Below are 56,515 nucleotides of genomic sequence, written 5' to 3' on the forward strand. Positions count from 1 at the left end.
GGCATAACCGGGGAAAAGGGCAGTCACAGTTGCACCAATCAGCAGAACAACGCGATAATCCATGGCAAACCTCATCCTCCTCAAGGTCGCCAGCCACTCACACCCTCAATTATCTCTCGCGTGTGGGTGGTGGTTGTTATGGCTCGAAGCTTAATCCTTCGCGGATGCAAGTCAATCGCCTCACAGTTGGGGTCACCTGAACGCAGATGAGATCAGGTGAACCCGACGCGGATAACGGCCGTTAAACCCCGATCGAAAGCGCCTCCTTAACCGCCAACTCGGCCATGGCAAGTGCAGCCTCGCGGGTCCTGGCGGCGGCGATGAAACGGCCGTTGTGGCAGAAGCTTGCGCCCTCTATGCCGCAAACTGTCTCCAGCTCTCCATTGGCAAGACCGGCCCAGGCTGTCGGCAGATCGGCCCTGAGTTCGAAGCCTTCCTCGGCGCGGCGGATGCCGGTCACGCACCAATCCTTTTCGCGCGGGTGGACGACGAACAGCAGGTGATCGGCGCCCGCCTTGACGATGGCGGGACGGAAGGGCATCCCCCGCGGCAACTCCAGAACACGCCCCTGCCCCGCAGCCTCGATTGCCCGGTGCACCATCGCCTCGGCGCGCAATTTTGCGGCACTCTGGGCGATCCTCGCCTCGACGAAACTGCGGGCGACGGCAAGTGCTGCGTGGAAGGCGCGATCGTCGGCCCCGGGTTCCGTTTCGTCGAAAACCGGTTTCAGAGTCTCCAGCAGCGCCGGCAGTGTCAAACCCGCCAACGGCCCCGAGGGGCTGAGCGCGCCATTGTCGGTCAGATCGATCGGCAGCACGAAGCCGGCATCGAAGGAACCATGCACCACCTCGACATGCGCCTCGGGAAGGCCGGAGGCTGCGAGATAATCGCGGCCGTAATGCTTCCAGATCAAGCCGAACGAGCTGTAGGGCTGGCCATCTTCGCGCATCGGCGCGCCGCGCTGGTGATGATCGAATATGCCGCGACCAGCGTCATAGGCGCCGCCGACATCGTAGATGATCCGGTCTTGGCCCGGCGTGATCCATTCCGGCGCCCGGCTGCGGACGATGCGCGCCTGCGGGAAAAGCCGGGTCAGTATAACGCTCGACAGCAATTCATCGGCATGGAAGCCACCGGAATGGGTGACGAGGAAATCGGGGATCATGAAAGGCCTTGTCGTTTTTGGCGGGTCCGCCTGGGTCAGCACCAGATAGCGGTTGGTGGATATGACGACAAGCCTCTATAGGAAGAGACTCTTGGACTTTGGCGCATTGGCGACGGCAGGGATGGCGGCGCTGGAATAGCAGCAAACCCTCGGCGCCGGAGCGCGGCAACCTCCAACGCCCCTCATCCTGAGGCGCGTAGCCCCGCAGGGCGAAGCCCCGAAGGACACGCTGCAGCGCTGCTCCTTGCGCTGGCGCACCCGCCTCACCCTTAGAGGCCCGTGAAGGTTAGCCTAAACCTGCGCAGCGGTTTGGCAGGACGACGTGCATCAAGACAAAGGCTAAGGCAGCATCGGTCCCGGCTGACTTGCAACGAGCGCCCGGCTGGCCGCCGCGCTGGCATGGAGGCAGACAAGCCCGATCGCGGCCAGAGAATTGATCAGCAGGACATTCGCCAGGACCGACGCCGAAAATGCGCCCTCACCCGACGGAAGCAGCGCCGTTGCGGCAAAGAGCACGCCTTCATAGGCAACGAAGCCGGCCATGAAGGCGCCAGCCATAGTGACGGTGAGGTCGGCCGCAAGACGAAGCACGCCGAGCGCTGCGGCCAGGGATGCGAATGCGGCAATGCCGATCGCCAGACCCCAGGCATAGCTGTCCCAAGTCTGGGGATAGCCGAGCACGACATACCCGACCATCTGGTTGGCGAGCCAGGCCAGCAGAACCGCCGTCACCGCCATCCGCCGGGGAAGAATGACCGCCGCTACCGCCGCCAGGGCCACGAAGGGCGTGACGCAGGCAAAAAGCAGGCTGAGAGCGACGCTCGCGCCTGAAATGATGACGACCCAGGCAACAGCGAAGCCGGGGACGATTGGGCGCAGGGGAAACTGATTTCGTTCGAGCATCTCGAAACTCCGTTCGACCGGGCGCAAGCGCCCTCGGAAATCATACGCCAGTCCAGGAAAAAGGCCATTCCTCAATCCAGGACGTATTGGATGTGGTGCCGGCCATGCACGGCCGATTTCTGGACATGGGCGCGAACGCCGAAAACCCGGCCGATCATATCCTCCGTCAGCACATCCTCTGGCGCGCCCGCGGCGACGACCTCGCCCTTCTGAAGCACCGCCAGGCTGTCGCAGAACATCGCCGCCAGGTTGAGATCGTGCAGCGCGACAATGCAGGTGATGCCGAGCTTCGAGATCAGCCGGAGGATGTCGAGCTGGTGCTGGATATCGAGATGATTGGTCGGCTCGTCGAGCAGCAGCTCACCCGGCGCCTGCGCCAGCGACCGCGCAATATGGACACGCTGACGCTCGCCGCCCGATAGCGTCTGCCAGAGCTGACCCGCCCGCTCTCGCATGGCGACCCGCAACAAGGCCTCGTCGACCGCGGCATCGTCCTCCGCGCCCCAGGGTGAGAGCAGCCCGCGATGCGGCGTGCGGCCGAGCCGCACCACGTCGCGCACGGTCAGTTGCGTCTCGGTCGTCGATTGCTGCTCGACGAAGGCGATGCGCCGCGCAAGGGCTGCGCGCGACAGTGAGGCGATATCGTCTTCGCCCAGCCGGATAACGCCGCTGCGGACCTTGCGCAGCCGGCAGATCAGCCTGAGCAGGCTCGATTTGCCGGAACCGTTCGGCCCGAGCAGGCCGAGCACCTTGCCCTTTGCCACCGTCAGGCTGACCCCGTTGACGATGATCGTGTCGCCGGCGGCGAAACTCACCGCGTCGATGGTAATGCTCATGCGCTCCTCCGCACGCGATAGAGGATGACGGCGAAGGCCGGCGCGCCGAAGAGCGCGGTGACGACGCCGATCGGCAGGACCTGCTGCGGGATGATGATGCGTGAGACGATATCGGCGCCGACCATGTAGATCGCGCCGCCGAGTGCCGTTGCCGGCAGCAGCCGCCGATGGCCCGGTCCGACGAGGAAGCGGGCGGCATGCGGAATGACCAGGCCGACGAAGCCGATCGAGCCGACCATGCTGACGACGCTTGCCGTCATCGCCGCCGTCAGGGCAAAGAGCAGGATCTGAACGCGGCGCACGGCAATGCCGAGCGAGGCGGCCGCATCCGTGCCGAAGGCGAAGGCATCGAGCGCCCGGACATGGGCCATGCAGACGAGGAAACCGGCAAGCGCGATCGGCACCGAGAGATAGACATCCGGCCAGCGCACGCCGCTGAGCGAGCCCAGCAGCCAGAACAACACGCCGCGCGCCTGCTCGGCATTGGCCGAGGTCGTGACGATATAGGAGGTGAGCGCATTGAAGAGCTGCGAACCGGCGACACCGCAGAGAATGATGCGCTCGCCGGTTCCGCCCGCCCCCGTGGCGAGAAAGCCGACCAGCAGAAAAGCGACGACCGCGCCGAGAAAGGCGCCGCCCGAAAGCCCGAGAACGCCGTAGCCGAAGCCGAGGATCATCACCGAGACCGCCCCGGTCGAAGCCCCGGCGGAAATGCCGAGCACATAGGGTTCGGCCAGCGGATTGCGCAGCAGCGCCTGCAGGATCGCGCCCGAGAGCGACAGCGAGGCGCCGGCGCTCGCCGCGACCAGCGCCCGGCTGAGGCGATAATCCCAGACGATGCCCTGATGGATGCGGCTGAGCTCGAAATCCGTGCCGAACAGCCGGTTCGACACCGCCTCCGCCGTGGTCGCCAGCGGAATGGCGATCTCGCCGATCGAAACGGCAAGGCTGATCATCAGCCCGAGAAGAAGGAAGGCGGCAATGGTGAGCGCGGCAAGCGCCCACCATCCCGGCTCTCTGGCCGTTGCTGCCGTCACTGGGTCAGGCCGAAGGACTTGATGCCCTTCGCCAGCGTCTCGATGCCGTCGATAGTGCGTATCGTCGGGTTCATCGATTGCGCGTCCATCATCACGAAGCGCCTGTTCTTCACCGCGTCCAGCTCCTTGGTGACGGGATCCTTCTCGAGGAAATCGATCTTCACCTCGGGATCGTCGGCGGCGTAGCGGCGCCGGTCCATGGTGGCGAGCACGATGACGGCGGGGTTCGCCTCGGAAATGGTTTCCCAGCCGACCAGCGGCCATTCCTCTTCGGTGGTGACGACATTCCTGGCGCCGATCGTCTTCAGGATATAGGCAGGCGCGCTGTTCTTGCCGGCAATGAAGGCGTCGCCATTGGCCTCCTTGCTGGAGAACCAGAAGACGACCGGCAGGTTCTTGCCCGCTGCGCCCGATATCGAAGCCACCGCATCGGCCTCGCGCTTCTTCAGCTCGGAGATCAGTGCATCGCCGCGCTCCTTCACGTCGAAAATTTCAGAGAGTTCGGCGATTTCACGATAGATCAACTCCATCGTGAACAGCTCCCTGCGCACGCCGTCGCCGCCATCGGTGTTGACCTTGGCGACGCAATCGGCCGGCGCGAGATAGGTGTTGATGCCGACATCCTCGAACTGCTCGCGCTTGCCGACCGAGCCCTGCGCGCCGACATGCCATTCGAACTCGGCCGCCACCAGGTCGGGCTCTTGCCCGACGACGGATTCGAAGCTCGGATCATTGTCGGCGAGACGCTTTATCTTGCTGTTGGCCTCGGCATATTGCGGCAGCACGGGACCGACCCAGACGGCCGTGCCTGCGATCTTGTCGGCAAGGCCGAGCGAGAAGAGAATTTCGGTCATGCCCTGGCCGATCGAAACGATCTTCGACGGGGCCTTCTGGAACGTCACCTGCTCACCGCAATTGGTGATGGTCAAAGGATATTGAGTGGCGGCAAGGCTCGGTGCCGCAAGGCCGATCAGCCCGAAGGCAAATGTCATGGTGGCGAGAATCTGACGCATGAAAAACCTCGATTGAAGGGAAAAAGCACGGTTATGCCGCACGCGCGGCCGAAGGCACGCTGAGACGTGCGCTAACCGCAGGAGGCCCAATCGAGACGGATGCATGCCGGAATTCGGCGAAGGTTCAGAAGGTCAATCATGTCTGTTCCTTGTCCGGGCATCCCCGCCCGGTTGATTGGATCGTGATTGACGGCAGGTCTCCTGGCTTGCGGATATCCATCGGTTCATCCACCTTCCCGCGATATATCGCAGTGGCGAGGCCATAAGCCCTTCAGAGATGGCCGGTCGCTGGCCATAGCTGAGATGATCGACAATCCGCTTACAGTTGCGGGGGCAGCCACGGTCTCGGTCCCTACTGGGTCGTCCTCACCGTGTTCCCTATTAATCCCCTTGGAGTCATCTTCAGGGAACCGTCGCCCCCCAGTTACGTCGCCTGCCCGGGCGACGTCAATGATTATTGCGGGGGACGGGGTTTGGGTGGGTGAAAAATGGAGACTGAAAGGAGCATCCTCGCCTCCTCAGGATACGGCGTTCGTAAGCGTTGGCGCCGCCTTCTCAGTTCCCGCTGTCGCGGGCGCGGCATCTTCCGACCTCCCTCATGCTGAGGTGCGCAGCCCGAGAGGGCGGAGCCTCGAAGCACGCGCCGCAACGCTGCTCCCTGCGTCCCTACAACGCATCCAGCGGTATCTTCAGATACCGCCGGCCGTTCTCCTCGGGCTCGGGCAATCTGCCTCCCCGAATATTCACCTGCAGCGCGTGCAGCATCAGCTTCGGTTTCGGCAGCGTGCGGTCGCGCGCCTGGCGCAGCGCCACGAAGCCGGCCTCGTCGATGGCTGATATATGCGGATTACCGCTTTTCTGGGCGGCTATCGTGCTTTCCCAGCGCGGGTGACGGCCGCCAGGTTGATAGTCGTGGCCGGAAAAGAGCCGGGTCTCCTCGGGCAGCGACAGGATGGCCTGGATCGAGTGCCAGAGGGCGCTGGCGCTGCCGCCGGGAAAATCCGTGCGCGCCGTGCCGGAATCCGGTGTGAACACGGTGTCATGCACGAAGGCGGCGTCGCCGATCACATAGGTCACCGAGGCAAGGGTATGGCCGGGCGAGAACATCACGCGGGCTTTGAGCCCGCCGATCTCGAAGGTGTCGCCGTCGGCAAACAACCGGTCCCATTGCGAGCCGTCGGTTTCGAGTGCCGGCCAGTTGTAGATCTCCTTCCAGAGCACCTGCACGTCAGTGACATGGACGCCGATGGCCGTCGGCGCGCCGGTCTTTCCTTTGAGGTAATGCGCGGCGGAGAAATGATCGGCATGCGGATGCGTGTCGAGGATCCACTCGACCGTCAGCCCCTCGCTGTCGATATGCGCGAGGATGGCGTCGGCATTGGCCGTCCCCGTTGCACCCGACATCTCGTCGAAATCGAGCACTGGGTCGATGATGGCGCAGCGTTTCGTCACCGGGTCGGCAACGACATATTGCACACTGCAGGTGCGGGGCTCGAAGAAGGCCGTCACGCCAGCCGCCTGCCCGGCCCGCTTCTCCAGCCAGCGGCGTGCGCCGGCAAGATCGAAGCCGAGGTTTTGACCGAAGGCCTGAACATCCCCGACCTTCATGCGCCCATCCAGCACCTCGCCCAGCGTATAGAGCGTCAGCGCCCGTGTGCCGCTCTTGCAATGGGCGACGACTGGTCCCTTCGCCTCGGCCATCGCCGCCTGGAAGGCCCGGATATCGGCCTCGGTGATCTCGGCCCCTTTCACCGGCACGAAGCCGTAGGCGAGCCCCGCGGCGGCAGCGGACGCCTTTTCCGCCGCATTGCCGGGCTGCCCCGGCTCCTCGCCGTCCGGCCGGGCATTGATGACGCCGGCAAAGCCGTCTGCCGCAAAAGCGGCAAAGCCGGCGGCATCGGGCTGCCCCGCCACCGATATCAGCTCATTGACCCTCACGGATGTCATCGAAGCCCCCGCGCCGCCTGCATCGGCAGTATCGCATGTATATCAATACAATCTCACAAGTATATTGCCGAGCGCAAGAATAGTCGCTTCACACTTCTGCGCGCCTGCTGCGGGCCGGCAAATGCAGAGGCAAGACACTCCCGATCCTCGCCCGGCCCGGCGCAGCCAGTCAAAACGACAGCGCTGGCGCCGACGATGACGACGTCGTCGAGCATGTCTTCCTGCGTATAACCGCGTGCGGTGACGCCGGGCGGGGCCCAGATCGTGCCGCCGCGCTATTGGAAATTCTCGATCAGCGTTGACAATGGATCGAGCGGCGGCACATGCGTCCCAGCCAACCCTCCTGGGCGATGAAAAACCTCCCCGCAGAGCCCGCGTTATCACGCGTCCATCGCCGGCTCATTGAGCATCGCCTCGATATTGTATCCGTCGGGATCGAGAACGAAGCAGGCATAATAGTTGTCGGCATATTCCGGCCGCGGGCCGGGCACACCATTGTCCCTTGCACCGGCTTCGAGCGCTGCGCGATAAAACGCCTCGACCTCCGCCCTGCTCTGGACCCGGAAGGCGACGTGCAAACGGGTCAGAGGCGGCTTGTCGTCGGTGTGCTGGATTTCGAACAGGCTGCCACCGACATCGAAAGCCCAGAATACGCCTTCCTTCCCGAAGGCGCGGCGATAGCCAAGAGGGTCGAAGGCGCGTTCATAGAACACCTTGCTCTTTTCAAGGTCACTGACAGCAATGGTGATATGATCGATCATGGCGTGCATCCCTATCGTTCCGCCGCGCCCCATCATAGGCGAATCCCCGCGGCAGAAAACACACAAAGCCGCTCGATATCCTGCAACGCAGGCGGCTGCTCGACATCGGCAACGATGTAAAGCTATGGTTCAGCCGGGATAGACTGGATAACGCTCGCGCATGCCTTACGGGATCAGCCTCAAATGTCTGAACGAGGACGCATCGCCGGTTTTCAAACTCTGGGACGAAGCCGCGGCATTCGAAGAGACGGCTTCAATGCGGGCTTTGAATTATCCTCCGCATCTCACCCTCGCAGTTTATGACGAGTTTTCTTCTGATCGGTTGGCCGCAGCGCTTGAACGCGTCTTCCGCGGGCATTCGGCCGTTACCGTAAGCTTTTCGGGTGCCAGTTATTTCGAAAACGAGTTCATCGTCTTGTGGGCCCGACCGATCGCGGACAACGCACTTTTCCAGTTGCACGCGGCACTGCACCAAGAGATCGACCCCGCCTATTGTCACGAGCACTATCGGCCCGGCAACTGGGTGCCTCACTGCACCGTCGCCGCAAAAGTGCCGAAGGCAAAATCAGAGATCGCGATCAACTGGGCAAACGAAAACCGGATGCAGTTCGCGGTGAGTTTCGATGCCGCAGACTGTGTCCGATTTCCGCCTGTGGAGATAACGAGCGAGATCGCATTGACGCAGCAATGACCGCTGACGGCGCAAGCCGATGCAGAGGATGAATGCCGCGCAGAGTCTGGCGGTTGGCACGCCGCAGGACCTTCCCGCGACACAAGCCGCGCCCTCTCTCCGCCCTCATCCTGAGTGCCCCGCAGGGGCCTCGAAGGACGAGGGCGGCCACCGGCCTCTCCTCGGCAAAGGATGCAGGCTTAAGCGACGCGGCAGTCGAACAGAACAGGCCGGTTCACTGCGATCATCTCCAGGATCGCTTCGTCGAGTTCGGCCGGCCTCTCGCAGCGAATGCCGTGTCCGCCATAGGCTTCGGCAAGTTTGACGAAATCCGGATTTCCGTGCTGCCGAGCCGTTCCCTCATCGCCGCCGTTGAGAATGAAGATCTTGATCGGCGCATTGTGCTGCACGGCGGCAGACATTTCCTTCATGGTCATCTGCACGGAGACATCACCGGCTATGTCGATGACGAGGCTGCCGGGATTGGCGATCTGCACGCCGAGGGCGGCGGGCAGTCCGTATCCCATCGTCCCCAGGCCGCCTGACGTCATCCAGCGGTTCGGCTGCTCGAAGTCGTAGTGCTGCGCCGCCCATATCTGATGCCGGCCGACCTCCGTCGTGATGTAGGTATCCCGATCCTTCGTCAGTTCGTAAAGCCGCTCGATGGCATATTGCGGCATGATGACGTCGTCGCGCATCGCATAGGAAAACGATCGCCGTGCCCGCCAGCCCGCAATCGTGCTCCACCACCCGGCCAGTCTCACCCGGTCCGGCGCCTGCGGCAGCGCCTGCCAGAGACGAACGAGTTCGGCAAGCACGCCGGCGGCATCGCCCCGGATACCGATATCGGCGCGCACGGTCTTGTTGAGCGAGGAAGCATCGATATCGATCTGAATCTTCCGGGAATTCGGTGAGAAACCATCGACGCCGAAGGCAAGCACGCTTTCGAAGCGTGCCCCGATGCAGAGCACGAGGTCGCAGTCGTGCATTGCCATATTGGCCTCATGGGAACCGTGAAGCCCGGCCATCTTCAGCCAGTTCGGACTGGACGCCGGATAGGCGCCGAGCCCCTTCAGCGTCGCCGTGACGGGAAAGCCGGTGAGATCGACCAGTTCGTGCAGCAGCTTTACCGCTTCAGGGCCGGAATTGATGACGCCGCCGCCGACGCAGATAACCGGCCGGCGCGCCGTTGCCATCAGAGCGATGGCAGCCTCGATCTCCCTGATGGCGCCGCGGCCGTCCGGCTGGCAGCTCGGTCTCGGGACGACAGCCTCTGGCGGTGTATAATTTCCGCTGGCAAACAGCACGTCCTTCGGCATGTCGACCAGAACGGGCCCGGGCCGGCCTGATCCGGCGATGCGAAAGGCCTCGTGGATGGCGGCCGCCAGATCATTGACATCGCCGACCAGCCGATTGTGTTTCGTGCAGGCTCGGGTGATGCCGACGGTATCGCATTCCTGAAACGCGTCGGACCCAATCAGTGTCGTCGGCACCTGGCCGGACAGGCAGACGAGCGGGATGGAGTCAGAGAGGGCATCCTGAAGGGGCGTAATCGCGTTGGTGACGCCGGGGCCTGATGTCACCAGCATGACGCCGACCTTGCCCGTCGAGCGGGCATAGCCCTCCGCGGCATGGCCGGCTCCCTGTTCGTGGCGAACCAGAATGTGCCTGATGTCTTCCTGCTGGAAAAGCTCGTCATAGATCGGCAGCACGGCAGCGCCGGGATAGCCGAATATATGCTTGACGCCATTGTCTCTCAGCGCCTGGAGAACGATTTCCGCGCCGGTCATCTGCGCGCGCGGGGTGTCGATGGAATGACGGGATCTCATGGTTCCGTTCCTTGATCAGCGTGACGATGTTTGGAAAGTCCGACGAGGCGCACGCCCGGATTCAGGGCATAAAAAAAGGCCCCGTCAGGAGCCTGCTTACCGCGCATGGGTGCTTTCGCCGGATGGTTATACCATCCTGCCCATGCGCCCGATCACCACTGCCAGAACCATTGCGATTTTCATGGCGTCACAGCTAAAGGCAAATCGGCGTCTGGTCAATGCTCCCGAAGGAGACGAAACCGCCCGCGGGAAAACCCCGGGCGGTCGCATCATCGTCCAACATCTCGGCCATGCCGGGGTGTCCGAGGTCAGTCCCGGCCCTGCAGGCGGTCCATGACCTGGAGCAGCAGGTCGGCGCAGGCCTTCATCGGTTCGTCCTCGGCGCATTTCAGATCAATCCGGGTGTCCCCGTCCTCGATCCGGAAATGGGCGGCCTTGGACGGCGGCGGCGGGCGATGACCGTGGAAACCACGGAAGCCCCTATCGCCACGGAAGCCCCTGTCGTCGCGGAAGCCCCTATCGTAGCGAAAACCCATGTCGCCCCTCGATCTATGCCACCGGTCATCGGGGCGATCGCTTGGCCGCGCATCCGGCTCGACCGTCATCCGCTCGTCATCACCGGAGGCAGAAGGGTTCGGTGGCGGCGGTGGCGAGGCCGGATCGGCCGCGGCAGGCGGAGTCTCGGCGGCTGGCGGGGCCGGCGGCTGTTGGGCGAAGGCGGTGCCGGCCAGTGCGGCAAGAGCAAGGCCCGAGAGGAGAAGTCTTTGCATGGAAATGTTCCTTTACCGGAAATAACAAGCATGTCTGTAAACACCGCAGCGCGGCTTTGGTTCATGCCCGAGCGGCTCGTGAGCGAAATCCCCAAAGGCCATGGCCACGATCCCGACGATGGGGGCAATCACAGGAGTGTCGCCACGAGACGTCTTTCGCCTCGCCTCTGCCTTGTTGGACGGCTATCCTGTGCGCCGATTCGCTATCCGCAACGAGGGCGTGGCGTGAACGAAGCATCAAAGGAGAGCGCGATGACGGACGCCAAGAGCGGCATTTCGGGACTGCGGCCGCACATTACTGTGATTGGCGTCGGCGGTGGTGGTGGCAATGCGATCAACAATATGATCGCGGAAAACCTGGCAGGCGTCGAATTCGTCGCCGCAAATACCGATGCTCAGGTGCTCGCCACATCCAAGGCGACGCGCCGCATCCAGCTCGGCGCCAATGTGACCGAGGGTCTCGGCGCCGGCTCCCTGCCGGAGGTCGGTCATGCGGCGGCTGAAGAATCCATCGATGAGATCATGGATCACCTGGCCGGCTCGCACATGTGCTTCGTCACCGCCGGCATGGGCGGCGGAACCGGCACGGGCGCAGCACCCGTCATCGCCCGCGCCGCGCGTGCCGCTGGCATCCTGACGGTCGGCGTCGTCACCAAACCCTTTACCTTCGAAGGCAACCGCCGCATGCGAATGGCGGAAATCGGCATCGAGGCGCTTCGCCAGGCCGCCGATACGGTCATCGTCATCCCCAACCAGAACCTCTTCCGCATCGCCGATGCGAAAACCACGTTCGCCGATGCCTTCATGACGGCCGACCGCGTGCTCTATGCCGGCGTTGGTTGCATCACCGATCTGATCGTCAAGGAAGGCCTGATCAACCTCGATTTTGCCGACGTGAAATCGGTCATGCGCGGCATGGGCCGCGCCATGATGGGCACTGGCGAAGCCTCCGGTGAAAGCCGCGCGATGAAGGCCGCGGAAGCGGCAATTGCCAACCCGCTTCTCGATGATATTTCGATGAAGGGCGCCAGGGGCGTGCTGATCTCGATCTCCGGCGGCTCGGATATGACGCTGTTCGAAGTCGACGAAGCGGCAAGCCGGATTCGCGACGAGGTGCAGGACGACGCCGATATCGTCGTCGGAGCCATCTTCGACCGCAGCCTTGACGGCAGGTTCCGCGTCTCGGTCGTGGCGACCGGCCTGGAAGGCGGCGCCGTGCCCGCCTCCGCTTCTCAACCAGCCGCAGAGCAGATCCAGACGCGCACGCTGCAATAACCGCAGCCGTATCGTGGCTAAACGTCTGACCGGCTGAAACCCGGTCGGACGAAGAGTATGTCCGAGACATCCCAAACACGGAGATTTCGATGGTCTACCTGTTTGGGATGTAGAGAGCATCCGCTGCGGCATCATAGACAACGTTCGAGATGAATCGTCTCCGCTTGAGAGAGCCTCGAAGGACGAGGCAGGCGTGCCGGCGCTCAGCGCCTGCAAGAAGCGGCGTCAGAACGCTGATAGCCAAGAACTGGCACATCGACGACGACTGCCGCCATATCGACTACCCCGCCATGAATATCGTCGCGCAGCCCAAGCATGGACGCCTCGAAATCGTCCACGAACCGCTCTTCCCCAAGCTCGACGGAAAAGTGTCGAAATGCGAAACGGTCAAGGTTAACGGCGTCGTTGGCTACTACACATCCGATCCCGGCTACACCGGCACCGACCGGCTCGTCATCCGCTCGCCCTACGAAGAAGGAAAGACGGAAGAAGGCGTGCTGAGCGTGAAGGTGCTGAGATAACTGCCGGTCACGGGTCTGCACCGAGCACGGCAATCTCGGTCAGCGCGCCTACTCTTGGCCGTCCTTCGGACCCTTCGCGTATTCACAGATCGACGTAGAATAGAATGTCTGGCCGGCAAATTCGTGCTTTGACAAGCCGAATTCGAACACGCCGAATTTCTTGTCACGACAATAAAACGCTGACGTAAGGAATTCACTCAACCGTCCGCAGTCTCCCATGCCGGCGCCGGTATAGACCGATAGAGTTTTGCCCTTGAAGGTTCCCTTCACCACCTTGTCGACCTCAAAGTCGCCGCGCGTCACCCGTAGCGGCTCGCGGTCGGATGGAGAATCCGGTAGCTCGACGCCAAAGGTCACGAGCTTCATGCGGCCTTTCACGATCAAGTCCGCTTCCGCAAACTTCTCCTTCGCAGACGATCGTCCGCAACTACAGGCAGATGCTGCCGAAGCCGACAACACCATGAAAACCGAAGCGGCGACCAAGGCCGCGGCACGATATGACCTCATTGAATCCCCCACCCGCGCGGCTCAAATCCTTGCGCGCGTCGGTCCACAGCATGACGGCAGGTTTGTCCGGATTGAGGCGATATGATCGGTTGGCACAGCTAATAGGTGAAAAATTCCCGGCCGCGATAGCCATGAATAGATTCAAGCAGGCAGACAAAGAACCGAATAGATCCTCATCCCACCACCCGCCTGATCTTCTCCGCATCCTCCGCCGTCGCCGGATTATACACCACCATGCTGAGGTCCGGCCGGCCGTCCACCTGAAATGCCGAATATTCGAAGGAGAGCAGCCCGAGTATCGGGTGCCTGATGTGTTTGGCGCCCTCACCGTGGGTGCGCACGTCGTTGTCGCGCCACATGGCCAGGAATTCCGGGCTTTTCCGGCAGAGTTCGTCGACCAGGGGCTCGACCTCGGCGGCCGCACCGGCGCGAGCCGCGTCCACCCGGAAGGCGGCAACGACGAAGCGGGCGACGCTTTCCCAATCATATTGAGCGGCGCGCCCGCGCGGATCGAGGAAGATGAAGCGCAGCACGTTGCGCTCTTCCGGCGGCAGTGCGCCGTAATCGGTGAGCAGCACAGTCGCCGCGCGATTCCAGGCGACAACATCCCAGATGGCGTTGCGGATCAGCGCCGGGCTCGGGTCCAGCGCATCGAGCACGCCCTGCAGCCTGGGCGTCACCCCCTCTTGTCTGCGGTAGCGCACTTCGGGCGGCCGGCCGAGGCCGATGAGGAACAGGTGCTCGCGCTCGACATCTGTCAGCATCAGCGCCCGCGAGATCCGCTCGAGCACATCTGATGACGGCGCCCCGCCGCGCCCCTGCTCCAGCCAGGTGTACCAGGTGGGGCTGATATTGGCGCGGCTCGCCACCTCCTCGCGACGCAGCCCCGGCGTGCGGCGACGCTCCCCGGCAAAACCGAGGGCGGCGGGGTCGAGCTTGGCGCGGCGGCCTTTGAGATAGGCGCCCAGCCGGTTTTCGGAGGTGACGAATTCACTCATCCTGTTAGCCATTATACCATGATAAGATCACTACTTTACCATGATAGCGCCTTGCCCGATATCTGTCTCCAGCCAAAACGGAGATATCGACATGCGCGTATTCGTCACCGGGGCCACCGGCTGGGTCGGCTCTGCCGTCGTCAACGAATTGATCGCCGCCGGCCATCAGGTGCTCGGCCTCACCCGCTCGGACAAGGGTGCTGAAGAGCTGTCGGCCTCTGGCGCTGTCGCCCATCGCGGCTCGCTGGAGGATCTGGAAAGCTTGACGCGCGGCGCGGCCGAGGCCGACGGCGTCATCCATACCGGCTTCAACCATGATTTCTCGAAATTCGCCGAAAACTGCGCCCTCGACCGGCGCGCCATCGAGGCGCTCGGCGAAGCCCTTCGGGGTTCCGGCCGTCCGCTGCTGGTCACATCAGGCCTCGGCCATGCGCCGGGCCGCGTCGGCACCGAGAAGGACCCGCCCATGCCGACCTCAGAAACCTACCCCCGCGCTTCCGAAATCACCGCGATATCGCTTGTCGCGCGAGGCGTGCGCGCCTCCACGGTCCGCCTTCCGCCGTCGGTGCACGGCCATGGCGACCACGGCTTCGTGCCGATCCTGATCGATTTCGCCCGGCGAACAGGTGTTTCTGCCTATATCGGCGAAGGGCAGAACCGCTGGCCGGCCGTACATCGGCTCGATGCCGCCCGCCTCTACCGCCTGGCACTGGAACACGGCGCCGTGGGCGGCCCTTTCCTGGCGGTCGCCGAAGAGGGCGTACCGTTCAGGGAGATCGCCGAGGTGATCGGGCGGCGGCTCGATGTTCCGGTGGTCTCGAAGTCGCGCGAAGAAGCCGCAGAGCATTTCGGCTGGTTCGCCATGTTCGCTGGCTTCGACGTGCCAACGTCGAGCGAGCGCACCCGCGCACTCCTCGGTTGGCAGCCGGCCCAGCCCGGCCTGCTGGCCGATATCGACCATCCGGCCTATTTCGGCGGGTGAGGCTCAGATGCCGGCGCCCGTGGTTGATTAATGTAGGGAGCAAGGCTGGGAACGCCCTCTGGCGACTTCGATCTACCGCATCCGGCCTTCATTCATATCGGCGGGATCGTAGTTGATGTCCCAATCCTTCTCCGGCTTCTTCGTGCCGGGCAGGCCCTTGTTCACGGTCGCATCTTCGGAACCGGTGATGACGGTCGGTTTGGCGCTGGCCACGCCAGTGCTTTTCCTGTCGGCCCCGGATTTGGCGAACTGGCCGGCGGCGTCTTTTTCGGGGTTGGCCATCTCATTCGCCCTTCTGCTTCATCGCGTCACCGATAGTCTTCGTTTCGGGATCGCGGTTGTTTTCGCCGTGCGCGTCGCGGTTCTTGTCCGGATCGTCCTTGGCTTTCAGGTAGCCGCGCGGGGTATTTCCCTTCGGGCCTTCCCAGCGGGGGGATTGCTCGGTGGTGCCGGGGGCGCCATCCTTCGGAGTCGTGGCCATCGTCGTTTCTCCTTGGTTGAGTAGGAAAAACCGGGAAAGGCGGCAAGTGTTCCAGCAGAAAATATGGAACAGCGTCGTCCCCCATCGGTTGTTCCGAGGTCGCAACCTCGAACAGGGAGCCGAAAATGAGCAAGACCAACGTCCGTGAAATTCAAAAACGCGCCGAACAGCAGGTCAGAAACACCAGCGCCGGCGGCCACCTCGGCGGCACCTATTTCGGTCAGCAGCCCGACGGCAAAACCGCCTCGGACAGCAGTAACGACAGCGCCAAAGCCAGGCCCAACGACGGGAGCAATTAAGCGGCGCATATGCGTCCTCTGTCCCATTATCAGGGTCGGAGCATCTCCAAATACCTGTTGGGCCCCCACCTCCCTCCATCATTGGATGGTCGCGCACCCGCCTCGCCCTTCGGCCCCCTTTCGCGGGGCGCCTCGGGGTGAGGCTCTCTTGGGTGGCGGCGCCAGCCCTATTCCTGGATATCGGGTTCCACCACCCTCGCGAGGTTTTTCAGCGACTCCTGCCAGCCGAGATAACAGGCTTCGGGCGGGATGACGTCGGGCACGCCTGCCTGGACGATATCCACCTCGGTGCCGACCGAGACCTTTTTCAGCGTCACGGTGACTTCCATTTCCCCCGGAAGATTGGGGTCGTCGAATTTGTCGGTATAGCGAACGAGTTCGCCCGGGACGAGTTCGCGGAATTCGCCGCCGAAGGCATGGCTGTTGCCGGTGGTGAAGTTGCGGAAGGACATTCTGAACGTGCCGCCGACAACAGGCTCAAGATGGTGCACGGTGCAGAGGAAGCCGTTCGGCGGCAGCCACTTGGCAAGCGCATCCGCTTCGATGAATGCGCGATAGACCTTCTCCGGGCTGGTCGCGAGAACGCGGTGCAGGCGTATGGTGTTCGGCATGGTCGTGATCCTTTTGAATGGATGGAATGGACGAGCTAAGGACGGATCGGGTTTGACCGATCCGACATGGGAACGATCTTTTCTTCAGGAAAAATCGCTCGGAGCCGGATCGCCCGTCAGCTCGGCATGCCTTCGAACTGCGGAAGATGGAGCGGCGTCGCCCAAGCAAGCCGCCGTTTGATAAACATCTCGACCCCCGGCTGTATCAACTCGGGCCGATCCAGGCTGCCAAGGGTGACGAAGACGAGGCCGGGGAAGCTCTCCAGATTGCTGCTGAACAACCTCGCGCCGCAATCCGGGCAGAAATTGCGGTCGAGGCCCTTGCCGGAATCGGCGATATAATGAAACGCCTTCGGACTGCCGGCAGTCAGGGTGAAATCGTCCTGCGGCACGGCAAAGAAGGTCGCGGCCTCGCCGCCCGAGGCTTTCTTGCAATCCAGACAATGGCAGTCTGCGACGAAGGTCGGATCTGTGTCGAAGCCGAACTGCACCGCACCGCAAGCACATTTTCCCGTATATTTCCTGCTCATGCCGGGGGTCCTTCAGCTGTTTCAAGATCTGCGATCGGTGCACGTCAGGCAGCGGCCTGCTCGCCCAGCGCATGCAGCAGCAGGCGGGCGGCCTGCTTCGATGAGGCTGGGTTCTGCCCGGTGATCAACTGATCGTCCTGGACGACGTGGACGGCCCAGTCTTCCGTCGCAGAAAACTTCGCCCCCTGCTCCTTCAGCACGTCTTCGAGCAGATAGGGCACGACCTCGACGAGCTGCACGGCCGCCTCCTCGGAATTGGTAAAGCCGGTCACCGTCCGCCCCTTGGCGATCGGCCCACCGTCCGCCGCCTTGACCTTGGTCAGGATTCCCGGCGCGTGACAGACGAGCGCCAGCGGCTTTCCCGCGGCGAGCGTCTCCTCGATCAGCGCGTGCGCATTGCGGTCGTTCGTCAGGTCCCAGAGCGGCCCGTGGCCGCCGGGGAAAAACACGGTGTCATAATCCGCCTGGTCGACGTCGGACAGCCTCAACGTGTTGGCGAGCGCAGCCGTCGCGGCCGGGTCTCGTTCAAATCGCCTCGTATCTTCCGTCTGGAACGCCGGCTCGTTGCTCTTCGGATCGAGCGGAGGCTGGCCGCCTTTTGGCGATGCGAGCGCGATCTCGGCGCCGGCGTCGCGGAAGACGAAATAAGGGGCAGCGAGTTCCTCGAGCCAGAAGCCCGTTTTCCTGCCGGTATGTCCCAGTTGATCATGCGATGTGAGAACCATGAGAATTTTCATTTTGCCCAGCTCCTTCGGTCCGGCCGGAGGACAAAACCTTCCGCGTCCGGTTTACGGTGAAATCTGCCTGCAATCTCATGTTGAACTGAAGAAATCATAGATCGGCCGCCGCCGCGAGACAAGTCGGAGCTCTCCAAATACCAACTGTGAGATTTGAGGCGAAGATGTATGAAGAGAAGATCTGACGCGCAGAGATCAACGAAGGCGCGCAAGGGATCTGGAACGTGAGCAAGCCGAATTATCGGGACATCGCCCGCCATGCCGGTGTGGGAACCGCGACGGTCGAGCGGGTGCTGAACGGGCGTGGGGGTGTTCGCCCCGAACTGGTGGAGAAGGTCATATCCGCCGCACGTCGCCTGGATTACCCGCGCAAGCTTCCCGAGACCCATCGCGGCCTCCTCAGGATAGAAGTGCTGATGGTTCGCCCGGAAACGAGTTTCTACCGTCGTCTTTCCCATGCTTTCGAGAGAATTGCCGCCACCCTCGATCCTCTGGTCGTCGTACATCGCAGCTTCACCGACGAGATGAACGCCGAGGCAATCGCGCGACGTATCCTGTCCACCGACCTTTCCCGCGCCGGGCTGATCCTGGCGGTGCCAAGCAGCCCGGTGATCGGCGCCGCGGTGGAAAAGGTCAATGCGCAAGGCCTGCCGGTCGTCCATGTCGTCACCCGCGCCTCCGAGCGCGTCGGAGAATTCATCGGCATCGACAATGTTGCCGCCGGCCGGACGGCGGCACTCTATATCAGCCGAATGGCGCCGCGGAGCGGGCCTGTCGTGGCAATCTGCCATCCCATCTATCAGGTGCATCGCGATCGGATCCGCGGCTTTTCGGCCTATTTCCAGGACTATCCCGGCGCCTCCAGTTTCGAATGGCTGGGATTTGGCGGCGATGAGGAGCGGCCGAGCGCCGAGCTCCTGTGGGCGGCACTGGAAATCTATCCCGGCCTTGCCGGGCTCTACAATGCCGGCGGCGCCAACGCCGCGCTGATCGAGGTGCTTCGCCGGCATCCGCGCGGCCGCGACGTCTTTTTCGTCGGGCACGAATTGACCGATTACACCCGGGCGGCGCTGCAGGACGGCATCATGGATGTGGTGCTGGATCAGGCGCCGGAGGCGCAGGCGCGGCGCGCGCTCGATCTCGTTCTGAACAGGATAGGCTTGACCGATATCAAACCGGACCAGGCACCGATCCGTTTCATCACCATCACCAAGGAAGCGCTTTGATCTAATCAGATCAAGGAAGGCTTCGGCATTCACCCGCGCCCCTGCTAATTTCCCGCCAGCAGAGATGTGGGCGACGCGGAGACATCCGGCGCGCCGTAAGGAGATGCCAATGGATGATCTGAAATTCGGCAAGCGCAACAAGCGCGGCGACTGGGCGCCGGACCAGCCGGCCGAGACCGCGCCGCTTTTCGCCTTTCCGCCGCGGCTGACGGCGGTCCTGAAATGGTTGCCGCATTATTTCCTTCCCTGGAATGCGATTTTTGCCGCCTCGGCCGTCGCTTATTGGGCCTGGGTCATTCCGCCCGTGGAGACGATGACATCGCCGCGCCTTGGCTGGATCGCCTGGCTCTATGCGGTAAACGCCGTCGCGGTCTTCCTGTTCTACGGCGCCTTCGAACTGCATCTCTACGTGTTGAAGCGGCAGCAAAATCGCTTCAAGTACAATGGCAAGTTCCCGGCCGACCACAAGAGCACCGCCTTCTGGTTCGGAAGCCAGAACCTCGACAATATCCTGCGCACCTTCCTGTCGGGCGTGACTATCTGGACCGCCGTCGAAGTCGGCATGCTCTGGGCCTATGCCAATGGCTACGCGCCGTGGCTGAGTTTTGCGGAAAATCCATGGACGCTGGCGCTCGTCGCGCTCGTGGTGCCGATCATTCACGAGTTCCATTTCTTCTGCATACACCGGCTGATCCATACGCCCTTGCTGTACAAATGGGTGCACTCGGTCCACCACAATTCGGTGAACCCCTCACCCTGGTCGTCGCTGTCGATGCATCCGGTCGAGCACCTGCTCTATTTCGGCACGGCGTTCTACCATCTGTTCCTGCCCTCCAACCCGATCATCATGCTCTACCAGCTGCATTATGCCGGTTTCGGGGCCATTCCCGGCCATGTCGGCTTCGACAAGGTCGAGATCGGCGAGGAGAAACTGGTCGATAGCCACGCCTATGCGCATTACCTCCACCACAAATATTTCGAGGTGAACTACGGCGACGCCCTGATCCCGCTCGATAAATGGTTCGGCACCTGGCACGACGGCTCGCCCGAGGGCGAGGCGCAGATGCAGGAACGTTACCGCAGGCGGAAGGAAAAACTGGCGGCCCGCAAGGCCCGCCTGGGTGTCGGGGGCGCTGCCGAATGACCTGGGTTTCAGCTGGCAAACTCGACGACATTGAACAGGAAGGCGCCATCCGCTTCGACCATGGCGGGCGCACCTATGCGATCTACCGTGGTCCGGATGACAGCGTCTACTGCACGGCCGGGCTCTGCACCCACGAGGCGATCCATCTCGCCGACGGACTGGTCATGGATTTCGAGGTGGAATGTCCGAAGCATTCGGGCGCCTTCGACTATCGCACCGGCGAGGCCCTCAGGCTTCCCGCCTGCGAAAACCTGAAAACCTATAGGGCCGAAGTGGTCGATGGGGAGGTTCGCGTGGCTCTGATCTGAGCCCGCGACATAGGCCGGCTTGAACGGCCTCCGGAACGGATCGGGCGGCCCGGCGCCCTTTGGGAGGATGAGATGAAATCAATCTGTGTGGCGGCCGTCCTGGCCGCCCTGACGACGACTGCTGCCTCGGCCGAGACGATCGGCGTGTCGATGCAGAGTTTCGACAATAATTTTCAGACGCTGCTGCGCGAGGGGCTTCAGGCAAGGGCGTCGAAGCTCACCGGCGTCAACCTTCAGATCGAGGACGCGCAGACCGACGTTTCCAAACAGCGCAGCCAGGTGGACAATTTCATCGCTTCGGGCGTCGACGCGATCATCATGACGCTCGCCGATACCTCGGCCGCCACCGGCATCAGCGAGGCGGCCCGAAAGGCGGGCATTCCGCTCGTCTATCTCAATCTCGAACCGGAAAATATCGCCAGGCTGCCGGAGAAGCAGGCCTATGTCGGCTCGAAGGAAACCGACTCCGGAAGGCTCGGCGCCGAAGCCGCCTGCGAGCTCCTGAAGAAAAACGGCAAGGCGAACAACGCGCAGGCCTATATCCTGATGGGCGATCTGGCGCATCAGGCATCGCGCGACCGCACTTCGTCGGTCAAGGCGACGCTGGCGGCAGGCGATTGCAAGGGCGTGACCATCGCCGACGAGCAGACCGCCGCCTGGACGCGCACCAATGCAATGGATCTGACCACCAACTGGCTCACCGCGGGCCGGCCGATCGACGTGATCTTCGCCAATAATGACGAGATGGCGCTTGGCGCGATCCAGGCGCTCAAGGCATCCGGCGTGTCGATGGACGATGTGATCGTCGTCGGCATCGATGCAACACAGGATGCTCTGGCCGCCATGGCCGCGGGCGATCTCGATGTGACGGTGTTCCAGAACGCCAAGCAACAGGCGGCCAGCGCCGTCGATGCGGCCGTCGCGCTCGCGCACGGCAACAGCGTCGACAAGGAGGTCTGGGTGCCGTTCAAATTGGTCACGCCCAAGAACATGACCGAATACGCCAGGAAGAACTGATCCTCCCCGGCCGGCGTCTCCTCCTCACGAGCGCCGGCCGCCTTTTCCACGGAGAAACCATGGACGGTATGGTCATCATCGGCGCCGGCGAATCCGGCACCCGCGCGGCCTTCGCGCTACGCGAGGCAGGCTATTCCGGGCCGGTCACGCTGGTCGGGGCCGAGCCCCACCTGCCCTATGAACGGCCGCCTTTGTCGAAGACCGTGAACGGTGCGGTACAGATGAAGCCGATCTGCGCGGCAGAAGCGCTTGATGCGGCCGGCATCACCTATCTCAAGGGCTTATCCGCAGCCAAGCTGGATACCGGCGCCGGAACGGTTGGTTTGAGCGACGGGCGGGCGCTGCACTACGAAAGGCTGCTTCTGGCCACCGGCGCCCGGCCGAGACGGCTCACATGTCCCGGTGCGGCGCATGCACTCGACTTCCGCACCCATGCCGACGCCGAAACGATCTTCTCCCGTATTGGTCCGGGCCGGAGCGTGGCGATCATCGGCGCCGGTCTGATCGGGATGGAACTTGCATCGGTCCTTCGCGGAAAGGACGTTTCGGTCGACATGATCGAAGCCGCACCGAGACCTTTGGGCCGCGCCGTCCCTGCCCGCTTTGCCGAAAAGCTGCACGCCAGACATGCTGCCGAAGGTGTGCGCTTTCACTTCGATCGGGGCGTGGCGGCGATCGGCGACGACGGCATCACCCTGACCGATGGCAGCCTGGTGCATGCCGATCTCGTCGTCAGCGCCATCGGGGTCCTGCCTGATATCGCTTTGGCGCAAGCAGCCGGACTGGCCACCGGCAACGGCATTCTGACGGATGCCTGTCTTCGCACCAGTGCGCCGAACATCTTTGCCGCAGGCGATTGCGCGGCGGTGGCTGAGCCCGGCGGAGGACATGTTCGCTATGAAAGCTGGCGGAACGCCAGGACGCAGGCCGAGACCGCGGCGCGAAACATGGCCGGAGCCGCCGAGACCTTCGGCGCCCTCCCCTGGTTCTGGTCCGACCAGTATGATCTTGGCTTGCAGGTGGCGGGGCTGCCGCAGCCCGCCCATGAGATCGTCCTGCGTTCGGCCGCGGAGGGTGAACTCGAATTCTATCTCGACGACGGGCGCCTGGTGGCAGCGGCTGGCCTTGGCAACGGCAATGGCCTGGCTAGGGACATCAAGCTCGCCGAGATGCTGATTGCCGCAGGCATCAGCCCCAGCCTCACGGAACTGGCCGATCCTCGTGTGAGCCTCAAAACCCTGCTGAAGAACGCAAGGGCCGCGTGATGCAGAAGCTGCTGGTCTTCCAGTCGCTCTGGGCCATGGAGCGCCGGCACACGGATGGGGTCGAGCGCACACTCGACGAGAACATCGCGATGATCTCCAAAGCCGGCTTCGACGGCATCAGCGCCCATTACACCAGCCGCCCGGATGTCGTTGCCCTCAATGAGGCCATCCGCGGCACCGGCTTGAAGATCGAGGCGGTCTGCTTTCCTCGCTGCGTCGACGATCTACGCCTGCCGCTGGAGCTGGCCGCGGAGTTTCCGGTCAGCCACATCAACCTGCAACCCGATATCCGCCCGCGGCGCATCGATGCCTGCCTGCCGCTTCTCGACGGCTGGATGCGGCTCGCTGAAGATGCCGGCATTCCCGTGTTCATCGAAACGCATCGCGACAGGATGACCGCGGACCTGTTCTTTACGCTGGATCTGCTGGACCAGCGTCCCGAACTCCCGCTGCTGGCCGACCTGTCGCATTTCCTGGTCGGCCGCGAATTCGCCTTTCCGGTCGATGAGGAGAACCACGCGCTGATCCGGCGCATTCTGCGGAATGCGCGGGCATTTCACGGCCGGGTTGCCTCGCGCGAACAGGTGCAGATCGAGATCTCCTTCCCGCATCACCGGCCCTGGGTCGATCTCTTCCTCGAGTGGTGGGAGTATGGTTTTCGCCACTGGCGATCGCGCGCCGCCGATGATGCCGAGCTTGTTTTTACCTGCGAGCTCGGTCCCAAACCCTATGCGATCACGGGCAGGGACAACAACGACCAGACCGACCGGTGGGCGGAGGCGCTGGCGCTTCGGCAGATGGTGCTTGCGCTGTGGGCTGCCACTGCCTGAATTCGCTGACACCAGCCTCCCAATCTTGCAATTCCCCCTTTTGGATCAGTGTAGTGCGCCCTACATCGTAAGCGTGTGGGCAGCGGTTTGGGATTGTTAATCAGGCATGCCTAATGTAAATCTTGACGTGCACAAGTTGTGCGTCGATTTATTTGCTACGATATCTGGTTCTGACGTCCGACTGGGAGAGGCTCGAAGATGCGGAAAATTCGTGCGGCCAGCTCGGCCCTCGGACAAACACAGGCAGAAGCTTCGAGTTCGATCGACCGGCTTTTGTTCTTTGACCGCGACTTCAATCCCGTCGAGAATTTGCTGGGCAACGAGCTGCCTGCATCCGTCAAACCGGCAGCGTCCCTTTGGGAACACTTTCCACAGCTGGACAAATCGGCGATCACGCTCGCTTTCCGCTCACTGGATGACAGTGCCCAGCCGTTGCGGATATCGGGCGATCTGGGCGGGCCCGCGTCGCACGGGCTGACGATCTATCGGATCGGAGAGCTGTTTGCCGTGGTTCGCTCCGAAGAGCTTGTTGACGACGAACGTGCGACCCTTCTGCATCTGGCGACCCACGACCCTCTGACGGGACTGCCGAACCGACGCCAGTTCAGCGACGACCTTGCTGTGCTGCTGCAGGAGGCCGCAAGCTCGAACGAGACCCTGTCGCTGATGCAGCTCGACCTTGACGATTTCAAGCCCGTCAACGACACGCTCGGGCATCCGGCCGGTGACACGCTTCTTCAATCTGCCGCAAGGCGTATTCAAGACTGCCTGAGCAGCGATGACAGAGCCTATCGCCTGGCTGGCGACGAATTCACCGTCATTTCCAGGGGACCGGGACATCCGGCCAAAGCGCACCGGTTGGCGGACGCTTTGGTCGCGGCATTCAAAAAGCCCTTCACGATCGACGGCATTGCCCTCTTTGTCGGCACCAGCATCGGCATATCCACATCTCCTCCGGACGGGACAAGTCCTGAGGCGCTGATGAAGGCGTCCGACCTCGCGCTCTATGCCGCCAAGCAAGAAGGGCGCGGCCGGGCAAAAGCCTTCGATCCCGCAATGCTTGAATTACTGGAGCAACGCGAATTGCTGCGCCGCAGCCTCCGCATGGCCTTGGACCAACAGCAATTCTTCGTCGAGTACCAACCCCTTGCCGAAGGTGGCTGCATCGTCGGGTTCGAAGCGTTGCTGAGATGGCACCACCCGCTGCTTGGAAAAATTCCACCGGCGGCATTCATTCCGATGGCCGAGGCCGATGGAATGATGCCTGACATCGGCGCATGGGTTTTGGAGCAGGCATGCCGCGAAGCGATGAAGTGGCCTGAGAATTACATCGTGGCCGTCAATGTCTCGGCGGCGGAATTCTTGACGAGCGGCCTCACCGATCGCATTTCGCAGACGCTGGACCTGGTCGGACTTCCGCCCGAGCGTCTGGAGCTTGAGATCACCGAAAGCGTGCTGCTCGAGCGGACCGTCAACAACATCGATACCCTGAATACACTCAACGTGCTGGGGATACGGATCTCGCTGGATGATTTCGGGACCGAATATTCTTCGCTGAGCTACCTCAAGACATTCCCTTTCGACACGATCAAAATCGACAAATATTTCATCACCGATCTGGAAAGCGATCCGAAAAGCCAGACGATCGTCCGCTGCATCGTCAACCTCGCACATGGTCTCGACATGCAGGTGACGGCCGAAGGGGTCGAGACGCCGGCTCAGGCTGAATGGCTGCACAGCGTGGGCTGCGACAGGCTTCAGGGCTATCTGGTAAGCAGGCCGCTTCCGGTCGAGGCGATTGGCGCGTTTATCACCCGGGCTGAGACATCCGTGAGCCACGCGCTGGTATAGCAAACGACCGATTTTCGCCGTGCTTTTTGACTGATGGAGGCTGTATTGGAAGAGGAAGCATCTGGCTTCGATGACCATGCATTGGCGCCGATGGTGTCGCTGGAACTGAATGTTGCGATGTTCAAGTCTCAATGGCAGTTTTGCGACAGGATTACCGAATATCTCGCCGACATTCTCGGCCAGGGTCACAGCGATCCGGCTCGATATTCGAATTTTCTTTCCGTCGCGGCCAACGAGCTCATTGAACTTGCTTTCCGTTCGACCGATGAGCCGGGAAGGATAAGTTTCAACCTCTATCGGAGCGCGACGTCCAACCGGCTGCGAATTGCCTTTGCCCGCGAGGACCGCGAGAGCACCGGTCTGCGGTCAAGTGAACGCCAGTCTCGCCTCAGCGCCGGATCCGACCTGAAGCCCGATGGGGCGATTTTGCTCAGCGATCTGGCAACCATATTCCGCGCCGCTATCCGAATTGAGAAGAACGGCGCCCAAGGGATTCAAATCATCGCGGATTTCCCCTCCGCCGAGGATTTCCAATGAACGTGCTTCCGCTGCCCTTCACCGTCCATTTTGATCCGACAAATCAGGAGCTGCTGCTGTCCGGCAAGATGCGGCCCGAAAGTGCAAACGAGATTGGCGACGCCCTCAAGCTGGTGCGGCAAAGCTTGGAAAAATACAGCGGCGTCATCTACCTGAACGTCAAACGTCTGACGCACATCAACATGACGGCTTTCTCAGCCCTGTCCGATATTCTGACGGCACACTGCCGGACTAGGCCGGAGCGGAAGATTGTCATCATTACGTCGAGCGTCGTCGCCTGGTCGACTGCGCTGTTCCAGACCCTGGCGGCATCGCAGCCGAACCTGGCGGTTGAAGTCTACGATTCGGCTTTTTATCCGGGCCAGAGCTTTGTCGAGGATGAGAGTTTCATTCCCATTCTGCGCACCCAGACGAAAATGACATGGAGGCACGAACGCGAGTTGCTGCCGCGCCACGGACTGCGCAACGGTCTTGTCATGGCGGATATCTGTTGCGGAATTGGTGATTTCGCCGCCCTGGTTCAACGGGAATTCAAACCGGAACGGCTTGTGGCGCTTGATCATTCCGTGCGCAGCCTCGACTATGCCCGCAAGGTCGCTGCCGACTTCGACCTGCAGGGGATAGAGTACACCTATGGCGACGCCTCCCAGATGCTGCTTCGGGACAATCAGTTCGACTTCGTCACCTGCCGGCATTCGCTGCAGATTTTCAACCGTCCCGAGATGCTGCTGCGCGAGCTTTACCGCATCTGCAAGCCCGGCGGCCGGGTCTACATCACCAACGAAAAAAATTCGCATTGCCTGGGCGAGCCGCATGCGGAAACGATCAAATGGACCTACGAGGAGGTCGCCAAACTGTTCAAGCACTTCGACATGGATGTCGAGATGGGGCCGAAAAGCCGCCATCTCCTTGCCGATGCGGGATTCGACAATATCAAGGTCGATTGCTTCATGGTGACGAACCTCGATGGGGATCCTCAGGACTTCGCCGACGTCATCGAAGCCTGGGAAAATGTCTATGCCGGCGAGATGGCGGTGCGGCGCGGCGACTCCGTGGATTTTATCCGCAGGTTCCGGCAAGGATTCAAGGATCACGTCTTTGCCGCCCTTCACCCCAAAGGTTATGCAGGCTGGCCGATCTGGGCAGCTTCCGGGCGAAAGCCACTGTGATGGACGCGAGATCACCGAAGACCCCGGCAGGAATAGGCTTTCGGGCAAAATTCATCCTGGTCGTCGGCGGAGCAGTCCTCTTCGACTTGCTGGTCAGCGGCGGGCTGGCGCTTTGGAACGTTCAGAGGCTGTCGCGCGACGCAACGCTCGAGGTCGGCCAGGGTCTTGAAGCGGCAAGCCAGGAATATATCCGCACCTATGCGGACTCGACTGCGGCACAGGTGAGTTTGCTGCTGCGGCAGGTTCATAGCGACGTCAGCACGCTGGCAGGCGTGCTCCAGGCGCAGATCGACGATCCCGCGCGCAATTCGGACGTCGGCGCGGCAATTGCCCGCACATCGCCCGGCAGCGTCAGCCTTTCCTACGATCAGCAGGGCAAGTGGTCTCAGAACGCTCCGGGCTCGGTCTCGGTCGTGAGCGTCTGGGGTTACCTGCTCGGACAAGACCAGAAGCCAAGACCCGACGTCGAGAACGATATTCGCACCAGCGCGGTTCTGGATCTTGTTGCGCCGAGCCTGCTGCAGCACGGTGCCTCGAAGCTGCAGATGTATTACATCGGCTCGAAAGAACGGCCGATCTTCCGAACGGCGCCCTATACAGACCAGGCCCAGACCTTCGACCGCCTTTATCCGGGCCATAACGAGGCCAATTTCTGGGACTTCTTTTTCCCGGGACTTTACGAGTCCTGGCAGGGCTGGGCCAAGGATATGCAGACGCGGCCGGTCGCTGGCGACATCACCCAGACAGCGCCCTATACGGATGCCATTACCGGCAAGCTGATCGTCAGTTTCTTTCATCCGCTATGGACAGCCGACAGAAAGGATGTCGCAGGCACCGCCGGCGCCGATATCACGCTCGACCAGCTGGCGCAGACGGTCGAAAATGTCAAAGTGGCGCAATCCGGCTTTGGGTTTCTGGCAATGTCCGACGGCAATGTCGTCGCGATCAACAGCACCGGCGAACAAACGCTCGGCCTGCGTTCCGCCAGCGATGCGAGCGGAACCGGCGTGACCGGCCTCGAGCGCTCGCTGAAGGGAAGCTCTCAGCCTGCGATCGCCAAACTGGCCCTGGACCGCGAACAGGGCATTCAGCATTTGCTGTTGCAGCAGGACGGCAGCGAGGTCCCCTATATCGTCATCGTCAAGAAACTGCCTGCGACCAATCTCTGGTCCAGCGGCCCGGTTCGGCAGGAGGCGATGCTGCTCGGGGTTGTTGTGCCCGAGCGCGAAATCGATGCCTCGCTCTATGCCGCCCAGGCCAAGATCTCAGAGGCGACGAACCGGATCGTACTCTACCAGATTCTGGCGATCCTGATGTCCCTCTTGATCGTGACGATCGCGGTATTTGCCGCTTCGAAACGAATAACCAGCGGGATCAGCGCATTGGCAGGTGCTGCCAAACGCATTCAAACGAAGGATTATTCGGTCAGGGTGGCCATCTCGAGCAGGGATGAAGTCGGCGAGGCCGGTGAAGCGTTCAATCGCATGGCCGAAGAGATCAGCTATCACACCGAAAATCTCGAGCAGCTGGTCGAAGAGCGAACCGCTCAAATTGAAGATGCCAAGGAAGAGATCTCGACGCTGAACGCCCAGCTGCAGCGAGAAAACAGACGTCTTGGAACGGAACTCGCGGTCGCAGAGCGAATCCAGCTGATGGTTCTTCCGCTCGATCAGGAACTCGAGGACTTTCAGGCGCTCGAGATCGCGGCCTATATGAGACCGGCTGAGGAAGTCGGCGGCGATTATTACGACGTCTTGAAGAACGGAAGCCGCTTGAAGATCGGCATCGGCGACGTCACCGGGCACGGGCTGGAAAGCGGCGTGCTGATGCTGATGGTTCAGTCCGTCGCCCGCGCCCTGCAGGAAGCCGGAAACACCGATGCCGTGCAATTTCTGACGAATCTGAACAGCGCCCTGTTTAAGAATATAGTCAGGACGAAAATCGATAAGCACCTCACTCTGGCGTTTCTTGACTACGACGGAAAAGAGATGATCCTGTCTGGACAACACGAGGAAGTTGTCGTCGTCAGGGCAAACGGCGAGGTCGAACGCATCGACACCATGGATCTGGGCATACCGATCGGGCTGGAGGCCGATATCTCAACGTTCATCAAAACCCGTCAAATCGCCTTCGAAAAGGGGGATCTCATCCTCCTGCATACGGACGGGGTAACCGAGGCCGAAAATGATGCCGGAGAATTGTTTGGCATGGAACGCCTGTGCCGCGAAGCCGTTCGCTTTAAGGATCTGAGCGCTGAGAAAATCGTTGCCGAAATTGTCGCGACGCTGATGCTCTTCATTGGATCGCAGAAGATTTACGACGACATCACGCTTCTCGCAGTCCGGCACAGGTGAGACATGAGGCCAACGGTATACGGCATTGAATCTCTGACAGAGATAAGCCTGGATTCGGGCACGCGCCTCACCTTGACCGATGGACCGCTTCAGCTTGGATGGAAGCACTCCGGAATGACGGCCGACTTCATAGCCGAGGTCATGGCCCTGCCCTTCTCACGGTCGAGAAAAGCCTACATGCAGGCGCATCATGACATCGGCTATCTCAGCAACGAGCTGATCGAAAACGCCGTCAAGTTTCGCCAGCCCGGCGAGATCCTCATCGAAGCCGGCATATCCGAGGGACGCTTTTTGATACGGGTAAGGAATACCATCGATGGCGCAACAGCCTCGCGCTTTCAGCAACTGCTGCATCGCCTGCAATCGAAGGATCCCGGGGAACTTCTCCTTGAGCAAATCGAAACCAACGCCATATCGTCTACAAGCGGTTCGGGCTTGGGTTTGCTGACCCTTCTCAGCGACTACGACGCAAAAATGGCATGGGCATTCGAAGAAAATAATGCTGAACATATCATACTGACGACGACTGCAGCCGTGGCAATGCCGCCCTCCTCCAATCCGTGAGCGAAGAATGGAAATCAGCGACGAAAACTTCCGTGTATGGGCGGAACAAAACGAAGTCTATTTCGACGGCGTCTTCCGCCTGGCCGGACCGGACGCCTATGCGCCGATCTACTCATTGATAACAGGCCTGCTCCACGACGGGCACAAACAGGTGACGTTCAATCTGACCGGCCTCGAATTCCTCAATTCCTCCGGCATCAATCTCCTGGCCAAGCTGACCATCGAAGCCAGGAAAATGGGCGACCTGCTGCTCGTCGTCAAAGGCACGCACCAATATCCCTGGCAGGCGAAGTCGCTGCCGAACCTGAAGAAGCTGCATCCGCTTCTCGATTTGCGGTTGGCGTGAGCGGGGGCGAGGAACTATTTGCGGCGCGGGGCCGGTTCTCGTCTGCCTGCTGGCGGCCATCGTCACGGCCAATCTGGTGCAGTCAAAACGATAGGATCGATTTGGGGGGCGTGGCTGCAGGTCGTTCGTAATATCGCGAGCTCCTCCCTCATTCCTGTGCTCGTCACAGGAATCCAGCCACGGCGCGTCCGCGCCGTGAATGAATCATGTCGCGCCGAAAAAGTCTTTCGCGCCCAAGGACTTGGGCGCACTGGATTCCTGTGACGAGCACAGGAATGAGGGAGTGTGAGGTGGCGTCTCCGCCCAATCCTCCGCTCATATCGGTGTAGAACATACCACCTCCTCCTCCTCAACCCTCCAGCGGACGAAGCCGCAACCCATCGTGCCCAGCGCTTCCTCTAAGACCATATGCCGGGGCCCACCACTGGACCTCAGTCCGATGTGCAATGCGCGATCCGCGGTTAATCTTTCACAACTGCTTACGTCGTGAACTGCACGATGCCTATTGATCTCATTCGGAGGAAAACCATGCGGATAGCAACCTTAGCGTCCCTGACCGTGCTCTCGCTGGCTCTTGCCGCGGGCCCGGTCACGATTGCAGGTCACGACATGGCCGCACTGGCAAAGGACGGTGGTAACGGTGGTGGCAATGGCGGTGGTAACGGCGGCGGCAACGGTGGTGGCAATGGAGGCGGCAATGGAAACAGCGGCAGCCATGGCAGCGGCAACCACGGCAGCGGCTCGACCCATGGCAACTCCAACTCTCAAGGCTTCAAAGGCAAATCCTCCGAAGCGGCAGGCAAGTCCAAATCGGCCAAAACAGACAGGGTCGCCGCCACAAAAGAGAAAAACCTGTCGGCGCAGCTTGCGGGCCTGAACTCCTTGAAGCGGAATTACAGGGCGTTGATGCATACGTCGGACCCCCGCATGGCCGCCATCTCGGCCTATGCCCTGGCTTACGCCCAATATGAAATCGACAACGGAATCGAGCCCGCAGCGACCGACCCTCTGCTGGGGGACGCGGCGCTGGAGGACGCATTGGCTTCCGCAACGAAATCCGGTCAGGTGAGCCCAGCGGTCCTGGCAGAAGCCAAAAACATTCTCGGCGTGGGCGAAGCGAACGGCAAGATCGATCAGATCCGCACCTCACTTGAGGACGCCGCGCCGGCGACGTCAGATGAATAGCCACGAGTGGGTTGCGTGAGGTGCGCCGCCGATTCGGTTACAGCTGCGCACCAGACTATGAGAGCATTTCCGTCTCTGTCTGAGTAACGGAATGCTCTCTTTTTTTGAGCAATTTTCGGGGCGCAAAACGTGCTCTGAGAGATCGGTAGGGATGCCCCTCATCCACCTGCCGGCACCGACCGGAGTCGAGCCACCGGCCTCGACTCCGGTCGGGTTAGGGTAACGGGCAGCGACCTGACGCGCCGTCCGGCGCGCAAGGCGGGGTCGCGCCTCAAGCCGCCTTCTCGACCGCCGGCTCGCCCATCGCCTGCGGCTTGCCGAGTAGATAGCCCTGCGCCTCGTCGCATTGTTCTTCAGAGAGCGTATCCAACTGCGCCTGCGTTTCCACGCCTTCTGCCAGCACCGGCACCTCCAGGCTGCGGCCGAGCGCCAGGATGGCGCGGACGATCGCCTTCGACTGCGGGCTGGTCTCGACCTCGGCCATGAAGCTCTTGTCGAGTTTGATTTTGTCGAAGGGGAAGGAACGCAGCGTCTCCAGCGACGAATAACCGGTGCCGAAGTCGTCGATGGCGATCGAGACGCCGAGCGCCTTGATCTCCCGCATTGTCCGCAAGGCCTTGTCCTTGTCGACGATGATCGAGCTTTCGGTGATCTCGATTTCGAGACGCCGCGGGTTCAGGCCGGTTTCCGCAAGGATTTCGGCTATGACGGCGGCCATATCGGCATGGCCGAGCTGGATCGGCGACAGATTGACGGCGATCTTGTGGCTGTTGTTCCAGCTCGCCGCCTCCCGGCAGGCTTCTCTCAGCACCCATTCGCCGATCGGCAGGATCGCGCCGCATTCCTCGGCAAGGCCGATGAAATCCATCGGCGGGATGTTGCCGCTTTCGTGATGGCGCCAGCGCAGCAGAACTTCGTAGCCGGTGATCTCACCCGTCCGCACCGATTTCTGCACCTGATAATGTAGATGAAGCTGGTTGCGGTCGATCGAGGCCCAGAGATCCTTGGCGAGCGCGCGGCGGCGGCGCGCATGCTCGTCCATGGCAGCCTCGTAGAAGCAGACCTTCTGCAGCAGGGAATGTTTGGCGCGGTACATGGCAAGGTCGGCATTGGCGAGCAGCCCGTCGACGCTTGCCGCATCGCTCGGATAGACCGCAACGCCGAGGCTGGCGCCGGTCTTGATCTCGAAGCCATCGATGGCGACCGTGCCGGCCAGCGCGCTTTCCAGCCGCGCGATGAAATCGTGCAGCGCGCTCAACTCGTCGAAGCGCTTGGTCGCGGCAAACTCGTCTCCGCCGAAGCGGGCGATGAACTCGCCCTCCTGCCGCGCCTCGTCGAGACGCCGCGCCAGCTCGACCAGCACCTTGTCACCGGTGCCGTGGCCGTGCTGGTCATTGATCTCCTTGAACTTGTCGAGATCGATGCCGATGACGGCGACATTGCCCCTCACCCGGTCGGCGATCATCATTTCCTCCGAGACGCTGTCGCCGAACTGCAGCCGGTTCGGCATGCCGGTCAGGCCATCATGCTTGGCAAGGAAGGCCACCTGCTCCTCGGATTTCAGGCGATCGGTGATGTCTTCGAAGGTAACGACCCAGCCGCCATTGGCGAGCATGTTGACATTCTGCTGGATGCATATACCGCTCGGATATTTGTGAACCGCGCTGCCGGCACCCGATCTGATCAGCGCCATGTTCCTGAGATAATGCGCCTCGGCCTGCGTGGCCGCCTCGGCCGCGTCTTCCGCATGGGCGGCATAGCCGACGTCGACAATCTCACGGTAGCCCATGCCGGGTCGCACCGAGCCCTCAGGAAATTTGAAGATCTCGAGATAGCGCTTGTTGCAGAGCAACAGGCGCTCATTCCTGTCGAACATGCAGATGCCCTGCCCGATATTTTCCAGCGCGACGTCGAGATTGCGGGTGACCTCCTCGATCCGGTCGGCATCCGCCTTCTGCTTGCTGTTGTCCTTGGTGATCTTGGCATAGCCGATCAGTTCGCCGGTCTCGTCATAGATCGGGTCGATGACGACATGGGCCCAGAAGGAGGAGCCGTCCTTGCGGTAACGCCACCCTTGCGCTTCGAACTTGCCCTCGCCGCGCGCAGTCTGAAGCGCCCGCTGCGGCAGGCCGTTTCGGCGGTCTTCCGCAGAGTAGAACAGCGAGAAATCCTTGCCGACGATCTCATCGGCGCTATAGCCCTTGGCGCGCTCGGCGCCGGCATTCCAATTGCTGACCTTGCCATCCGGATCGAGCATATAGATCGCGTAGTCGGTCACCCCCTGCACCAGGAGCTTGAAGTTGCGCTCCGCCCCGGCGGTCTTGGCCTGCGAGCGCACGGCAAAGATGGCGGCGGCAAAACCCGCCGCCAGCAGCGAAAAGGTGACGGCGGCGATCGTCACCGCCATCAGCGCCGGCGAAAGCAGCATGGCGGGGTCGAGCGCGGTGATGCCGGGATTGACCGTCACCCCCGCCGTCGCGGTGAAATGCAGGGCGACGACGCCTGATGTCAGCAGAAGCGTCGGCACCAGCCTGCCGAAAGTCGACCGGCCGGTGCTGTCGGCAAATCGAAAGGCGGTGATGGAAAAGGCGACGCCGAGAGCGACGGAGGCCGTCACATAGCCCGCGTCCCACGAGATCTCACCGGGGAATTCGATGGCCAGCATGCCGCTGAAATGCATCAGGCCGATGCCGGCGCCGAAAAACGCCCCCGCCAGGACGTTCGCCACCCACCTGCCATAGGCAATCTTGGCGGCGACCGCCACCGTCGTCGCCACGATCGAGACCAGCAGCGAGACCAGCGTCAGTCCGGTATGATACCCGACGACGACACCGGGGTCATAGGCCAGCATGGCGATGAAATGTGTGGCCCAGATGCCGAACCCGCCCGCCGCCCCCGCCGTCACCAGCCATATCAACCGCACCGCGCCATCGGACGATGTCGCCCGATTCAAGAGAACGAGCGCGCAATGGCTGGCGAGAAAGCAGATCAGACCGGCAAGCCCAACCAGCGTGAGATCATGCTGCTGGGTGATGCATGTCAGAACGGTAAACATGGAAGAGGCCCTCGATTTGAGGGGCACGCTACGCAGGGGCGCTTAAGGAAGGTTGAAATGGGTGGGGTGTGGGGGTTGGGAAATGAGGCGGTTCGGGCGGGTTGTGGGATTAGGGTTTATGGTGGGTGTTTGGGTATGGTGAATGGATTGGTGTGGTGGACGCTGACGTCCTCACAGCCAGCCTGTTTAGAGATTTTGGTCTCACCAAGGGACTGCTCCGGAGGCAGGGAGCGGATCGGCCGCTTTCGAAAGGCGGCTATGCGCTAGCTTCCATTCCCGCTGAGCGGCAAAGGATGTGCAATCGAGCCGAACCTGAGCTCGCGTCAATCATTGTCACCGAGGCAGAAGCGCCTTGCGGTTAAAGCGCGGGCCGAAGGCACACGACACGGCACAAGATAATTCTATTAGTGATTGTGCTGGGGACTTTCTCTACGCTAGTATTCAAGCGGCGGGGGAAGCAGATGCATATCAAGTTTGTTGAAATTTCGAATTTTAGGAAGCTACAGTCCGTTCGTATCGAGCTCACGGAAGAGACCACCCTTTTCGTCGGCGCCAATAACAGCGGCAAGACTTCTGCTATGGAGGCCTTACGGCTCTTCTTGGTGGTCAAGCGCTTCTCTATCAATGACTTCACCCTTGCGCATTGGGCGACAATCAACAGCATTGGCAATGCGTGGCAAGCATTCGCTACAGCTGAGGAGGTTGAGACGGCGGCATCCTCCACGGAATGGGAGAGCATCTTGCCGACGCTCGACCTCTGGTTCCACGTCGAAAAGAACGAAATCCATCACGTCAGCCGCTTGCTGCCAACCCTAGATTGGCGCGACGGGCTGCTCGGAGTACGCCTGCGCTATGAACCCTCTGACGTGGGCAAAATGGCGGCCGATTATCTCGGTTGCCATCTCGAAGCTCAGTCTACCAAAACACAGGCAAAAGAAGCCGAAGGAGATGAGATCGGCGAGGTCAAACTCTGGCCGCAGTCCCTTCTTGAATATCTTGACCGTCGTTTACACAATCGATTTGCGATTAGGACTTATGCGCTTGATCCTGCCATGTGCGTCGCGCCTGAGAACGGGATAGCCAAGCCGCAACTCCTACCGATGAGTAGCGAAGCCATTGAAGACAACCCCCTCGATCGGCTGGTCAGAGTCAACGAGATCAATGCACAGCGCGGACTTGGTCAAGGCGCTCGCAATGCGGAGAGTGGCCACCCACGCCGGGTAACGGATCAGGTCCGCCACTATTGGGATCATCACCTAGACCCATCGGACCGGCCAATGCCGTCCGACCTAGTGGCGATGCGGGCAATTGAGAAAGCCCAGGAGCTCTTCGACAAAACGCTGAATACAACATTTGCCGACACGCTCGCGGAGGTGGGGGATTTTGGTTATCCAGGTCAGACTGATCCCGAAATAAAGATCTCCGCACGTATCTCGGCTACGGACACTCTCAACCACGATGCAGCCGTGCAATACGAGGTCGCGGCGGTAACTAGTGAGGGTGAGACAACCACAGTGCTGCGCTTGCCCGAGCACTATAATGGACTGGGGTATCAGAACCTGATCCTGATGTTTTTCAGGCTCGTCAGCTTCCGCGATAGCTGGATGCGTAAGGGAAAGATGGGGCGGTCTGGCACGGTGACCGACGCAGATGTTGTGGCTCCGCTTCACCTTGTTTTGATCGAGGAGCCAGAGGCACATCTGCATGCGCAGGTGCAGCAGGTCTTTATCCGCAAAGCATATAAGACACTGCGAAAGCATGAGCAGCTTGGAGACAACAAGGTGCTTCGCACCCAGCTGGTCGTCAGCACTCATTCCAGCCATGTGGCGCATGAGGCCAAATTTTCATGGCTGCGATACTTCCGGCGGCTTCCGGCGTCCAAAATTGGTGCAGTTCCCACATCGACCGTCATCAATTTGTCAGACGTATTTGGCCCCGTCAAAGAGACGGAGCGCTTCGACACCAGATATCTGCGCTCGACGCACTGCGATCTATTCTTCGCCGACGCAGTAATCTTGGTGGAGGGGCCAGCGGAAAAGATACTGGTCCCGCACTTCATCCGCTCGCACTTCGATTATCTGACCCAGTGCTATCTTTCATTGCTAGAAATTGGCGGGAGCCACGCTCATCGGCTCAGGCCTTTGATCGAAAAGATGGGGCTTTTAACCCTGGTTGTCACTGATCTCGATTCTGAGAATGATGCGGACGGCCATGAACAGCCTGCGAGGGGAAAGGGCCTGAAAACCGGAAACACAACGCTTAAGGAGTGGCTTCCAGCCCTCGCAGCGGTAGACGACCTTTTCAAGGCCTCAGAGGAATCGAAGACCAAGATACACGATCAGATTTTTTCTGTCCGTGTCGCTTATCAATGCCCGGTCAACATCACGCTGGATGAAACGCAGGTCGAGGTTCTGCCTAGCACGTTCGAAGACGCGCTGGCTTTCGCCAATCTCGCCTCGTTCGCCGAGATGGACAAAGCAACCGGTTTGATGGAGAAATTTCGCAAGGCAATCGTGGAGAACAAGTCGGGCGCGGCTTTGAGCAAAGCACTATACGATCACCTTCATAGCAACGCCAAGAAGGCGGAATTCGCGCTCGATCTCCTTGAAATTAAGGATCCAGAAACGCTGATTGTCCCGTCCTACTTGGGCGAGGGGTTGGGTTGGCTTCAATCGCAACTGCGCAGAAAGCATATCGAGATTTTGCCTCCGCCCATAGATGGCGATGACAACTCGAAGAAAGACTCCGTATGAGCGAGCTTGCGGTTAGTGACAACAATGTCGATAAGAGCGTGGACGAGGAAATTCGCGCGTGCCTCGATCCTGCAAACCCGAAAAGCTTTTTCCTCTACGCTGGGGCAGGCTCGGGAAAGACCCGCTCTCTCGTGGACGCGCTGAAGCACCTTCGGAAAAAGCACGGGCCGTCGCTATGGCTGCAAGGGCGGCGCGTCGGAATTATCACCTACACTAATGCCGCCGCAGACGAGGTTCGCAGGCGTGCAGAGTTCGACCCATTGATCGAGGTTGCGACCATCCATAGTTTCCTGTGGTCGCTGGTTTCGGGATACAATCACGACATTCGCGACTGGCTGAGGAGCAATCTTGCCCGCGAAATTGAGGTTCTTGAGGACGCGCAACGACGCGGCAGGGCAGGTAAAGAATCTGAACGGCGCGCCCGCAGCATCATCAGCAAGACTGAACGCCTCGCGCGTCTCGATGAAGTTCGGGCATTTACTTATAGCCCCGATGGGGAGAACCGCGGTCGCGATGCCCTGAACCACGCCGAAGTCATCAGCCTAGGCTCGACATTTATCTCCACTAAGCCTGCGCTCGGGCAGTTGCTCGTTAATAGATACCCGATCCTCTTTATTGACGAGAGTCAGGATACCAACAAGAACCTGATCGACGCGCTTTTTGCATTACAGAACGAAAACCAGGATCGGTTCTGTCTCGGCCTGTTTGGTGACATGATGCAGCGCATCTACGCAGACGGAAAACCTGGGCTTGCGGAACTCGTCCCCGACACGTGGGCGAAACCGGTCAAGGTTATGAACCATCGGTGCCGCGACAGAATTGTGAAACTTATCAATGAGATTCGAAAGCCTGCAGACGGTCAGCAGCAGCAGAGCCGCATTGATAAGGCGGGCGGGACTGTCCGTCTCTTCGTTGCGTCCAAGGACGCCAACAAAGCGGCAATAGAACGTGCAGCTGCAATTCGCATGGCTGACATCACGGGCGACCAGGAGTGGAAGGTGCCCACCGCCGTTAAAATGCTTGCCCTTGAGCATTTAATGTCAGCGCGGCGGTTGGGCTTCGAAAAATTGTTTGCCCCCTTGAACGCCATCGACAGGCTTAAGACGGGCTTGCTGGCGGGCACCCTGCCTGGGTTGAGGTTCTTCAGCCACGGAGTGATCCCGCTCGTGCAGGCACAACAGAGAGGTGATCGCTTCGCTGTCGCAGCTATTCTCAGGAGGATTTCGCCTCTGCTTAGCCCATTGGAGCTGAAGCGCGCCGGGGCTGACCAATTGGAGCAGCTCGACGCCGCGAGTCAGGCCGTTGACGAGCTGCTGCGCCTTTGGGACGGTGACGGCGATCCGTCATGTCAGTCAGTTCTTGAAACCATCGGCAGGTCGAAGTTGCTTGAGGTTCCTGAAGTCTTGAAATCGCTTCTGCCAATTGCAGGGGTCGGACATATAGAGTTTGAGCGCCTGCTAGCCGAAGCTGGAATTGAGCCCGATGAGCCCACCAACGAGGAAGGAGTTGAACAGAACGCCATTCTTGAGGCGTGGTCTCAGAGCCTGCAGGCGCCCATGAGCCAAGTTACGCTATATCAGGATTACGTGGAGGGTATTTCACCGTTCGACACGCATCAAGGCGTGAAGGGCTTGGAGTTCCCGCGCGTGATGGTCGTCATCGACGACGACGAAGCGCGTGGTTTCATGTTCAGCTACAATAAACTTCTCGGCACGACGCCCAAGTCGAAAACCGACTTGCAACATGAGGCAGCTGGCGAGGAAACGACGTTAGATCGCACCCGTCGCCTTCTTTACGTAACGTGCAGCCGTGCTGAAGAGAGTTTGCTGGTGATGCTGTACGCTCACAATCAGGCAGAGGCTACGACTGGAGCCAAGGCAACGGGATGGTTTGCGGACGATGAAATCGAGCTGATACTGGCTGCATAGACGCAGGGTGGAGCGTGTCCTTCGAGGCTCCGCCCTATGGGCTGCGCCCCCCAGGATTAGGGAGGTTGGAGGGTGCCGCGCCCAATAACGGGCGGTTGAAATGGCGCGGTTTTGCTCAGCTACTGTCATGCCGCCGCAATGGACTCAGCCGTCACGTCCCCTCACCGCCCATGCGCCGGTATCGTGATCGGGATGCTGGTTGCTGCTTCTCTTGATTGCCGCGGCCCAGTCGGCGCCGTTGGTTTCGGTTGCGCCGGTATTTTCTATCCCCGTGATCGTATCGAACCATGCCACCATGTTTTCGGTGCAGGTATTGGCATGCGGCGGGAAGGCGTTGGGATCGTCGAGCGAGCCGATCATCAGGTTGGTGCGGCCGTTTTCGCGGTGGTGGAAAAACAAGGGCGTGCCGCAATTGGTGCAGAAGCCGCGCTCGACAAGCTCCGAACTCTTCCAGATGCCAGGCTTGCCGCGTGTCCAGGTGAGCGCATCATCGGGTGCGGCGACGAGCGCGGCAAAGAGGTTGCCCGAGGCTTTCTGGCACATGCGGCAATGGCAGAGATGCGAATTGTCGAACATCGCGGTTGCGCGGTAGCGCACGGCACCGCACTGGCAGCCGCCGCTCACCTCCATCTCGATGCGTTTCATGTTTCTCCTCCTTCGAGAGGTGGGTTGGGCTTCATCTCTTTTAGGTTGTTGTTTTTTGATCGTCCAGCTCCCCAGAGGGCCTCATCCTGAGGCACCCCGCAGGGGCCTCGAAGGGCGCGGCGGGTGCGCGCAGCGTCAGAAATTTCTCTCTCGAAGCGCATCGGCGATGACTGAGAAGGCCGGGAGGTTTTGGCGGCGGCTGGGGTAATAGAGGTAGTAGCCGGCGAATTTCGGGGTCCAGTCGTCGAGGAAGAGTTGGAGGCGCCGTTCGGCAATGTGGGTTTCGACGTAGCTTTCCGGAACGAAGGCGATGCCGTAGCCTTGGAGGGCGGCGGCGACCATTTCGCGATCGGTGTTGAAGGTGAGCTGACCTTCCACCCTCACCCGGACCTCCTCGCTGTTCTTTTCGAACTCCCAGGCGTAGAGGCCGCCGATCCTGTCGAGACGCCTGTTGATGCAGTTGTGCTGCATCAGCTCCTGCGGCGTCGTCGGCACCGGTCTTGTCTTGAAATAATCCGGGGACGCGACGGCCACCAAGCGCCAGTCCGGCCCGATCCGCACCGCGACCATGTCCTTCTCCAGGCTTTCGCCGAGACGCACGCCGGCATCGAAGCCGTCTTCGACGATGTTGCGGAAGCTGTTGTCGACGCTGAGTTCCAGCCTGATATCCGGATATTCGCCGAGGACGGGGGCAAGCTTCGGCCAGACCACGCTCTCCATCGCATGGTTCGAAAGGGTGATCCTGACGGTGCCGGCCGGTTTGTCGCGATAGGCCATCAATGCCGCGATATCGGCTTCGATTTCGGAAATGCGCGGCGCAAGCGATTGCCGCAGACGCTCGCCGGCCTCCGTCGTCGCCACGCTCCGCGTCGTGCGTGTGAGAAGCCGCAGCCCCATGCGCGCTTCGAGCTCCTTGACGGCGTAGCTCAGCGTCGATTGCGCGACGCCCAATTTCGCCGCGGCCCTGGTGAAGCTGCGCTCTTCCGCGACCGCCAGGAAAAGCAGCAGTTCGTTGAAATTCTCGCGTGCCACGGGCGATATCTCCAGTCATTCCGATCCGGCGTAATTAACAGCCGATTTCGATAAGTCCATACGAATTGCGGCGGCTAATCCGATCTATCGATTGGTGCTATCTACTCCCGAAACAATGAGACGGGCATTCCGCCCGATCCGCCTTCCGGTTCACCGAGGGAACGGCGACGCCGGCATGGTTCGGCCGTCGCCCGTTTCCACGCACAGCCCCTTTTGAGGTGAAAGCCCGATGGACATCAACCACGACATGAGACTGCAAACCAGGACGACGCCGTGGGGCGCCGTTATCTGCATGATGCTGACCTCCTTCGTGCTCGTCGCGTCGGAATTCATGCCGGTGAGCCTGCTGACGCCGATCGCCGACGAACTGGCGAGCACGGCAGGTCAGGCGGGCCAGGCGATCTCGATCTCGGGCTTCTTCGCCGTCATCACCGCCTTGTTCAGCAATGTGGTCTTCGCGCGCTTCGACCGGCGCCGGGTGATCCTCTCCTATACCGTCGTGCTGGTGGCATCGGGCCTGGCGGTCACCTTTGCCCCGAACTATCTGGTGTTCATGATCGGCCGCGCCCTCATCGGCGTGTCGATCGGCGGCTACTGGTCGCTCGCGACGGCGATCATCGCCCGGCTCGCCGCCGGTCCCGACGTGCCGAAGGCCCTTGCCATGCTCCAAGGCGGCAGTGCGCTCGCCGCCGTGATCGCCGCACCGCTCGGCAGTTTTCTCGGCGGCCTTGTGGGATGGCGCGGCGCGTTCTTCGTCGTCGTGCCGATCGGCATCGTCGCCTTCATCTGGCAGGCGATCGCCCTGCCGCGGATGCCGGGCGGCAAGAGCGCGTCGCTCCGCAGGACCTTCAGCCTGATGAGCAACCGCAGCTTCGCCCTCGGCATGACGGCGATGATCCTGTTCTTCATCGGGCAGTTCGCGCTCTCGACCTATCTCAGGCCGTTTCTCGAAGACATCACCCATCTCGGCGTCAACACGCTGTCGCTGGTGCTGCTCGGCATCGGCCTTGCCGGCCTCGCCGGAACCTCGCTGATCCCCGCTATCCTGCGCGCGCATATGGCGCATGTGCTGATCGGCTTTCCGGCGGTGCTGGTGACGGTCGCCCTGGCGCTTACCGGCCTCGGTCCCTTCGCCCTGGCGACGGCCGGCCTGCTGCTTCTCTGGGGCCTGCTGACGACGCCGGTGCCGGCCGCCTGGACGACCTGGATGACCCGGACGATCACGCACCATCTGGAGGAAGGCGGCGCCTGGTTCGTCGCCCTCATCCAGTTTGCCATCACTTCAGGCGCATTCGCCGGCGGCCTGTTGTTCGATCATGTCGGCTGGTGGAGCCCGTTCGTGTTGAGCGCTGTGGCGATGGCGGGTTCGGCGGTAACTGCGGTGGGTGTGACGCGGGGGTTGAGGCGGCAGGCGGTGGCGGCTTGAAGCACGTCGCGATGAAAGCATGTTGGCCGTCGGTAAAGCCCGGCAACGGCCAACGTTGTGCCGAGTCCTGCCCCTCATCCGGCTGCCGCCACCTTCTCCCCGTCAACGGGGCGAAGGGGATTTGCCGCGACCTCTCCGTCCCTCGCCAACCTCTCGCAGGGCACGTCCCCTCGCCCCGTTTTTACGGGGAGAGGGTTAGGGTGAGGGGCAGTTTTCGGGCTCGCTGAGCCTTAGCCTCACCTCTCCAGCTCCACAATCGCACAGCCATAACCGCCAAGCTCCAGCGTGCCACTCACCGGCTTCTCCCCATCCAGCAGATCCCGCCCGGCCGGCACGCCGCCGATTGTCGCCGGCTGGTCGATGTAGTTCTGCACGAAGAGCAGCCGCCGCGCGTCGTTCATCCGCATCGTCACCTCCACACCTTCAGGCAACCCGCCGACCAGTGGTTCGATGCCGGCCTGGGGGAAGAGGCGTTCGGTGAGCGCCTCGGTCAGTTCAGGCGTGAGGTAGGTGCCGAGATAGACCACCTGCCCCTTGCCGACCTTGCGGGAGGTCGCCATTGCCTGGCCCTCGGCATAGCGGTTGGACCAGGCGGCGATCACTTCGACATCGCTGTCGATGGTCAGGTTTTCGTAGAAATGGCCGGCGGTGATTTCGCGGTTTCCGATCTTGAAGCGGCGCTGGCGGCGATGGGATTCGGCCGGTTTGTTCGGCGGGATGACGAGGCCGCCGGAGCGCTCCATGACGTCGAACAGGCCGTTGGCGCCCGGCGCTGTCAGACGGCCGAAATCCTCGACGCGTACGCCCGTCAGCTTCGACAGTGCTGTGCCCGGCGCGGTCTCGCGGATGACGTGATTATCCTCGTCGCGAGTGCCGGTGCGGGCGCCGATGACGACGGTACCGCCTGCTTCAGCGAAGGCTTCGAGCCTTGCCGTCCATTCGTCCTTCCACATCACCCAATGCGGGACATAAAAGAGCTTCAGCTTCGAGAGATCGTCCTCGGGATGGATGAAGCCGCAGGCAATGCCGCGGTCATAACAATATTGATGCATGAGGATCGCATCGTCCTGCGGGCTCGGCAGGCCGATCGGATAGGTCTTGTGGGCTTCCTGATTGTCGAAATCGGAGCCGGCGATGCCGACATCCATGCGCACATAGGTGCCGAGGATTTTCGGCTGCAGCGCGATCATCTCGGTCGCGAAGCGCTTGGCCTCCTCATAGCGATGGCGGCCGATATCGTCATGGTCGATGATGCCCATCCAGTAGATCTCGGCGCCGAAATGGGCCGGGCGCCAGCGGAAGAACATCAAGCCATCGGCACCGTGGGCGACCGAGGAGAGCGCCATGCGGCGAAGCTCCCCCGGCTCCGGTGTCAGCGTGCAGAAGCCCGGCTGGCTGCCGAAGCCCGACTGCTGCTCGGGCACGATGTAATTGCCGGAGAAGCCGCGGCAGATATCGAGATGCAGCGCCTGCACCTTGGCGTGATTGCCGAGCCGCATGAACTCGTCATAGAGCATCGGATAGATATCGTAGCCGACGAAATCGAGATCCTTGCTGAACTGGCCGCGGAAATCGATATCCCTGAGGCCGCCGAGATTGTGGAAGACGAACCAGGCGGGTTTCACCGCTCTGAGGATCTCGACCTGATCGTGCTGGAAGCGCGCCGTGGAGAAGGCGAGGAAGCGGTGATAATCCTGCAGGTGGCCGGGGCTCGGGAAGGTCGGGCCGAACTCGATCGGCAGCACCACCTGATCGAAACCGTCATAGGCGGTCGCCCAGAAATCGCCGCCCCATGCCCGGTTGAGCTTGGCGATCTCGCCGTAGGTGTCGGCAAGGTAAGCCTGGAATTCGCTGAGCGTCGCCTGGGAAAAGCTCTCCGGCATGCTGGTGTTCAGCTCATTGTCGGTCTGCCATCCCACCACATGCGGATTGTCGCGATAGTGCTCGGCCATCGCTTTGGTGATGCGCCTGCTGTGCTCGCGAAACACCGGGCTTGCCGTATCGCAATGCTGGCGTGAGCCGTGGCTCATCGGCCGGCCCTTGCCGTCGACCCTTAAGATTTCAGGGTGGGCCGCGGTCAGCCAGCGCGGCGGCGTCGCCGTCGGCGTGCACATGATCGTATCGATGCCGTGGCGCGCGAGGATTGATATGGCGCGGTCGAAGAGATCGAAATCATAGGTGCCGAGCTTCGGCTCGAGAATGTGCCAGGCGAATTCGGCCATGCGCACCACATTGAAGCCGGCCTTGGCCATGCGCTCGGCATCGCGCTCCCAATAGCTTTCATCGACATGCTCGGGATAATGCGGCGCGCCGACCAGGAAGCGGTCGGTCTTGACGGGGTTCCATACGGAGAGGGTCTTGTCGGACACGGGATGGTCTTTCCTATCTGTCGAGAATGGTCTTGCGGGCGCTGATCGTGCGGCCGCCATCTGGGGAAAAGAGATAGAGTTCGCGGGCGTCGAGCGTCAGCGCCACCTTCTGCCCGGCGGCAAAGGGCGCGACGTAGCTGAGCTGCACGGTGATGTTGCCGGTGCCGCTTTCCGAGGCGATGGTCTGGAGGTTGCCGGCATCGACATAGAGAATGGTTTCGCGGCCGAGATGCTCGACGAGCCGCACCTCGCCTTCGATCGCCCCGCCCTGCCCGCCGTCTGCGACCATCGATATGTTCTCCGGGCGTACACCGAGCGTCAGGCCGGCGCCCTTGGAAAGCGGCGTCTGCTCGGCGAGCTCCACCGTCACCGGCACGAGGCCGGGCGCCGAGACGGTGATGTGGCGGCCGGAGACCTCGTCGATGGTGACGCCGAGGAAATTCATTCGGGGCGCGCCGAGGAAGCCGGCGACGAAGAGATTGTCGGGATTGCGGTAAAGCTCCAGCGGCGAGCCGACCTGCTCGATGATCCCCTGGTTGAGGACGACGATGCGGCTTGCCATGGTCATCGCCTCCACCTGATCGTGGGTGACATAGACCATGGTGGCGCCGAGTTCGGCATGCAGGCTGCTGAGTTCGACGCGCATCTGAGTGCGCAGCGCCGCATCGAGGTTCGACAGCGGCTCGTCGAACAGGAAGACCTCGGGCGAGCGGGTGATCGCCCGGCCGATCGCCACGCGCTGGCGCTGGCCGCCGGAAAGCTGCTTCGGCCGCTTATCCAGCTGATCGGTGATCCGCAGGATCTTGGCGGCGCGCGCCACCGCCGCGTCGATCTCTGCCTTCGGCCGCTTGGCCATCCTGAGGCCGAAGCCCATATTCTCCGCCACCGTCATATGCGGATAAAGCGCGTAGGACTGGAAGACCATGGCGATGCCGCGATCGCCCGGCTCCTCGCTGCTGACGTCGCGGCCATTGATCAGGATCTGGCCGGACGAGATCGTCTCCAGGCCGGCGATCGATTTCAAAAGCGTGGACTTGCCGCAGCCCGACGGGCCGACCATGACGATGAATTCGCCTTGCGCCACGGAAAGGTCGATGCCGCGCAGCGCATGATAGCTGCCGTAATTCTTGTTGATCTGACGAAGTTCGAGACTGGTCATGTCCTGGCCCTCTCTTGTTGAAATAAAAGATGCGCGTTCATCCCTTCACCGCCCCCATGGTCAGGCCGGCGATGAAGTGCCGCTGCATCAGGAAGAACATCACGACGGGCGGCACGGCGACGACGATCGTGCCCGCGGAGATGAGGTTCCAGGCCGAGACCCATTCGCCGCGCAGATTGGCAAGGCCTGCCGTCACCGGCTTGACGCTGTCGCTGACGGTCAGCACCACGGCCCAGAAATAGTCGTTCCAGATGAAGGTGAAGATCAGGATGGCAAGGGCTGCGAGTGCCGGTCGCACCAGCGGGATCGCCACATGCACCAGCGTCTGAAACGGAGAGGCGCCTTCGGCGCGGGCCGCCTGGAACAGCTCGTCCGGGAGGGCTGCGATGAAATTGCGCATGAACAGCGTCGCAAAGCCGGTCTGGAAGGCGACGTGGAAGATGATCAGCGCCGCCGTCGTGTCGATCAGGTCGAGCCGCACCATCAGGTCGCGCACCGGGATCATCATGATCTGGTGCGGCAGGAAATTGCCGCCGACGAACAGCGCGAAGATCAGCATGTTGCCGCGAAAGCGGTAGCGCGACAGCACGTAGCCGGCGAGCGTCGAGAGAACAAGCACGCCGATCACCGAGGGAATGGTGATGATCAGGCTGTTGAGGAAATAGCGGGCCATCGGCGTCTGGGTGAAGACAGCCGTATAATTGTCGATGACGCCGATGCCGGTCGGCCAGCCCCACAGATTGCCGCCCATGACATCCTCGGTCGAGCGGAACGAGGTGAGGACGATCGCAAACAGCGGGCAGAGCCACAGCAGCAGCACGATGACGACGGCAAGCACATAAAGACGGCGCTGCCAGACGGCGGTCTCGGGAATGGGACGAGGATACATCAGCCTCCCCTCTCTTCGGTTCGGATGATGCGGCTGAGATACCAGACGATGAAGACGGCCATGATCACGAACAGCACCGAGGCGATCGCCGCGCCGTAACCGAAGCGGTAGGAGAAGATCGACTGCTCGAACATCTGGTAGGCGAGCACCGAGGACGAGCCGAACGGGCCGCCCGAGGTCATCACCGACACCATGTCGAAGGAGCGGAGCGCCCCGACGACGGTGACGGCAATGGCGATGAAGGTGACCTGCGTCAGCTGCGGCAGCACGATGTGCCAGAGCATGTTCCAGCCGCGCGCCCCATCGACCCGGCCGGCACCGATCAGCTCTTCGCTCAGATTGTTGAGGCCGGCGAGATAGAGCACCATGCAGAAGGTGACCTGCGGCCACAGGGCGGCGATGACGATGGCGAAGGTGACGAAATGCTCGTCCGACAGCACCGCCGGCGCCACCGCCCCGAACGCCTTGAAGATCAGCGCGAGCAGGCCGAATTCCGGCGTATAGACCCAGGTGAAGACGACGCCGACGGTCACCGAAGCGAGCACCAGCGGAATGAAGAACAGCGACTTCAGGAAGCGCATGCCGCGGATTTTCTGGTTGACCAGCAGCGCGATGGCAAGCCCGATCGGCGGCGCCGCCATGAACATGACGAGCCAGATGAGATTGTTCTTCAGCGACACGTAGAATTGCGGATCGTTGTAGAGTTCGACGTAATTGCCGAGGCCGATCCACACCATCGGGCCAAAGCCGTCCCAATCGTGCAGGCTGATCCAGACGCTGCGGACCGCCGACAGCAGGATGACGGTGGAAAACAGCGCGATCGCAGGCGCAATGAGCAGAGTCGGGGTAAGCCACCACCGTTGGCGGCGCCATAATGTCTGCATGTTCAGGACCTCAATTACGACAGAGCAAGCGGCGAAGTCGGCCCCTCATCCGGCTGCCGCCACCTTCTCCCCGCTCGCGGGGCGAAGGGGACAAGCCGCGACCTCTCCGTCCCTCGCCGATGTCTCGCGGGGCAAGTCCCCTCTCCCCGCGAGCGGGGAGAGGGTTAGGGTGAGGGGCAAACGCCAAACACGTTCCGGACCTAGATCTTATAAATCCGCTTCCGCGTCCCCTCGAGCCGCGTCAGGATGGCCTTGCGCCGGTCGGGCTTGGCCATGAACTCCTGGAAGCCGACCAAACCGGCCTGCGCCATATCCGGGTCGCTGTCGCGGTCGTAATATTGCGAGGTGCCCTCAACCGTCTTCATCGTCTCGACGGCGACGTTGACGAGGTCGTCCTTGCTCGGCGGCAGGTCGTTGCGCGGCGGCACGTTGCCGCCGGGCTCCAGATAGGCGGCCAGGTTTTCCGGCTTGTAGAAATAGGCGAGGAATTCGCGTGCGCCCTGCTTGTTCTTGGCCTTGGCGGGAATGTGGATCGAATTGACCGAGAATTCCTCGAAATGGCCGACCTTGGCGTCGAGCACCGGGAAGGTCGCGTAGGCGAGCTGCGGCAGGTCCTCGGCGGTGAAGGCCGAGCGCAGGAAGGCGCCGAGGTTCATCATGCCGGCCTTCTTCTGCGCCAGAAGGGCCGCAGCCTCCTGCCAGCCGAAGGAGGTATGGTTCGGCGTGAAGAAGCCCTTCGATATCATCGCTTCCCACTGGTCGAAAACGGCCGTCAGCGACGGATCGAGATAGCTCATCTCGCCGTTCATCAGCGCCATATGCTTGTCGAGGCCGTTGATGCGCAGGTTCATCTGGTCGAACCAGCCGGCCGCCGGCCACAATTCCTTAGTGCCGATCGCAACCGGGGTGATGCCGGCCGCCTTGCATTTTTCGCCATAGGCCATGAATTCTTCGGCCGTCTTCGGCACGGTCAGGCCATATTGATCGAAAACGTCCTTGCGGTAGAACATGCCCCAGAGCGTGCCGCCGGTGGGCAGACCGTACTGTTTGCCGTCTTCGGTGACGGCGCCGGCCGTCGCGCCTAGCACGTCCTTGTATTTTTCCTTCGCGAACAGATCGGAGATATCGTCGAACAGGCCGCGCTTGACGAAGGCGCGCATGCGGTTGCCGGAGAACCAGGAGCAGACATCGGGGGCGCCGGCGACCAGATAATTGCGAATTGCCGTCTTGTGGGCCTCGTGATCCATATTGTTGATGACGACGTTGACCCCGGCTTCCTTGCTGAAGCCGGCAGCGATTGCCTTCAGCGCGTCAAGCGCTGCCGCATTGTTTTCGGCCGAGATCATCGTGACTTCCTGCGCCTGCGCGATCGCCGGGATCGGGAAGCTGCCGGTCACGGCCGCGGCGGAGACCAGGCCGGCGCCCTTCAGAAAGCGCCTGCGGGTGGTCGACGGAAATTGCTTCAAAAATGCCATTGAATTCCTCCCAGTTGATCGATCGACATCGCCCGACCGCCGCCTCCCCATGAAACGTCCGACCCGGCTTCAACACTGCGATCCACCCACGATTCCAGCGATAATCCCGCTTGGCTGAGTTGATCGGCGGCCGAACTTATGCATAGATTATTCCAGCCCGCAATAATTAATTTACAAAATTAAGGAATGCATCGTGAAGCTCAAAGGCGACCAGACCACGGCGAGAGCCATGAACCGACGCCTCATTCTCAACCTTCTCCGGCGCGAAGGGCCGAGGAGCCGTGCCGATATCGCCACGGTGATCGGCCTCAGCCCCGCCGCCGTCACCTTCGTCGTGGCCGACCTCTTGGAAGAAGGCATCGTCATCGAAGGCCAGGCCGTGCCCGGCCCCGCCGGCCGCCGGCCGATCCCGGTCGAGATCAACTACCAGCATGCGCTCGCCGTCGGGTTCAAGCTGATGGTGGATTCGGTGGAATGCGTGGCGACCGACCTTGCCACCAACCCGGTCGCCGCCATGCGGGTCGGCCTCACCGGCCACGATCCGAACGATGTCGCCGATCTCCTGGCCGGCACCGTGCCCGAACTGGTGAAGCTCGCCGGCCGCCCGGACGCGAGGCTCGCCGGCATCGGCATCTCTATGCCCGGCGTCATCAACCATGAGCAGACCGCCTGCGTGCGCAGCCACCGCTTCCAATGGGACAACGTGCCGCTGGCCTCGCTGCTGGCTGCCCGCGTCCACGTCCCGGTCTGGCTGGAGGACGATACCAACGCCTATGCGATCGCCCAGCAGCTCTTCGGCCTCGGCCGCCAGCACCGCAACATGGCGGTGCTCGCCGTCGGCGTCGGCATCAGCTGCGCCCTCGTCATCGACGGCAAGCTCTATCGCGGCGCCAATGGCGCTGCCGGCAAATTCGGCCACACGCTGTTCGAGGAAGGCGGCCGGCTCTGCGAATGCGGCAAACGCGGCTGCCTGATGGCCTATCACTCCGAACTGTCGATGCTGCGCCGCTGGCGCGAGGCGACCGGCCGCGATGAACTGGGATTGCCGGAACTCTGCGAGGCCCTCGCCTCAGGCGACGCGACCGCCACCGCCCTCGTCGCCGCTTCCGGCCGCGGCATCGGCACCGCCCTCGCCAACCTCGTCAACATCACCGACCCCGAAGTCATCGTCGCCGGCGGCGAAGCCGTCTCCCTCGGCGACCATTTCCTGACGCCGCTGCGCGAGGCGCTCGCCGCCCGCACCTTCCGCACCGCTCCGCCGCTTTTGCCCGACTGGGAGGACAATTCCTGGGCCCGGGGTGCTGCCGCGCTCGTCACCCAGAAGATCTTCGACTTCGAATCCTCGGGCGGAGTGACGGATATTGCGACGCTGGGGAGTGTCCGAGGCTCGACGTCGGCGGCTTGAACGTGAAGCGCGTCGGTGGGATTGCCGTTGCCGGTCAAGTCGTGCCTGCAAGCCCCCGTGTTCTGGATACACTCGCTTACAAAAATGCAGGTTTCCAGACACATCCCTGGTTCAATCATCGACTGAAATACCGGTGCGGCCAACGAGCCGGCAATGATCAATTCAGGAAAGATGACAAAATGAAAATGATCCAGGCTATGGCACTCGCCTTCGCTCTCGGCACCGCGGCGACAGCGCACGCAGAACAACCACTCCAGCGCACCGATCTCGTCAGCAACGATATCGACGTGCCCGGCCACGAGGCCGTTCAGGTGCGCGTCGATTTCGCCCCTGGCGTTCTCGCACCCAATCATTCACACCCCGGCGAAGAGATCGCCTTCGTGCTTCAAGGAACACTGGAATACCGGCTCGAAGGCAGGGAGCCGGTGACGCTCAAGGCCGGCCAATCCCTGTTCATTCCCTCCGGCGTAGTGCACGCGGCCAAGAACGTCGGCAACGGCAAGGCTTCGGAGCTGGCGACTTATATCGTGCGCAAGGGCGAGGCGCTGGTCGTGCCCGCCAAGTGAGGTTATCTCAGGATTGGGGCGGGCCGCGGGAAGCGTTCGCCGTGTGGATTTCCAGCCCGCCCGCCCCGTCGTTTCGGTTTAAGCCTATTGCTGCGGCTGAGCCGGCGGCGGCGTGCCGATCTTTTCCAGCACCTTCTTGGCCAGCGCCGGGTCGCTCTGGGCGGCCGTCAGGATCGAGGAATATTCCTCGACGGAGATGCCGTTCGAGGCTTCGACGGTATCGACCATCTGCTTCTTGGCTTCTTCCTGCAGCTTTTGCTTGCCAGCCTCGTCCTTCGTCGCGCCGATTTTGGCCGAATATTCCTGCCTGACCTTGTCGACCTGCAGATAGGCAACGGCAAAAGCCTCGAGTTTCTGATCGCTGACGGCTGCGGGTGCCGCCGTGCCGCCGCTCTGGCCCTGCATCGGCGCCTGACCTTGTGCAGCCGGTTGCTGCTGCGCCTGGGCCATCTCCGCAGCCGATGCCGGGCTGAAAGCCAGCAGGCTGAAGACAGCAGCGGTCATCATTGCCAGGGATGTGTCACGAGTGATCATATTCGTTCCTTTTCACGTGCATGATTGATCGGCAGCAAAACCGCCTCGGTCGATCGCTCAGCCGCTCAAGGGCCGGCGAGGTCGCGACCATGGAGCCCTTAAGAGGGCACGGTGCGGCGGTAACGGGGCGATTTGCTGACGATTGAGCGGCGGCTTTGTGACGTAGGACTGGCCCGGCAGCGCCGATGCCGACGGCGTCCACCTCGCCTAAGGGTGGAATTATCGCCGCAGCGAGGGGCGAAGTTGTGCGAACCGTGCGGCGATCGTATGGTCCCATACTGCGCCAAACGGAGGAGCCGAAATGCCCATCGCCGCTTTACCTGAACCGCCCTATTACATGGTCAGTTTTTCCTCTCAACGAACCAAGGTCGACGATGGCTACGGCGAGATGGGGTATGCGATGACGGAACTTGCAAAACTGCAGCCCGGATATCTCGGCTTCGAAAGCGCGCGCGGCGCAGACGGTTTCGGCATACTCATCTCCTATTGGAAGGATGAGGACAGCATTCGAGCCTGGAAATCAGTCGTCGACCATATCGAGGCGCAAAATCGTGGCCGGTCGGATTGGTACAGCCGCTACGAAATTCGCGTTGGGCTCGTCGAGCGAGCCTATGGCTTCAACATTCAAGAGGCGTGAGCAGGCTCGGTTAAGAAACTCTGCGACGGCCCCGTCCGTCAGGGGATTCTTTCCTTACCGCGCAAACCTCTTTGCACCGGCGACACACAGAATAACGGCAACCGTCACAGCCAGCATGCTCCATGTCACGGACTCATGCAGCAGGGTGGCGGCGAGCGCCAGGCCGAAGAACGGCTGGAGCAGCTGCAGCTGGCCGACGGCGGCGATGCCGCCCTGCGACAGGCCGCGATACCAGAAGATGAAGCCGATCAGCATGGAGAACAGCGAGACATAGGCAAGGCCGATCAGCGCCGGCGTTTCGATGCCGGAAAATGTCGCCGGCCGATGGAAAAACCCGACCGCGACCGTCAGCGGCAGCGACAGAACCAGCGCCCAGGAAATCACCTGCCAGCCGCCGAGCGTGCGCGAAAGCCGGCCGCCCTCGGCATAACCGAGGCCGCAGACGACGATCGCCGCCAGCATCAGCAGGTCACCGACCGGTGACGCCGTCAGGCCCTGCATCAATGCGAAGCCCGCCACCAGCGCACTGCCGAGAATGGAGAACAACCAGAAAGCCGGCTTCGGCCGCTCGCCGCCGCGGATCACGCCGAAGATCGCCGTCGAGAGCGGCAGCAGGCCGATGAAGACGATGGAATGGGCCGAGGTGACGTGCTGCAGCGCCAGCGCCGTCAGCAGCGGGAAACCGACCACGACGCCGAGGGCGACGACGGCAAGCGAGAGGATGTCGCGCCGGCTCGGCCGCTTCTCCCGGAAAGCGAGCAGCAGGCCGAGCGCAAGAATGCCGGCGATCGCCGCGCGCGCAACGGTCAAGAAGACCGGATCGAACTGCATCACCGCCACGCGGGTGGCCGGCAGCGAGCCGCTGAAGATCACCACCCCGATAAAACCATTGATCCATCCCGATGCCATGCGGTCCATGATGCCTTGCACTCCATTATTGCCGTCCCTTTATCGGCCGACACGGATGGTCAGGACAGTGACAGTCTGATACGGTTTTGCAAAACTGTTATGGTGCAGAAAGCAATACGGATGAACGAAGCACGCACACGCGTGGAGACGGTCGTCGCGACGATCCGGCAGCGCATCGCCGGTCGCAGCTTGACGCCCGGCGCAAAGCTGCCCTCCGTGCGGGGGCTGGCGGCGACATTGAAGCTGTCGACCTCGACCGTGGTCGACGCTTATGAGCGCCTGGTCGCCGAAGGCGCGATCCTGGCAAGACCCGGCTCGGGATTCTACGTCGCCAACCAGGCCGCTCCCTTTGCCCTTGCCGAGACCGGACCGAAACTCGACCGCGCCGTCGATCCCTTCTGGATATCGCGGCAATCGCTGGAGGCCGGCGAGAGTGACCTGAAGCCCGGCTGCGGCTGGCTGCCGCCCTCCTGGCTGCCTGCGGAAGGCATGCGCCGCGGGCTGAGGACGCTTGCCCGCGCCGATGGGCCGGCGCTTGCCGACTACGGTTCGCCGCTCGGACTGCCGCCGCTGCGCCAGCTGATTTCGCGGCGCATGGGCGAACGGGGGATCGAAGCCTCCCCAGACCAGATCATGCTGGCCGATTCCGGCACCCAGGCTATCGATCTGCTCTGCCGTTTCCTGCTGGAGCCCGGCGACACGGTGCTGGTCGACGACCCCTGCTATTTCAATTTCCATGCGCTCTTACGCGCCCACCGGGCAAAGATCGTCGGCGTGCCCTACACGCCCTCCGGTCCCGACATCGAGCTGTTTGCACACGTCGTCGCCGAACACCGGCCGCGGCTCTACATCACCAATTCCGCCATCCACAATCCGACGGGCGCAACGCTATCTCCGGTGACGGCCCATCGGCTTCTAAAGCTCGCCGATCAATACGATCTGACCATCATCGAAGACGATATCTTCGCCGATTTCGAACATACGCCGGCGCCCCGCCTCGCCGCCTTCGACGGGCTCGAGCGGGTCATCCACATCGGCAGCTTTTCGAAGACCCTGTCGGCCTCGGCCCGCTGCGGTTTCGTCGCTGCCAAACCGGAATGGATCGACGGCCTGACCGATCTGAAGATCGCCACCTCCTTCGGCGGCGGCCGGCTGACGGCGGAACTGGTGCTGAACGTCTTGAGCGACGGCAGCTACCGCAAGCACGTGGAGACGCTGAGACAGCGGCTCTCCCGGGCAATGGGCGAGGTTTCGGCCAGGCTGAAAGGCTTAGGGATAGTTCCCTGGCTGGAACCCCAGGCCGGCATGTTCCTCTGGTGCCGCCTGCCCGACGGCATCGATGCGGCTGATGTGGCGCGGGCCGCGCTGGAAAGAAAGATCGTGCTGGCCCCCGGCAACGCCTTCAGCCTGTCGCAAACGGCGACGAATTTCATGCGGTTCAATGTGTCGCAGACGCTGGATGCGCGGGTGTTCGAGGTGCTGGGGGATGTGTTGGGGAGGCAAGAGACATAGGAGCCCGGGCCAACTGCTGCCGGCGTTATTGACGGTGCGGCATCCTCCAAACTCCGTCATCCTGAGGCTCTCTTGAAGGCCGCAATCTCCCGAGATGCCCCATAGGATCTCTCGGGGGAGGCTCTGTTGAGCGCTGGCACTCGCCGCACCTCAAAACGACCGATTGACCGCCTTGTCGTTCTCCAGCCGCGTCACGCAGCCTTCGAGCTTGGCGAGCAGCAGGTCGAAGTCGAGCGGCTTGGTCAGGTAGTCCGCCGCCCCGGCGCGAAGGCCGGCGAGCGTGTTTTCCCGGTCGGTCAGCGCCGTCAGCAGGATGAAGGGGATGTTGGAGAGCTCAGGATGATTGATCTGAATTTCGGCCAGCAACTGGTGGCCGTCCATAACAGGCATCGAAATATCGCTGATGACGATGTCGGGCCATTTCGACAGGATCATCTCCAGCCCTTCGGCGCCGTTCGAAGCCTCGAGCGTCCTGTAGCCGGCTTCATTCAACTCTTCGACGAGGAGGTTCCGGATCTCGACTTCATCTTCTATGCACAGGACTGTAACCATAAGCTTTTCCCTAAGCTGCAATGTGTTGGTCTGCCAATAGAAACTCTATTGGCAGAAAAATGGTAAATGATGTGCCCTTGCCGAGTTCGCTCGTCACCTCGACGGTGCCGCCATGCAGTTCGACGACCTGCTTGACGACGTTGAGGCCGATCCCGGTTCCGGCAATGCCCGTGGCGCTGCGGGCGCGATAATAGGGCTGGAACAGTTTCGGCAGATCGTCCGCATCCATGCCGATGCCGCTGTCGGCGATCGAAATCTCCACCGTCTTTTCATCAACCCGGGCGCGAACATGGATATCAGGCGCATTGGGCGAATATTTGACGGCATTCGAAATCAGGTTGGTGAAGACCTGTTCCATCGCGCTGCGATCGAAGGTCAAACGCTCGGGTATGGGTTCGAGATCGAGATGGAACATATGCGAGCGGCTGAGTTGGCGCTGTCTGTCGCAGCATGTCACCAGCAAAGCTTTCAGATCACCTTCGCTCAGCTTCAGCGTAATCTGTCCGGTTTCGAGCCGGCCGCTGGCGAGGATGCTCTCCATCAGATCGACCATCCGCACCACCGCGCTGCGGATCACGCCGGCCTTTTCGTGAACATAATCGCCGCTGACATTGGTGGTCGAGCGGCAGAGCCGCTGGGCGGCGGCGTCGATGATTGCGAGCGGCGTGCGAAACTCGTGCGATGCCATGGCGACGAACTGGCGCTGCAGCGCATTCACCTGGCGTTCGTGCGCCAGCAGCCGGTCGAGCTCCTCCCGCTGCCGTTCGATCTCGGCCGTGCGATCGGCCACCATTTCCTCAAGATGATTGCGGTGATGGGTGAGCTCAGCCTGGCTGCCCAGCAGGATCAGCGAGGTGCGATGCAGACCGCGCCCGAGCCAGAAGACGACAGCGATCAGCAGCGCCAGGCAGCCAAGTCCCGCGGGCGCAATCTGTTGAAGCAGCATGAATCCGGGCAGGATCGGCGGCCATACGAGATAGCCGATCGTGCCGCCATCATGGGACAAGACCGGCACTTGGGCCCGCACGTCCTCACCTTTCGTCGGCGCAAAATGCAACCCTTCGAGCCGTGCATGATGGGCGATGCTTTCGGCGGCTTTTCCATCGATGAACTTGAC

The 56,515-nt window shown here is 61.8% G+C and carries 54 protein-coding genes, 1 pseudogene and 1 riboswitch (2 of these 56 running past the window's edge); of the genes and pseudogenes, 26 read left to right on the plus strand and 29 right to left on the minus strand.

Features of this window, described 5'->3' with window-relative positions:
* The 8 genes from BBJ66_RS09025 to BBJ66_RS09060 form a co-directional block, all read right to left on the minus strand.
* Positions 1-63: the beginning of a c-type cytochrome gene (locus BBJ66_RS09025; protein WP_065092403.1), read on the minus strand. The gene continues 327 nt to the left of window position 1, outside the view; only the first 63 of its 390 coding nucleotides appear in the window; its start codon is at positions 61-63; the stop codon falls past the left edge of the window.
* A gap of 178 nt (positions 64-241) precedes the next feature.
* Positions 242-1,165: an MYG1 family protein gene (locus BBJ66_RS09030; protein ID WP_071086442.1), complete on the minus strand. Its 924-nt coding sequence runs from the start codon at positions 1,163-1,165 to the stop codon at positions 242-244.
* Between the two features lie 339 nt (positions 1,166-1,504).
* Positions 1,505-2,068 (minus strand): hypothetical protein, encoded by a 564-nt coding sequence (locus BBJ66_RS09035; RefSeq protein ID WP_071086444.1) that lies wholly within the window; start codon positions 2,066-2,068, stop codon positions 1,505-1,507.
* A gap of 71 nt (positions 2,069-2,139) precedes the next feature.
* Positions 2,140-2,904: an ABC transporter ATP-binding protein gene (locus BBJ66_RS09040; RefSeq protein WP_049735117.1), complete on the minus strand. Its 765-nt coding sequence runs from the start codon at positions 2,902-2,904 to the stop codon at positions 2,140-2,142.
* Positions 2,901-3,941: a FecCD family ABC transporter permease gene (locus tag BBJ66_RS09045; RefSeq protein ID WP_071086446.1), complete on the minus strand. Its 1,041-nt coding sequence runs from the start codon at positions 3,939-3,941 to the stop codon at positions 2,901-2,903. Before BBJ66_RS09045 ends, BBJ66_RS09040 begins: the two co-directional genes overlap by 4 nt.
* Positions 3,938-4,954 (minus strand): ABC transporter substrate-binding protein, encoded by a 1,017-nt coding sequence (locus BBJ66_RS09050; RefSeq protein ID WP_071086448.1) that lies wholly within the window; start codon positions 4,952-4,954, stop codon positions 3,938-3,940. Before BBJ66_RS09050 ends, BBJ66_RS09045 begins: the two co-directional genes overlap by 4 nt.
* A 174-nt stretch (positions 4,955-5,128) precedes the next feature.
* Positions 5,129-5,384, minus strand: a riboswitch (cobalamin riboswitch).
* A gap of 236 nt (positions 5,385-5,620) precedes the next feature.
* Positions 5,621-6,901, minus strand: coding sequence for a bifunctional sulfur transferase/dioxygenase Blh (blh, locus tag BBJ66_RS09055; RefSeq protein WP_071086450.1), 1,281 nt, complete (start codon positions 6,899-6,901; stop codon positions 5,621-5,623).
* A 380-nt stretch (positions 6,902-7,281) separates the two neighbouring features.
* A complete protein-coding gene (locus BBJ66_RS09060) occupies positions 7,282-7,662 on the minus strand; it encodes a VOC family protein (protein WP_071086567.1) in 381 nt (126 codons plus the stop codon).
* A 160-nt stretch (positions 7,663-7,822) separates the two neighbouring features.
* Here BBJ66_RS09060 and BBJ66_RS09065 point away from each other — a divergent pair, with 160 nt between their 5' ends.
* Positions 7,823-8,353, plus strand: a complete 531-nt coding sequence (locus BBJ66_RS09065) for a 2'-5' RNA ligase family protein (protein ID WP_071086451.1) — start codon at positions 7,823-7,825, stop codon at positions 8,351-8,353.
* A gap of 182 nt (positions 8,354-8,535) precedes the next feature.
* Here BBJ66_RS09065 and ilvB read toward each other — a convergent pair.
* Positions 8,536-10,122, minus strand: a pseudogene (gene ilvB, locus BBJ66_RS09070) (biosynthetic-type acetolactate synthase large subunit); the annotation flags it as partial.
* A gap of 347 nt (positions 10,123-10,469) precedes the next feature.
* Entirely contained in the window at positions 10,470-10,931 is a 462-nt protein-coding gene (locus tag BBJ66_RS09075) for a hypothetical protein (protein ID WP_071086453.1), read from the minus strand.
* Between the two features lie 252 nt (positions 10,932-11,183).
* Between BBJ66_RS09075 and ftsZ the strand changes: the two genes are divergently transcribed.
* On the plus strand, positions 11,184-12,206 hold the full coding sequence (ftsZ, locus tag BBJ66_RS09080; RefSeq protein ID WP_049735122.1) for a cell division protein FtsZ: 1,023 nt from the start codon (positions 11,184-11,186) through the stop codon (positions 12,204-12,206).
* A 290-nt stretch (positions 12,207-12,496) separates the two neighbouring features.
* The gene (locus BBJ66_RS09085; RefSeq protein WP_244471345.1) at positions 12,497-12,727 is read left to right on the plus strand and encodes a hypothetical protein; all 231 of its coding nucleotides are present in this window, start codon (positions 12,497-12,499) and stop codon (positions 12,725-12,727) included.
* A 48-nt stretch (positions 12,728-12,775) separates the two neighbouring features.
* Here the strand turns inward: BBJ66_RS09085 and BBJ66_RS09090 are convergent, their stop codons facing one another.
* Positions 12,776-13,093, minus strand: coding sequence for a hypothetical protein (locus tag BBJ66_RS09090; RefSeq protein WP_116429615.1), 318 nt, complete (start codon positions 13,091-13,093; stop codon positions 12,776-12,778).
* Here BBJ66_RS09090 and BBJ66_RS35235 point away from each other — a divergent pair.
* Positions 13,092-13,319: a hypothetical protein gene (locus BBJ66_RS35235; protein ID WP_116429616.1), complete on the plus strand. Its 228-nt coding sequence runs from the start codon at positions 13,092-13,094 to the stop codon at positions 13,317-13,319. The genes BBJ66_RS09090 and BBJ66_RS35235 overlap by 2 nt on opposite strands.
* 88 nt (positions 13,320-13,407) lie before the next feature.
* On the opposite strand, the gene BBJ66_RS09095 is transcribed toward BBJ66_RS35235, so the two are convergent.
* Positions 13,408-14,232, minus strand: a complete 825-nt coding sequence (locus BBJ66_RS09095; protein WP_071086456.1) for a helix-turn-helix transcriptional regulator — start codon at positions 14,230-14,232, stop codon at positions 13,408-13,410.
* Between the two features lie 91 nt (positions 14,233-14,323).
* Between BBJ66_RS09095 and BBJ66_RS09100 the strand changes: the two genes are divergently transcribed.
* Positions 14,324-15,214, plus strand: a complete 891-nt coding sequence (locus BBJ66_RS09100; RefSeq protein ID WP_071086458.1) for an SDR family oxidoreductase — start codon at positions 14,324-14,326, stop codon at positions 15,212-15,214.
* Positions 15,215-15,286: 72 nt separating this feature from the next.
* Here the strand turns inward: BBJ66_RS09100 and BBJ66_RS09105 are convergent, their stop codons facing one another.
* Together BBJ66_RS09105 and BBJ66_RS09110 are read right to left on the minus strand one after the other, a co-directional pair.
* A complete protein-coding gene (locus tag BBJ66_RS09105; RefSeq protein ID WP_071086460.1) occupies positions 15,287-15,496 on the minus strand; it encodes a hypothetical protein in 210 nt (69 codons plus the stop codon).
* A gap of 1 nt (position 15,497) precedes the next feature.
* Positions 15,498-15,695: a hypothetical protein gene (locus BBJ66_RS09110; protein ID WP_071086462.1), complete on the minus strand. Its 198-nt coding sequence runs from the start codon at positions 15,693-15,695 to the stop codon at positions 15,498-15,500.
* 125 nt (positions 15,696-15,820) lie between these two features.
* Between BBJ66_RS09110 and BBJ66_RS34920 the strand changes: the two genes are divergently transcribed.
* Positions 15,821-15,994, plus strand: a complete 174-nt coding sequence (locus BBJ66_RS34920) for a hypothetical protein (protein WP_167347820.1) — start codon at positions 15,821-15,823, stop codon at positions 15,992-15,994.
* 167 nt (positions 15,995-16,161) lie between these two features.
* On the opposite strand, the gene BBJ66_RS09115 is transcribed toward BBJ66_RS34920, so the two are convergent.
* The 3 genes from BBJ66_RS09115 to BBJ66_RS09125 all read right to left on the minus strand — a co-directional run bounded on the left by BBJ66_RS09115 (position 16,162) and on the right by BBJ66_RS09125 (position 17,872).
* Positions 16,162-16,605: an SRPBCC family protein gene (locus BBJ66_RS09115; protein WP_071086464.1), complete on the minus strand. Its 444-nt coding sequence runs from the start codon at positions 16,603-16,605 to the stop codon at positions 16,162-16,164.
* A gap of 116 nt (positions 16,606-16,721) precedes the next feature.
* On the minus strand, positions 16,722-17,135 hold the full coding sequence (locus tag BBJ66_RS09120) for a GFA family protein (RefSeq protein WP_049735130.1): 414 nt from the start codon (positions 17,133-17,135) through the stop codon (positions 16,722-16,724).
* 44 nt (positions 17,136-17,179) lie between these two features.
* Complete coding sequence (locus BBJ66_RS09125; protein WP_049735131.1) at positions 17,180-17,872, minus strand: type 1 glutamine amidotransferase domain-containing protein; 693 nt, start codon at positions 17,870-17,872, stop codon at positions 17,180-17,182.
* Between the two features lie 224 nt (positions 17,873-18,096).
* Here BBJ66_RS09125 and BBJ66_RS09130 point away from each other — a divergent pair, with 224 nt between their 5' ends.
* The 13 genes from BBJ66_RS09130 (at position 18,097) to BBJ66_RS09190 (ending at position 31,668) form a co-directional block, all read left to right on the plus strand.
* Entirely contained in the window at positions 18,097-19,098 is a 1,002-nt protein-coding gene (locus tag BBJ66_RS09130) for a LacI family DNA-binding transcriptional regulator (RefSeq protein WP_049735132.1), read from the plus strand.
* 109 nt (positions 19,099-19,207) lie between these two features.
* Positions 19,208-20,242, plus strand: coding sequence for a sterol desaturase family protein (locus BBJ66_RS09135; protein ID WP_071086465.1), 1,035 nt, complete (start codon positions 19,208-19,210; stop codon positions 20,240-20,242).
* Positions 20,239-20,550 carry a MocE family 2Fe-2S type ferredoxin gene (locus tag BBJ66_RS09140; protein WP_049735134.1) on the plus strand — a complete coding sequence of 104 codons (312 nt, stop codon included), beginning with the start codon at positions 20,239-20,241 and terminating at the stop codon, positions 20,548-20,550. Before BBJ66_RS09135 ends, BBJ66_RS09140 begins: the two co-directional genes overlap by 4 nt.
* A gap of 72 nt (positions 20,551-20,622) precedes the next feature.
* Positions 20,623-21,567 (plus strand): substrate-binding domain-containing protein, encoded by a 945-nt coding sequence (locus BBJ66_RS09145; RefSeq protein ID WP_071086467.1) that lies wholly within the window; start codon positions 20,623-20,625, stop codon positions 21,565-21,567.
* Between the two features lie 59 nt (positions 21,568-21,626).
* Positions 21,627-22,832, plus strand: a complete 1,206-nt coding sequence (locus BBJ66_RS09150) for an NAD(P)/FAD-dependent oxidoreductase (RefSeq protein WP_071086469.1) — start codon at positions 21,627-21,629, stop codon at positions 22,830-22,832.
* Entirely contained in the window at positions 22,829-23,662 is an 834-nt protein-coding gene (locus BBJ66_RS09155; protein ID WP_071086471.1) for a sugar phosphate isomerase/epimerase family protein, read from the plus strand. The genes BBJ66_RS09150 and BBJ66_RS09155 overlap by 4 nt, the downstream gene beginning before the upstream one ends.
* A 198-nt stretch (positions 23,663-23,860) precedes the next feature.
* Positions 23,861-25,513: a putative bifunctional diguanylate cyclase/phosphodiesterase gene (locus BBJ66_RS09160; RefSeq protein WP_071086473.1), complete on the plus strand. Its 1,653-nt coding sequence runs from the start codon at positions 23,861-23,863 to the stop codon at positions 25,511-25,513.
* Positions 25,514-25,558: 45 nt separating this feature from the next.
* On the plus strand, positions 25,559-26,050 hold the full coding sequence (locus BBJ66_RS09165) for a hypothetical protein (protein ID WP_071086475.1): 492 nt from the start codon (positions 25,559-25,561) through the stop codon (positions 26,048-26,050).
* Positions 26,047-27,219 carry a methyltransferase domain-containing protein gene (locus tag BBJ66_RS09170; protein ID WP_071086477.1) on the plus strand — a complete coding sequence of 391 codons (1,173 nt, stop codon included), beginning with the start codon at positions 26,047-26,049 and terminating at the stop codon, positions 27,217-27,219. Before BBJ66_RS09165 ends, BBJ66_RS09170 begins: the two co-directional genes overlap by 4 nt.
* Positions 27,219-29,573 carry a SpoIIE family protein phosphatase gene (locus BBJ66_RS09175; protein ID WP_116429618.1) on the plus strand — a complete coding sequence of 785 codons (2,355 nt, stop codon included), beginning with the start codon at positions 27,219-27,221 and terminating at the stop codon, positions 29,571-29,573. The genes BBJ66_RS09170 and BBJ66_RS09175 overlap by 1 nt, the downstream gene beginning before the upstream one ends.
* Before the next feature lie 3 nt (positions 29,574-29,576).
* Positions 29,577-30,137: a slr1658 superfamily regulator gene (locus BBJ66_RS09180; protein WP_071086480.1), complete on the plus strand. Its 561-nt coding sequence runs from the start codon at positions 29,577-29,579 to the stop codon at positions 30,135-30,137.
* Positions 30,138-30,144: 7 nt separating this feature from the next.
* Positions 30,145-30,483, plus strand: a complete 339-nt coding sequence (locus BBJ66_RS09185) for a slr1659 superfamily regulator (RefSeq protein WP_049735143.1) — start codon at positions 30,145-30,147, stop codon at positions 30,481-30,483.
* 528 nt (positions 30,484-31,011) lie between these two features.
* A complete protein-coding gene (locus BBJ66_RS09190) occupies positions 31,012-31,668 on the plus strand; it encodes a hypothetical protein (RefSeq protein ID WP_049735144.1) in 657 nt (218 codons plus the stop codon).
* Between the two features lie 271 nt (positions 31,669-31,939).
* On the opposite strand, the gene BBJ66_RS09195 is transcribed toward BBJ66_RS09190, so the two are convergent.
* Positions 31,940-34,723: a bifunctional diguanylate cyclase/phosphodiesterase gene (locus BBJ66_RS09195; RefSeq protein ID WP_071086482.1), complete on the minus strand. Its 2,784-nt coding sequence runs from the start codon at positions 34,721-34,723 to the stop codon at positions 31,940-31,942.
* A gap of 461 nt (positions 34,724-35,184) precedes the next feature.
* Here BBJ66_RS09195 and BBJ66_RS09200 point away from each other — a divergent pair, with 461 nt between their 5' ends.
* Entirely contained in the window at positions 35,185-37,476 is a 2,292-nt protein-coding gene (locus tag BBJ66_RS09200) for an AAA family ATPase (protein ID WP_071086484.1), read from the plus strand.
* Complete coding sequence (locus BBJ66_RS09205; RefSeq protein ID WP_071086486.1) at positions 37,473-39,404, plus strand: UvrD-helicase domain-containing protein; 1,932 nt, start codon at positions 37,473-37,475, stop codon at positions 39,402-39,404. The genes BBJ66_RS09200 and BBJ66_RS09205 overlap by 4 nt, the downstream gene beginning before the upstream one ends.
* A gap of 144 nt (positions 39,405-39,548) precedes the next feature.
* Here the strand turns inward: BBJ66_RS09205 and BBJ66_RS09210 are convergent, their stop codons facing one another.
* Both BBJ66_RS09210 and BBJ66_RS09215 read right to left on the minus strand, forming a co-directional pair.
* Entirely contained in the window at positions 39,549-40,049 is a 501-nt protein-coding gene (locus BBJ66_RS09210) for a GFA family protein (protein ID WP_071086488.1), read from the minus strand.
* 135 nt (positions 40,050-40,184) lie between these two features.
* Entirely contained in the window at positions 40,185-41,081 is an 897-nt protein-coding gene (locus BBJ66_RS09215) for a LysR family transcriptional regulator (protein ID WP_071086490.1), read from the minus strand.
* Positions 41,082-41,310: 229 nt separating this feature from the next.
* On the opposite strand from BBJ66_RS09215, the gene BBJ66_RS09220 reads away from it, so the two are divergent.
* Positions 41,311-42,507 (plus strand): MFS transporter, encoded by a 1,197-nt coding sequence (locus tag BBJ66_RS09220; RefSeq protein ID WP_071086492.1) that lies wholly within the window; start codon positions 41,311-41,313, stop codon positions 42,505-42,507.
* Between the two features lie 236 nt (positions 42,508-42,743).
* Here the strand turns inward: BBJ66_RS09220 and BBJ66_RS09225 are convergent, their stop codons facing one another.
* The 5 genes from BBJ66_RS09225 to BBJ66_RS09245 form a co-directional block, all read right to left on the minus strand.
* A complete protein-coding gene (locus BBJ66_RS09225; protein ID WP_071086494.1) occupies positions 42,744-44,876 on the minus strand; it encodes a beta-galactosidase in 2,133 nt (710 codons plus the stop codon).
* Positions 44,877-44,889: 13 nt separating this feature from the next.
* Positions 44,890-46,035 (minus strand): ABC transporter ATP-binding protein, encoded by a 1,146-nt coding sequence (locus BBJ66_RS09230; protein WP_071086495.1) that lies wholly within the window; start codon positions 46,033-46,035, stop codon positions 44,890-44,892.
* Between the two features lie 37 nt (positions 46,036-46,072).
* Positions 46,073-46,924: a carbohydrate ABC transporter permease gene (locus BBJ66_RS09235; protein WP_049735151.1), complete on the minus strand. Its 852-nt coding sequence runs from the start codon at positions 46,922-46,924 to the stop codon at positions 46,073-46,075.
* A complete protein-coding gene (locus BBJ66_RS09240) occupies positions 46,924-47,808 on the minus strand; it encodes a carbohydrate ABC transporter permease (protein ID WP_071086497.1) in 885 nt (294 codons plus the stop codon). Before BBJ66_RS09240 ends, BBJ66_RS09235 begins: the two co-directional genes overlap by 1 nt.
* Positions 47,809-48,008: 200 nt before the next feature.
* Entirely contained in the window at positions 48,009-49,283 is a 1,275-nt protein-coding gene (locus BBJ66_RS09245; RefSeq protein ID WP_071086499.1) for an ABC transporter substrate-binding protein, read from the minus strand.
* Between the two features lie 193 nt (positions 49,284-49,476).
* On the opposite strand from BBJ66_RS09245, the gene BBJ66_RS09250 reads away from it, so the two are divergent.
* Positions 49,477-50,688, plus strand: coding sequence for an ROK family protein (locus tag BBJ66_RS09250; protein ID WP_071086501.1), 1,212 nt, complete (start codon positions 49,477-49,479; stop codon positions 50,686-50,688).
* Between the two features lie 179 nt (positions 50,689-50,867).
* Entirely contained in the window at positions 50,868-51,254 is a 387-nt protein-coding gene (locus BBJ66_RS09255; RefSeq protein WP_071086503.1) for a cupin domain-containing protein, read from the plus strand.
* A gap of 84 nt (positions 51,255-51,338) precedes the next feature.
* Here the strand turns inward: BBJ66_RS09255 and BBJ66_RS09260 are convergent, their stop codons facing one another.
* Positions 51,339-51,788: a DUF4168 domain-containing protein gene (locus BBJ66_RS09260; RefSeq protein ID WP_049735156.1), complete on the minus strand. Its 450-nt coding sequence runs from the start codon at positions 51,786-51,788 to the stop codon at positions 51,339-51,341.
* Between the two features lie 301 nt (positions 51,789-52,089).
* On the opposite strand from BBJ66_RS09260, the gene BBJ66_RS09265 reads away from it, so the two are divergent.
* On the plus strand, positions 52,090-52,425 hold the full coding sequence (locus tag BBJ66_RS09265; RefSeq protein WP_049735157.1) for an antibiotic biosynthesis monooxygenase family protein: 336 nt from the start codon (positions 52,090-52,092) through the stop codon (positions 52,423-52,425).
* A gap of 54 nt (positions 52,426-52,479) precedes the next feature.
* On the opposite strand, the gene BBJ66_RS09270 is transcribed toward BBJ66_RS09265, so the two are convergent.
* On the minus strand, positions 52,480-53,343 hold the full coding sequence (locus BBJ66_RS09270; RefSeq protein ID WP_071086504.1) for a DMT family transporter: 864 nt from the start codon (positions 53,341-53,343) through the stop codon (positions 52,480-52,482).
* 90 nt (positions 53,344-53,433) lie between these two features.
* Between BBJ66_RS09270 and BBJ66_RS09275 the strand changes: the two genes are divergently transcribed.
* Positions 53,434-54,846 carry an aminotransferase-like domain-containing protein gene (locus tag BBJ66_RS09275; RefSeq protein WP_071086506.1) on the plus strand — a complete coding sequence of 471 codons (1,413 nt, stop codon included), beginning with the start codon at positions 53,434-53,436 and terminating at the stop codon, positions 54,844-54,846.
* A 150-nt stretch (positions 54,847-54,996) separates the two neighbouring features.
* On the opposite strand, the gene BBJ66_RS09280 is transcribed toward BBJ66_RS09275, so the two are convergent.
* Positions 54,997-55,398: a response regulator gene (locus BBJ66_RS09280; RefSeq protein WP_049735160.1), complete on the minus strand. Its 402-nt coding sequence runs from the start codon at positions 55,396-55,398 to the stop codon at positions 54,997-54,999.
* 10 nt (positions 55,399-55,408) lie between these two features.
* Positions 55,409-56,515, minus strand: partial view of a sensor histidine kinase gene (locus BBJ66_RS09285; RefSeq protein WP_071086507.1) — the 3' portion only. It continues 639 nt past the right edge of the window; the window shows 1,107 of its 1,746 coding nt (coding positions 640-1,746); its start codon lies off the right edge, out of view — the gene reads right to left on this strand; the stop codon is at positions 55,409-55,411.

The sequence above is a fragment of the Rhizobium sp. RSm-3 genome, from assembly GCF_001854685.1.
Taxonomy (GTDB): Bacteria; Pseudomonadota; Alphaproteobacteria; order Rhizobiales; family Rhizobiaceae; genus Rhizobium; species Rhizobium ecuadorense.

Bases quoted from the DNA above. Each gene is read 5' to 3' on its own strand.
- BBJ66_RS09030 (WP_071086442.1), bottom strand. From the start codon at position 1,165: ATGATCCCCGATTTCCTCGTCACCCATTCCGGTGGCTTCCATGCCGAT.
- BBJ66_RS09035 (WP_071086444.1), bottom strand. From the start codon at position 2,068: ATGCTCGAACGAAATCAGTTTCCCCTGCGCCCAATCGTCCCCGGCTTC.
- BBJ66_RS09040 (WP_049735117.1), bottom strand. From the start codon at position 2,904: ATGAGCATTACCATCGACGCGGTGAGTTTCGCCGCCGGCGACACGATC.
- BBJ66_RS09050 (WP_071086448.1), bottom strand. From the start codon at position 4,954: ATGCGTCAGATTCTCGCCACCATGACATTTGCCTTCGGGCTGATCGGC.
- blh (WP_071086450.1), bottom strand. From the start codon at position 6,901: ATGACATCCGTGAGGGTCAATGAGCTGATATCGGTGGCGGGGCAGCCC.
- BBJ66_RS09060 (WP_071086567.1), bottom strand. From the start codon at position 7,662: ATGATCGATCATATCACCATTGCTGTCAGTGACCTTGAAAAGAGCAAG.
- BBJ66_RS09065 (WP_071086451.1), top strand. From the start codon at position 7,823: ATGCCTTACGGGATCAGCCTCAAATGTCTGAACGAGGACGCATCGCCG.
- BBJ66_RS09075 (WP_071086453.1), bottom strand. From the start codon at position 10,931: ATGCAAAGACTTCTCCTCTCGGGCCTTGCTCTTGCCGCACTGGCCGGC.
- ftsZ (WP_049735122.1), top strand. From the start codon at position 11,184: ATGACGGACGCCAAGAGCGGCATTTCGGGACTGCGGCCGCACATTACT.
- BBJ66_RS09085 (WP_244471345.1), top strand. From the start codon at position 12,497: ATGAATATCGTCGCGCAGCCCAAGCATGGACGCCTCGAAATCGTCCAC.
- BBJ66_RS35235 (WP_116429616.1), top strand. From the start codon at position 13,092: ATGCGGCCTTTCACGATCAAGTCCGCTTCCGCAAACTTCTCCTTCGCA.
- BBJ66_RS09090 (WP_116429615.1), bottom strand. From the start codon at position 13,093: ATGAAGCTCGTGACCTTTGGCGTCGAGCTACCGGATTCTCCATCCGAC.
- BBJ66_RS09095 (WP_071086456.1), bottom strand. From the start codon at position 14,232: ATGAGTGAATTCGTCACCTCCGAAAACCGGCTGGGCGCCTATCTCAAA.
- BBJ66_RS09100 (WP_071086458.1), top strand. From the start codon at position 14,324: ATGCGCGTATTCGTCACCGGGGCCACCGGCTGGGTCGGCTCTGCCGTC.
- BBJ66_RS09105 (WP_071086460.1), bottom strand. From the start codon at position 15,496: ATGGCCAACCCCGAAAAAGACGCCGCCGGCCAGTTCGCCAAATCCGGG.
- BBJ66_RS09110 (WP_071086462.1), bottom strand. From the start codon at position 15,695: ATGGCCACGACTCCGAAGGATGGCGCCCCCGGCACCACCGAGCAATCC.
- BBJ66_RS34920 (WP_167347820.1), top strand. From the start codon at position 15,821: ATGAGCAAGACCAACGTCCGTGAAATTCAAAAACGCGCCGAACAGCAG.
- BBJ66_RS09115 (WP_071086464.1), bottom strand. From the start codon at position 16,605: ATGCCGAACACCATACGCCTGCACCGCGTTCTCGCGACCAGCCCGGAG.
- BBJ66_RS09120 (WP_049735130.1), bottom strand. From the start codon at position 17,135: ATGAGCAGGAAATATACGGGAAAATGTGCTTGCGGTGCGGTGCAGTTC.
- BBJ66_RS09125 (WP_049735131.1), bottom strand. From the start codon at position 17,872: ATGAAAATTCTCATGGTTCTCACATCGCATGATCAACTGGGACATACC.
- BBJ66_RS09135 (WP_071086465.1), top strand. From the start codon at position 19,208: ATGGATGATCTGAAATTCGGCAAGCGCAACAAGCGCGGCGACTGGGCG.
- BBJ66_RS09140 (WP_049735134.1), top strand. From the start codon at position 20,239: ATGACCTGGGTTTCAGCTGGCAAACTCGACGACATTGAACAGGAAGGC.
- BBJ66_RS09145 (WP_071086467.1), top strand. From the start codon at position 20,623: ATGAAATCAATCTGTGTGGCGGCCGTCCTGGCCGCCCTGACGACGACT.
- BBJ66_RS09150 (WP_071086469.1), top strand. From the start codon at position 21,627: ATGGACGGTATGGTCATCATCGGCGCCGGCGAATCCGGCACCCGCGCG.
- BBJ66_RS09160 (WP_071086473.1), top strand. From the start codon at position 23,861: ATGCGGAAAATTCGTGCGGCCAGCTCGGCCCTCGGACAAACACAGGCA.
- BBJ66_RS09170 (WP_071086477.1), top strand. From the start codon at position 26,047: ATGAACGTGCTTCCGCTGCCCTTCACCGTCCATTTTGATCCGACAAAT.
- BBJ66_RS09175 (WP_116429618.1), top strand. From the start codon at position 27,219: ATGGACGCGAGATCACCGAAGACCCCGGCAGGAATAGGCTTTCGGGCA.
- BBJ66_RS09180 (WP_071086480.1), top strand. From the start codon at position 29,577: ATGAGGCCAACGGTATACGGCATTGAATCTCTGACAGAGATAAGCCTG.
- BBJ66_RS09185 (WP_049735143.1), top strand. From the start codon at position 30,145: ATGGAAATCAGCGACGAAAACTTCCGTGTATGGGCGGAACAAAACGAA.
- BBJ66_RS09190 (WP_049735144.1), top strand. From the start codon at position 31,012: ATGCGGATAGCAACCTTAGCGTCCCTGACCGTGCTCTCGCTGGCTCTT.
- BBJ66_RS09195 (WP_071086482.1), bottom strand. From the start codon at position 34,723: ATGTTTACCGTTCTGACATGCATCACCCAGCAGCATGATCTCACGCTG.
- BBJ66_RS09200 (WP_071086484.1), top strand. From the start codon at position 35,185: ATGCATATCAAGTTTGTTGAAATTTCGAATTTTAGGAAGCTACAGTCC.
- BBJ66_RS09205 (WP_071086486.1), top strand. From the start codon at position 37,473: ATGAGCGAGCTTGCGGTTAGTGACAACAATGTCGATAAGAGCGTGGAC.
- BBJ66_RS09210 (WP_071086488.1), bottom strand. From the start codon at position 40,049: ATGAAACGCATCGAGATGGAGGTGAGCGGCGGCTGCCAGTGCGGTGCC.
- BBJ66_RS09220 (WP_071086492.1), top strand. From the start codon at position 41,311: ATGGACATCAACCACGACATGAGACTGCAAACCAGGACGACGCCGTGG.
- BBJ66_RS09230 (WP_071086495.1), bottom strand. From the start codon at position 46,035: ATGACCAGTCTCGAACTTCGTCAGATCAACAAGAATTACGGCAGCTAT.
- BBJ66_RS09235 (WP_049735151.1), bottom strand. From the start codon at position 46,924: ATGTATCCTCGTCCCATTCCCGAGACCGCCGTCTGGCAGCGCCGTCTT.
- BBJ66_RS09240 (WP_071086497.1), bottom strand. From the start codon at position 47,808: ATGCAGACATTATGGCGCCGCCAACGGTGGTGGCTTACCCCGACTCTG.
- BBJ66_RS09245 (WP_071086499.1), bottom strand. From the start codon at position 49,283: ATGGCATTTTTGAAGCAATTTCCGTCGACCACCCGCAGGCGCTTTCTG.
- BBJ66_RS09255 (WP_071086503.1), top strand. From the start codon at position 50,868: ATGAAAATGATCCAGGCTATGGCACTCGCCTTCGCTCTCGGCACCGCG.
- BBJ66_RS09260 (WP_049735156.1), bottom strand. From the start codon at position 51,788: ATGATCACTCGTGACACATCCCTGGCAATGATGACCGCTGCTGTCTTC.
- BBJ66_RS09265 (WP_049735157.1), top strand. From the start codon at position 52,090: ATGCCCATCGCCGCTTTACCTGAACCGCCCTATTACATGGTCAGTTTT.
- BBJ66_RS09270 (WP_071086504.1), bottom strand. From the start codon at position 53,343: ATGGACCGCATGGCATCGGGATGGATCAATGGTTTTATCGGGGTGGTG.
- BBJ66_RS09275 (WP_071086506.1), top strand. From the start codon at position 53,434: ATGGTGCAGAAAGCAATACGGATGAACGAAGCACGCACACGCGTGGAG.
- BBJ66_RS09280 (WP_049735160.1), bottom strand. From the start codon at position 55,398: ATGGTTACAGTCCTGTGCATAGAAGATGAAGTCGAGATCCGGAACCTC.